32 protein-coding genes and 2 pseudogenes are annotated in these 41,151 nt (G+C 59.0%); 19 read left to right on the top strand and 15 right to left on the bottom strand.

Annotated elements, in window-relative coordinates:
* From AC04SH_RS32145 to AC04SH_RS32130, 4 genes and pseudogenes are all read right to left on the bottom strand, one after another.
* A partial coding sequence (locus AC04SH_RS32145; protein ID WP_488481671.1) for a LysR family transcriptional regulator occupies positions 1-269 on the bottom strand: 269 nt, incomplete at its 3' end.
* A 56-nt stretch (positions 270-325) separates the two neighbouring features.
* Complete coding sequence (locus tag AC04SH_RS32140; protein ID WP_488481670.1) at positions 326-1,369, bottom strand: D-alanine--D-alanine ligase family protein; 1,044 nt, start codon at positions 1,367-1,369, stop codon at positions 326-328.
* A 575-nt stretch (positions 1,370-1,944) separates the two neighbouring features.
* Positions 1,945-2,442, bottom strand: a pseudogene (locus AC04SH_RS32135) (IS630 family transposase); the annotation flags it as partial.
* Positions 2,443-3,137: 695 nt separating this feature from the next.
* Positions 3,138-4,439, bottom strand: a pseudogene (locus AC04SH_RS32130) (ISNCY family transposase); the annotation flags it as partial.
* A 377-nt stretch (positions 4,440-4,816) separates the two neighbouring features.
* Here AC04SH_RS32130 and AC04SH_RS32125 point away from each other — a divergent pair.
* The 6 genes from AC04SH_RS32125 (at position 4,817) to AC04SH_RS32100 (ending at position 9,999) form a co-directional block, all read left to right on the top strand.
* Positions 4,817-5,329, top strand: coding sequence for a Tn7 transposase TnsA N-terminal domain-containing protein (locus tag AC04SH_RS32125; RefSeq protein ID WP_488481669.1), 513 nt, complete (start codon positions 4,817-4,819; stop codon positions 5,327-5,329).
* Positions 5,326-6,456 carry a DNA-binding domain-containing protein gene (locus tag AC04SH_RS32120; protein ID WP_488481668.1) on the top strand — a complete coding sequence of 377 codons (1,131 nt, stop codon included), beginning with the start codon at positions 5,326-5,328 and terminating at the stop codon, positions 6,454-6,456. The genes AC04SH_RS32125 and AC04SH_RS32120 overlap by 4 nt, the downstream gene beginning before the upstream one ends.
* Positions 6,432-6,956 carry a Mu transposase C-terminal domain-containing protein gene (locus AC04SH_RS32115; protein WP_488481667.1) on the top strand — a complete coding sequence of 175 codons (525 nt, stop codon included), beginning with the start codon at positions 6,432-6,434 and terminating at the stop codon, positions 6,954-6,956. Before AC04SH_RS32120 ends, AC04SH_RS32115 begins: the two co-directional genes overlap by 25 nt.
* Positions 6,947-7,849 carry a TniB family NTP-binding protein gene (locus AC04SH_RS32110; protein WP_488481666.1) on the top strand — a complete coding sequence of 301 codons (903 nt, stop codon included), beginning with the start codon at positions 6,947-6,949 and terminating at the stop codon, positions 7,847-7,849. The genes AC04SH_RS32115 and AC04SH_RS32110 overlap by 10 nt, the downstream gene beginning before the upstream one ends.
* Positions 7,850-7,895: 46 nt before the next feature.
* Positions 7,896-9,206, top strand: a complete 1,311-nt coding sequence (locus AC04SH_RS32105; protein WP_488577801.1) for a TniQ family protein — start codon at positions 7,896-7,898, stop codon at positions 9,204-9,206.
* Between the two features lie 454 nt (positions 9,207-9,660).
* Positions 9,661-9,999, top strand: coding sequence for a hemin receptor (locus tag AC04SH_RS32100; RefSeq protein ID WP_488481664.1), 339 nt, complete (start codon positions 9,661-9,663; stop codon positions 9,997-9,999).
* Between the two features lie 51 nt (positions 10,000-10,050).
* Here AC04SH_RS32100 and AC04SH_RS32095 read toward each other — a convergent pair whose 3' ends face one another.
* The gene (locus AC04SH_RS32095; protein WP_488481663.1) at positions 10,051-11,475 is read right to left on the bottom strand and encodes an ISNCY family transposase; all 1,425 of its coding nucleotides are present in this window, start codon (positions 11,473-11,475) and stop codon (positions 10,051-10,053) included.
* A 426-nt stretch (positions 11,476-11,901) separates the two neighbouring features.
* On the opposite strand from AC04SH_RS32095, the gene AC04SH_RS32090 reads away from it, so the two are divergent.
* Positions 11,902-12,639 (top strand): hypothetical protein, encoded by a 738-nt coding sequence (locus AC04SH_RS32090; protein WP_488481662.1) that lies wholly within the window; start codon positions 11,902-11,904, stop codon positions 12,637-12,639.
* Here the strand turns inward: AC04SH_RS32090 and AC04SH_RS32085 are convergent.
* Positions 12,626-14,038 carry an ISNCY family transposase gene (locus tag AC04SH_RS32085; protein ID WP_488481661.1) on the bottom strand — a complete coding sequence of 471 codons (1,413 nt, stop codon included), beginning with the start codon at positions 14,036-14,038 and terminating at the stop codon, positions 12,626-12,628. The genes AC04SH_RS32090 and AC04SH_RS32085 overlap by 14 nt on opposite strands.
* Positions 14,039-14,568: 530 nt before the next feature.
* Here AC04SH_RS32085 and AC04SH_RS32080 point away from each other — a divergent pair.
* Together AC04SH_RS32080 and AC04SH_RS32075 are read left to right on the top strand one after the other, a co-directional pair.
* Positions 14,569-15,846 carry an NAD(P)/FAD-dependent oxidoreductase gene (locus tag AC04SH_RS32080; protein ID WP_488481660.1) on the top strand — a complete coding sequence of 426 codons (1,278 nt, stop codon included), beginning with the start codon at positions 14,569-14,571 and terminating at the stop codon, positions 15,844-15,846.
* 261 nt (positions 15,847-16,107) lie between these two features.
* Positions 16,108-16,833, top strand: coding sequence for an aspartate/glutamate racemase family protein (locus tag AC04SH_RS32075; protein WP_488481658.1), 726 nt, complete (start codon positions 16,108-16,110; stop codon positions 16,831-16,833).
* 84 nt (positions 16,834-16,917) lie between these two features.
* On the opposite strand, the gene ehuA is transcribed toward AC04SH_RS32075, so the two are convergent.
* The 5 genes from ehuA to AC04SH_RS32050 form a co-directional block, all read right to left on the bottom strand.
* Positions 16,918-17,730, bottom strand: a complete 813-nt coding sequence (gene ehuA, locus AC04SH_RS32070; RefSeq protein ID WP_488481657.1) for an ectoine/hydroxyectoine ABC transporter ATP-binding protein EhuA — start codon at positions 17,728-17,730, stop codon at positions 16,918-16,920.
* A 2-nt stretch (positions 17,731-17,732) separates the two neighbouring features.
* Positions 17,733-18,401 (bottom strand): ectoine/hydroxyectoine ABC transporter permease subunit EhuD, encoded by a 669-nt coding sequence (gene ehuD / locus AC04SH_RS32065; RefSeq protein WP_488481656.1) that lies wholly within the window; start codon positions 18,399-18,401, stop codon positions 17,733-17,735.
* Positions 18,398-19,063, bottom strand: coding sequence for an ectoine/hydroxyectoine ABC transporter permease subunit EhuC (gene ehuC, locus AC04SH_RS32060; protein ID WP_488481655.1), 666 nt, complete (start codon positions 19,061-19,063; stop codon positions 18,398-18,400). Before ehuC ends, ehuD begins: the two co-directional genes overlap by 4 nt.
* 63 nt (positions 19,064-19,126) lie before the next feature.
* Entirely contained in the window at positions 19,127-19,975 is an 849-nt protein-coding gene (locus tag AC04SH_RS32055; protein ID WP_488481654.1) for a transporter substrate-binding domain-containing protein, read from the bottom strand.
* A 145-nt stretch (positions 19,976-20,120) separates the two neighbouring features.
* A complete protein-coding gene (locus AC04SH_RS32050) occupies positions 20,121-21,302 on the bottom strand; it encodes a M24 family metallopeptidase (RefSeq protein ID WP_488481653.1) in 1,182 nt (393 codons plus the stop codon).
* Positions 21,303-21,717: 415 nt separating this feature from the next.
* Between AC04SH_RS32050 and AC04SH_RS32045 the strand changes: the two genes are divergently transcribed.
* The 6 genes from AC04SH_RS32045 (at position 21,718) to AC04SH_RS32020 (ending at position 29,220) form a co-directional block, all read left to right on the top strand.
* Complete coding sequence (locus AC04SH_RS32045) at positions 21,718-23,010, top strand: methylaspartate ammonia-lyase (RefSeq protein ID WP_488481652.1); 1,293 nt, start codon at positions 21,718-21,720, stop codon at positions 23,008-23,010.
* Positions 23,010-24,155, top strand: coding sequence for a CaiB/BaiF CoA transferase family protein (locus AC04SH_RS32040; RefSeq protein ID WP_488481651.1), 1,146 nt, complete (start codon positions 23,010-23,012; stop codon positions 24,153-24,155). Before AC04SH_RS32045 ends, AC04SH_RS32040 begins: the two co-directional genes overlap by 1 nt.
* 1 nt (position 24,156) lies before the next feature.
* Positions 24,157-25,053: an HpcH/HpaI aldolase/citrate lyase family protein gene (locus AC04SH_RS32035; protein ID WP_488481650.1), complete on the top strand. Its 897-nt coding sequence runs from the start codon at positions 24,157-24,159 to the stop codon at positions 25,051-25,053.
* Positions 25,054-25,166: 113 nt separating this feature from the next.
* Entirely contained in the window at positions 25,167-26,102 is a 936-nt protein-coding gene (locus tag AC04SH_RS32030) for a LysR family transcriptional regulator (RefSeq protein ID WP_488481649.1), read from the top strand.
* A gap of 144 nt (positions 26,103-26,246) precedes the next feature.
* Entirely contained in the window at positions 26,247-27,680 is a 1,434-nt protein-coding gene (locus AC04SH_RS32025) for an aldehyde dehydrogenase family protein (protein ID WP_488481648.1), read from the top strand.
* Complete coding sequence (locus AC04SH_RS32020) at positions 27,670-29,220, top strand: fumarate hydratase (RefSeq protein ID WP_488481647.1); 1,551 nt, start codon at positions 27,670-27,672, stop codon at positions 29,218-29,220. Before AC04SH_RS32025 ends, AC04SH_RS32020 begins: the two co-directional genes overlap by 11 nt.
* A gap of 12 nt (positions 29,221-29,232) precedes the next feature.
* On the opposite strand, the gene AC04SH_RS32015 is transcribed toward AC04SH_RS32020, so the two are convergent.
* Positions 29,233-29,712 (bottom strand): Lrp/AsnC family transcriptional regulator, encoded by a 480-nt coding sequence (locus tag AC04SH_RS32015; protein ID WP_488481646.1) that lies wholly within the window; start codon positions 29,710-29,712, stop codon positions 29,233-29,235.
* 314 nt (positions 29,713-30,026) lie between these two features.
* On the opposite strand from AC04SH_RS32015, the gene AC04SH_RS32010 reads away from it, so the two are divergent.
* Complete coding sequence (locus AC04SH_RS32010) at positions 30,027-32,522, top strand: GcvT family protein (RefSeq protein ID WP_488481645.1); 2,496 nt, start codon at positions 30,027-30,029, stop codon at positions 32,520-32,522.
* A gap of 41 nt (positions 32,523-32,563) precedes the next feature.
* The gene (gene purU, locus AC04SH_RS32005) at positions 32,564-33,430 is read left to right on the top strand and encodes a formyltetrahydrofolate deformylase (RefSeq protein WP_488481644.1); all 867 of its coding nucleotides are present in this window, start codon (positions 32,564-32,566) and stop codon (positions 33,428-33,430) included.
* Between the two features lie 126 nt (positions 33,431-33,556).
* Here purU and AC04SH_RS32000 read toward each other — a convergent pair whose 3' ends face one another.
* Positions 33,557-34,963, bottom strand: a complete 1,407-nt coding sequence (locus tag AC04SH_RS32000; protein WP_488481643.1) for an aminotransferase — start codon at positions 34,961-34,963, stop codon at positions 33,557-33,559.
* A gap of 188 nt (positions 34,964-35,151) precedes the next feature.
* Positions 35,152-36,315, bottom strand: a complete 1,164-nt coding sequence (locus tag AC04SH_RS31995) for a M20 aminoacylase family protein (RefSeq protein ID WP_488481642.1) — start codon at positions 36,313-36,315, stop codon at positions 35,152-35,154.
* Between the two features lie 1,612 nt (positions 36,316-37,927).
* Between AC04SH_RS31995 and AC04SH_RS31990 the strand changes: the two genes are divergently transcribed.
* Both AC04SH_RS31990 and AC04SH_RS31985 read left to right on the top strand, forming a co-directional pair.
* Positions 37,928-38,395 (top strand): Ros/MucR family transcriptional regulator, encoded by a 468-nt coding sequence (locus AC04SH_RS31990; RefSeq protein WP_488481641.1) that lies wholly within the window; start codon positions 37,928-37,930, stop codon positions 38,393-38,395.
* A gap of 848 nt (positions 38,396-39,243) precedes the next feature.
* Entirely contained in the window at positions 39,244-40,719 is a 1,476-nt protein-coding gene (locus AC04SH_RS31985) for an NAD-dependent succinate-semialdehyde dehydrogenase (protein ID WP_488481640.1), read from the top strand.
* A 192-nt stretch (positions 40,720-40,911) separates the two neighbouring features.
* On the opposite strand, the gene AC04SH_RS31980 is transcribed toward AC04SH_RS31985, so the two are convergent.
* A complete protein-coding gene (locus AC04SH_RS31980; RefSeq protein WP_488481672.1) occupies positions 40,912-40,995 on the bottom strand; it encodes a hypothetical protein in 84 nt (27 codons plus the stop codon).
* Between the last annotated feature and the right edge of the window lie 156 nt (positions 40,996-41,151).

Here is a 41,151-nt window from a genome sequence, read left to right as displayed (position 1 = left end):
GAGAGGGTGCCGATTCGGTCAACGCACCGGGACATCTCGGAACATTCCTGGTAAATCTGTTCGCCGCGCAATGTCAGCGCAAAATGGCGAGGGTCACGGAAGACGAGCTTGCAGTCGAGTTGGTCTTCTAGTTTTTGCAGCGCAAGGCTCACGGAGGGCAGGCTCATGTGAAGACGTTTTGCGGCGCCCGTGATGCTCCTCTCTTCAGCGATGATGCAGAAACTGCGCAAGAGGTTCCAGCTCAGGCTTTGGCCGCCCAGATTGCCCAACAGGGCGCCTGGTTTGTCTCCTGGGCGTTCACACCCACCCCGCCATTGAGACAATTTCAAGATGTCCAACATGGCCGGGGGATGCCAATTCCGAAGCAGCGCAGGTGGGCGACATGGAGGATTTGATTTATCAAGCTTGAGTAACTGTGTCCGGCGGTCATTGCGGCTGTAGCAAAAGTAGAGTGGATGTTGAGCCCCGGCAGCGGGTTAATCTCAAGCACGAACGGCTGGCCCGCGCGATCGATCCGGAGGTCGACGCGGGCATAGTCCCGGCACTGGCACGCACGGAAGGATGCAACCGAAATATCCTGCACCAAAGTCGCAAGGCCGCTCCCAATTTCAGCCGGGCAAACTTTCGGCCGGCTCGCGGCCGCCTGGTACTTCGCTTCCCAAGTATAAATACCAGTTTCGCCGAGGTCGATCTCCACCGAGGGAAATACCTCGAGCTCTCCGTTTCCAAGCAGCGCAACGCAGATTTCACGACCGTCTATGTATTCTTCCACGAGCGCATCCTGCATATACTGCGTGACGACCGCTTCCACAGCCTGACTCAACTGAGCGGGCTCATGTACGAGCTGTAATCCGAAGCTGTTGTCTTCGTGCCGCGGCTTCACTACCACCGGGAATCGCAGGTCGCCGGTACTCTCGGTTCCCAGGCGCATGACGCGAAAGTTCGGCGTCGGCACGCCACTGTTGCGGATGAGTGTCTTGGTGATGACCTTATCATACGTTATACCAAGCCAGAGCGGGCTCGATCCGGTGAACGGAACACCGGCCATCTCAAGCATAGCAGGAACCTGCGTAACACGGTCCTCGCCATGAGTGCCCTCCGCCAAGTTGAAGACGATACCCGAGGGACGGGCTTGCGGATCGGGTGGCATGAATCGCTCGAGCGTAGCGAGCAGTGTTTTGTCGCCTTCGCAAAGCAGCGTCTCGTGGCCGACCTCTTGCAGTGCCGACACCACGCTTCTAATTGTGCCCGAGACCACGCTTCTAGTTGTGCCCCAATTCGGCCATGGCTGCGGCGGCTTCGGACAAGGCTGACCGAAGCGGTTGATCACGTCCGTAGAATCAACGTCCGTCACGATGGCTACCCGCATGAGCTACTCCTTGGATTTGTCCGCTATCAGTTCATTGGCTCGGACTTCTGATTGATGGAGGTTGATGGCTAAACTCCGCGCCTTCTGGCTCCAATGCAATCGGCGTGCCACCGTGTTAAAACAAAGAGGAAGCCTGTTTTTCGCGCCGGGCTGTCGCGGCTCAGTGTGTCGTGTCTCAGACAAAACCTCTTCAATCGGATATGGCTGAACATGACACGAAGCGGCCGGCTGAGGCGACTTCTAGGACGACATGCGAATCTGGATGACGGCAAGTGCCACAACGATCAGGGCCGCTACAAAATCTCAGCATCGATCGCCGGGATCAATTGGCGGTCGAAGTTATGATCCGAGCCGATGCGGCAGGACGTGCTGGCGATTCCGTGCCCTACTGGGTCTACCCTGGGCACGCTAAAATCGTGCGCATGGTCCTGATCCGTCCCTTTAGTCGGGAGGTAGAGCGCTACGAGAGTCTGAAAAAGTCTCTGGCTGCTTTGGCCAGCCCCGGCAAGATGACTTGATTGAGCTGTTTTCGACGTTCGGATCTGACGTGGTGGCGGAGCTAGAGCACGTCCCGTTTAATCCGGGTCATATCCTGCGGCCTTGAAGTAGTTCTGGCATTCGGCTGGGGTGAAGAGGTCGACGAGCGATCCGACGGCGTTCCACAGGGCTGTGATTGTCCTCACGGCTTTGGCACGCATAAGAGCCTTGCGCTTTGAGAAGGCGTTTTCGATCGGATTGAAGTCGGGGCTGTAGGGCGGCAGGAATATTAGCCTCGCGCCGGCCGTCTCGATCGCCTCTCGCACGCCGGCTGCCTTGTGGGCAGGCAAGTTGTCCATGATGACGATGTCACCCTCCGACAGGGTCGGAACCAGAACCTGCTCGACATAGGCCCGGAATACGTTGCCGTTCACGGCGCCGTCATAGACGAACGGAGCGGTCATGCCCGTCAGCCGTAACGCGCCAGTGAAGGTGGTGGTCTTCCAATGGCCATGCGGCACGCCGGCCCGGCAGCGCTCACCGCGCGGCGCACGTCTCCGCAGACGAGCCATCTTGGTCGACAGCCCGGTCTTATCGTTAGCCGGCGAACTTCTGACGATTGGCGGCTGATCGGCTACGGAGCGGTCGGCTTTGTCCCCTCCATATCATCGAGCGAAGAAGAGCCTGCATCTGCTCTGGCACAATGCTAGGGCGAGAGAAATTACGGAGTTGCTGTACTTTGAGATTAGTTAGGATTTGGCTTAGCTGTGTTCATAAATTGGACTGGAATGAGGAAATAGAGCTTCTTTGGTCCGAACTTCAGTCGACTAGGAGTTGAGCCAATTGCGGTCTGGCGGTGTGTTGGCGGCCTTGCTACATGCAATGTCAAAGCGAATTGGGGACGCGACACCGCCAGAAGTCAGAAATGCGGCAGCGCCGCCTGGCACGACCTCAGCGCCCGATCGGGCGCCACCTGGTCGGGGTTGCACAGCCCGATCGGGTGCGGCTCATGCTCTGGCTCCCGTCGAGAACTCCAAACATGTGGTTCGCCTGGCCCGCGCGCCGCGAGGTCCATGTTGGCTGCGCGTTAATTCGCGGCCGGCCTGCATCTCGGCCACCATCGCCAGGGCTCGTCTAGGGGTTTGTTCGCGACGATCTCCGATCTGTGAACCGAACGCAGCTTGTCAAATGTCTTATAGGGTAGGGGCGTGCTGCCCTCGTGAAGCGGCTCACCCGTTCGACCAGCGAAGTGACGTTCGCCTTGCCGAATTTCTTGCGGAACTGGATAAGATTGCATTCCCAGTGTCCGATCTGGTCTCCATCCCGAACGACATCCGGACAGTAGGCTACGCTTGAGTTCCCGACCTTTCTGCATCTCGGCAACCATCAGCAGCGCTGCATCGAGACGTTTGTTCTCGACGACCGCGGTCCTATGCACCGAGCGAAGTTTGTCGAACGTTCTGTAGGGCAGCGCTATCCCGTCATGAGTTACCTCGAGGCGGCCGTCTGGATAGTCGCAGACCACGACCTTCTTGCCGGGAAGACGCTTCGCCAAGGCGGTCGGATCGAGGATGAACAGGACCTTGTCGTACCGTAGAGTCAAAGCCTGCGACACGGTGCGAAACTCTTTATGGCACATCGCGCCATCCAGCTGCTCGTGATCGGCGAGGGGGCGATGCATGTTCTTCGGATTGCGGGGCTCTTTGCCAAAACGCGCGTTGAAATCCGCCATGAACTCAGGCGCAAAGGCGTTGGCCGCCTCGATCGTGCTGATGCCGCGAAGGCGCAGTTCCTTCACAAGTCGGTCCTGTAGGGTCTGGTTGGCGCGCTCGACACGTCCTTTGGCCTGGGGCGTGTTGGCACAGATGATGTCGATGTTGAGCTCATAGAGCGCGCGGCCGAACTGCGTCAGGCCGCTGGTCCGATCCAACTCCGAACCATGTGTCGTGCGGAAAATGCCGTGCTTGTCGCTGTAGAAGGCCAACGGCTTACCCCAGTCGCTCAGATACGCTTTGGCCGCACGAAAATAGTCGAACGTGTTCTCCGATGCCGCAAAGCGCAGATGCATCAGCTGGCCGGTCGCATCGTCGATAAAGACGAGCAGGGCGCATTTGGGACCGCGGTTCTCGAACCACCAATGGTGCGAGCCATCGATCTGCACCAACTCGCCGAGGCAGTCGCGCCGGCCGCGCGGCTGATGGAGCTGGCGTTTGCGCTCACGCCGTGATTTCCAGATGCCGGCTTCTGTCATCCACTGCCGCAGCGTCTCCTTGCTGATAGCTATCTGATGGCGTTCGAGCAGCTTCTCGGCAGCCAATGTCGGTCCGAAGTCGACATAGTGCTCGCGTACCAGGTCGAGTGCCTCGTTACGAAAATCCTCTGTGTGCCTACGATTGCTCGGCCGGCCGCGCTTCTTCGAAGCAAGGCCAGCAGCGCCATCGTGATCGTAAGCTTGCAACAGCCGGTGAACCTGTGCGCGGCTCAATCGCAACAGCTCGGCCGCCTGGACAACGCTCAGCCGACGTTCACGGATCTTCTGTACAGCTTCGAGGCGATGAAGTTCGTTCTGCGACAAGGTAACGAGACAAGGCATGACGGTCTCCAACGAGCCCGGTCTGTCGCCAGGCTGAGGCCGCAAGCCTTCCTTTCCAGCTTCGAGTTGGCCAAGGCATGAGCTGTGAAAGTCGGGGACTGTCGCATCTCTAAATTGCTCAAGTGTCGCTGTCGGTGCGACGAGTTTCGTGAATCGGCGCGCAGCGGAAACTGAGTCCGCGCAAAGGCTTGGCGACATAGATATTGTCCCATGTTTGTGAACTGACCCCAAAATGTGCGATGTTTGCGTACTGAGTCGTTTGAAGGTGGAGGCCGATGCGGCGGCGCATTCCCCTCAGCCGGCGGTCGCATGTGACCGGGTTCCAGGCCCTTGCGACGGGGGTGGCGGAGCACGAAAGCGCCCTCGAACGAGACTTCGTGACGCTTGTGAGCTGGACGGATGCGGGCGCGGTGGTGACCGAGCAGCCGGTCACGATCCGGTTCCGGCAGGGGCAGCGGTCGCGGCGATACACGCCTGACTTCCGCGTCGACTGGAGCGCCGGGGGCTCCGATATCGTCGAGATCAAATATCGCGCCGACCTTAGATCGGACTGGCACCGGCTGAGGCCGGCGTTCGCCGCCGCCCGGGCCTGGGCCGGCGAGCATGGCGCCCGCTTCAGGATCGCCACGGAGCGCGGCATCCGCGGTCCGCGCCTCGATGCGGCGAAGAGGTTGCTGCCGCTCAGGAACGTGCCGATCGACACGGCGCTGGCGGAGTTGGCCGTGGTGCGGGCGCGCGCCGACACCATAGACTTCATCGGGCTGGTCGACGCCTTGCCAACGACGCGCGAAGCGGGACTGGCCGTGGTCTGGCGCCTGATCGCGCGGGGCGCCCTTGTCGTCGATCTGTCGGCGCCAATCGTGCCGAGCACGCGCGTGGGTGCGGCGTGAGCGTGCCCGACATCGCGACCGTGAGCCCTACCGCTTGGGATGAAGCCCGCCGCTTCCTGCCGATCATCCGGCGCCTGGCGGACGATCCGACCCGAACCCGAGCGGACGTGGAAGCTGGCGCGGCGGAACTGGGCTGTGGGCCGACCCACGTCTATGCCCTGATCCGCCGCTACATCGCTGATCCACGACTGACGAGCTTGCTGCCGCGCAAGCGAGGGCCGAGCGCCGGCTTCTCCCGGCTCCAAAACGAGGTGGACGTGCTGGTCGAGGAGGCGATCGACGGCGTCTATCTCACGCGCCAGAAGCCCAAGATCATGCACCTGGTCGAGGAGGTGCTGCGCCAGTGCGCGGCGCGCGGCCTCACCGCGCCGAGCCGGCGAACCATCACAGCCCGGCTTCGCGCCCGCCCGGGTCGGGAGGTGATCGCCAAGCGCCAAGGCGCCAAGGCGGCGCGCGACCGTTACGCTCCTGTCGTCGGTTCGCTGGAGGCTCACTGGCCGTTGTCGTTGATCCAGATCGACCACACGCTGGTCGACGTGGTCGTGGTCGACAGCGAGACGCGCGCACCGATCCAGCGCCCCTGGCTGACCCTGGCGATCGACGTCTGCACGCGCTGCGTCGCCGGCTTCCACCTGTCGCTGGAGCCGCCCTCGGCGACGTCCGTCGCGCTCTGCCTGACCCACGCAGCACTCGCCAAGGATAGCTGGCTCGCCGAGCGCGCCATCGACGCAGAGTGGCCGGTTCGCGGCATCCCGGAACGCCTGCACCTCGACAACGCCAAGGAGTTCCGGTCCGAGGCGCTGAAGCGGGTGCGAGCAGTATGGGATCGCGATCGACCATCGGCCGGTGCGCACGCCTCACTATGGCGGCCATATCGAGCGGCTGATCGGCACCATGATGGGCAAGGTCCACCTGCTGCCCGGCACGACGTTCTCCAGCGTCCAGGAGAAGGGCGACCTGAATCCCGAGAAGAGCGCCGCCATGACGATCGACGAGGTCGAGCGCTGGCTCGGCCATGCGATCGCCGGCGTCTATCACCGCGATCTGCATCGGGGCATCGGCATGACGCCCTTCCACGCTCGGCCGTGGCGCGCCGGTCGCCGTGCCCGATCCTCGCCGCTTCCTGATCGACTTCCTGCCGATCGAGCGTCGCAGGGTCCGGCGTGATGGCGTGGCGCTGCACTCGATAGCCTACTGGGCTGACGTGCTCAGCACCTGGATCGGCTATCCCGAGCCGATGATCGTCCGCTATGATCCGCGCGACCTGAGCCGGATCTACCTGCTGGGGCCGGACGGCGCCTACTATGACCTGAGCTACCGCGATCTGCGGCGTCCACCGATCAGCCTGTGGGAGCATCGACTGGCGCTGAAGCGCTTGCGGGAGGAAGGGCGCTCGCATGTCGACGAAGCCGCGATCTTCCGGGCGGTCGAGACTATGCGCGCCATCGCCGATGACGCGGTCCACACCACCAAGACCGCACGCGGCCAGCGAGAACGCCGGCTCCGGGTCGTGTCGAGCAGCGCGCCCGAGCCGGCGGTGGGTCCCGAGCTGGGCAAGCCCGCTCGGCGCGCCGACGCCGACGTGCCGCTGGAGGATCGCATCTTCCCGTTCGAGGAATGGTCGTGAGCGGGGACTATCCGCACCTCCACCCTGCGGTCCGGCCGTTCGTGGACGAGGCGACAGAGGTGCGCGTCCGGCGCATCCGCACGGATCGTTGGATCGCCTATGCACGGGCGAACGCCGCCCTGGCGGCTATGGAGGACCTGCTGACGTTCCCGAAGCGGATGCGGATGCCGAATCTGCTGCTGGTCGGCCCGACGAACAACGGCAAGACCATGATCGTGGAGAAGTTCCGGCGTGCGCATCCGGCGCTCACTGCTGTCGAGGCGGCGGACGGCGTTGCAGTCCTGCCGGTGTTGAGCGTGCAGATGCCGCCGGGGCCGGACGAGGGGCGGCTGTTCGGCGCAATCCTCGACGGGCTTGGGGTGCCGTTCGGCCCCCGCGACCGCATCGCCGCCAAGCAGGACATGGCGGTGCGCATGATGCGTGCAACGGGCACACGCCTGCTGGTGATCGACGAACTGCACAACCTGCTGTCGGGCACCACGATGCAGCAACGGCGGCTGCTCAACCTGCTGCGCTGGCTGGGCAATGAGCTGCAAATACCGCTCGTCGGCGTCGGCACGGCCGAGGCGTTGCGCGCGATCCGCAGCGACGACCAACTCGTCAATCGGTTCGAGCCGTTCGCCTTGCCGCTGTGGCAGGACGACGAGGAATATCGGCGGCTTCTCGCGACGCTCGAAGCGGCCTTGCCGCTGCGCAAGCCGTCGCACCTCGACGATCCGGTCATGGCTGGCCGCATCCTCGCGGCGGCGGAAGGCGTGCTGGGCGAGATCATCGCTGTCGTTGTCAAGGCGGCTGTGCTGGCGGTCGAGACCGGGACGGAGGCGATCCCGGGACGCATGATCGAGGATGCGGGCTTCATCCGGCCCTCCGAGCGTCGGCGTGTTGCGGTCTGATCTGTTCGCCGTCTCGGCGATGCCCCAGGCGTTCCCGGCACGGGCGATGCTGCCCGTTCACATCGAGCCGGCGGCGGATGAGGCGCTCGTGTCGTGGCTCGTCCAGCTGAGCTGGGCGTTCCGACAGTCTCCGCTCATGTTCAGCCGGCACGGCTTCAAGGTGGATGCCGCGGGTGATCCCGAGTGGTGGCGTCGTCCGTCGGCAGGCCAGCTCGCAACGATCGTCGAACGGACCGGAGTCGAGCAGGCCCGGCTGAAAGCCATGACGCTCCTGGGCTGGTCGATCGCACGTGATGATGAGGGCGCGCAGCGCTTCACAAGCCGGCGCTGGACAAACCCGAAGCTGGGCCGCCGGAAAGGCCGGCGTGTCGATGTCTGCGGGCAATGTCTGGCGGAAGACGAGCGACCCTATCTGAGGCGGCTCTGGCTGTTGGGCTGGATCGGCGTCTGCCCGCGGCATCGGACCCGGCTGATCGGGGAATGCCCGGGATGCCGGTGTCCGATCCGGTTCAAAGGGCTGAACGCGAAGGCGCCAGTCGACCTGCTTGCGTGCCAGAAGTGCGGCCGAGGGTTGGCCTGCTTGCAGGGGCAACGGGCGAATGATCGGTCGGTCGATCTGCAATCGCTGCTTGTTGCGGGGAAGAAGACCGGCGTCGTGCTCCTGCCTAGCGTGGGCGAGGTCGAGTGGGCCACAATGATGGCGGTTGCAGACATGCTGCTCGGCATGATCTGGACCGGTGTCGCCACCCAGCACCGCGAGCAGCTCTTCAACCGGATCGCCCGCGAGCTTGATCTGGGCTGGGAAGATCGGCTCTCGCTCTCGCTTGGCACGAACTATGGAAGCTTGCTGATGCTCGACTGGCTGGTAGCGGACCTGCCGCACCGTCTGCCTGCGGCGATCGCCATCCTGAAATCTGTCCGCCTCGAAGGTCTCCTGGGCCGCCACAACGACATCGACGACGATATAGCCGCACACCTGCGCACGATCCTGGCGGCGGCAATAGCCACGCCGGCGGTCGGACGAGGTGCGTGGCATCCCTGGATCGAAAGCTTGCCTGATAGCGCCTCCGACCTGCGGGAGCGAGCCGCTCGCGAACGCTACAAGCACCGGCGCCAGCGGCTGACGGCCTTTGCCGCACTCAAGGCGGGGGCGACCATCGGGGAGGCGGCAGCGATAGCCCGTGTCCAGCCGATGAGCGTTTATCGCTGGCTCGACCGCGGGATCGAACATGGGCTCGAAGCGGCGCTCGAACGCCCGACCGGGAGGCCCGCTCTGACGTCGGCTCAATCCGAAGCGCCTGAGCAACGATGGCGTGGCGATTCTGGTTGGCGCGGTCGGCGCAGACCCATTGCGTGAATCGAGTCCGCGAAACTTCGCCCCGGTACACGAAACTCTGCGCCGGTTCGCGAAACTCGTCGCACCGACAAGGACACTTTAACTTTGCGGCTACAAGTGATGTCAAAGCGAATTAGAGACGCGACAGCGCCAGCCAGTTAGAAATGCGACAGCGACGCGCTTGGCGCCGACGGGAGCGCCCGATCGGGCGTCAGCTGGTCAGGGTTGCAGAGCCCGATCGGGTGCGATCCAGTGAACTCCTCGGCTTTAGCTTTGAGAGCCTGTCAATGACCTGCATTGAAGGGCAGGGGCTCGCCCTTTGCCGCCCTTATCTCATTGCTGAGAAAAGTGTTTCTTGCGACGATGAAGCGACCAGAGGATTGGAGACGCTTCATGACAAAACGCACGCCCCCGCCTGGCGTCGGGTCCACATAATGGCCGTGAACTGCAAATGATGCTTCGGGGCGAGAAACCAATGGCGTTGTTCTCAGCAGAACCGGGTATGAATGCAGAAGATGTCGGTGACGCGCATTTCAAACCCTTTGTCGATGAAGGGCGTATCCTCAAGTTCTCCTACACTGATCCTGAAACCTCTATCGAGGAACGCCGCTACTGCCTGCCAACAGAGGAGTGGCGCTGTAAGCTTAGCCAGATGATCTCACGGATGTGCCGCAGTGGGGAAGCCTTTGACGTCTTCACAACGAATGATTTAGCGAGGCTAGAGGGCACTCTCCTTGGCTACCCAAAGGACAGTATTGAAGCGTTTATTGCACATGCTACGGCGCTGAAAATCTCGAACTTCAGAACAGATTAATCGGGTGCCGCCCACATAGGCGCGATGTCGCTGAGCATCCGGCGTGGAATCTTATTCCGCAGCTTCCAGCCTCGCCAGCGACTGTTCTCGCCGTGCGATAACGGCAGGATCGTTCATGAAATCCGTCCGACGTCCCGGCTTCGTGCCGCGCTTCACATAACCGTTGCCCTGGCTGCCATCGGGAATGCCGAACATGTGGTTCGCCTGGCCGGTGCGGCGCGGGCCGTGCTGGCTGCGCTGAAGGTCGCGGCCAGCCTGCATCTCGGCCACCATTGCAAGCGCTTCGTCCAGGCGCTTGTTCTCGACAATCTCCGATCTGTGAACCGAGCGCAGCTTGTCAAATGTCCTGTACGGAAGGGACGTGCCGCCATCCATGATCTCAAGCCGGCCGTCAGGATAGTCGCAGACCACCACCTTCTTGCCGGCCAGGCTCTTCGCAAAGGCGCTCGGATCGAGGATGAACAGCACCTTGTCATAGCGCAGCGTCAAGGCTTGCGACAGCGTGCGGAACTCCTTGCGGCACATAGCGCTGTCCAGATTCTCATGCTCGGCGAGGGGACGGTGCATGTCCTTCGGATTGCGCGGCTGCTTGCCGAAGCGGACATTGAAGTCGGCGGCGAACTCCGCCGCAAAGGCATTGGCCGCATCGATCGTGCTGATGTTGCGCAGACGCAGTTCCTTCACAAGACGGTCTTGCAGCGTCTGGTTGGCGCGCTCGACGCGGCCCTTGGCCTGCGGGCTGTTGGCACAAATGATGTCGATGTTCAGCTCGTAGAGCGCTCGTCCGAATTGCGTCAGGCCGGTCGTTCGATCCTTCTCAGAGCCATGCGTCGTGCGGAAGACGCCATGCTTGTCGCTGTAGAATGAGAGCGGCTTGCCCCATTCCTGTAAATAGGCCTTTGTGGCGATCAGGTAATCGAACGTGTTCTCGGAACCGGCGAAACGCAGATGCAGCAGCTTGCCGGTCGCGTCATCGATGTAGACGAGCAGGGCGCATTTGGGGCCGCGGTTCTCGAACCACCAGTGGTGCGAGCCGTCGATCTGCACCAACTCGCCAAGGCAGTCGCGCCGACCCCGTGGCTGGTGAAGCCGCTTCTTGCGCTCCCGGCGCGATGTCCAGATGCCGGCTTCCGTCGTCCATTTGCGTAGCGTCTCTGTGCTGACGGCGATCTGGTGCCACTCAAGCAGCTTCTCGCGAGCAAGCGTCGGGCCGAAGTCCCGGTAGCGATCGCGTACCAGATCCAATGCGGCGTTGCGGAAGTCCTCATCATGGCGTCGATTGCTCGGCCGGCCGCGCTTCTTCGACGCCAGCCCGCCGGCGCCGTCCTGGTCATAGGCCAGCAACAGCCGGTGAACCTGACTGCGGCTGAGATGAAGGAGCTCCGCCGCCTCAACGACGCTCAGCCGTCGGTCACGGATCTTTTGGATGGCCTCGAGACGGTGCAGCTCTTTTTGCGACAAGGTGACCAAAGGCATGACGGCTCCGCAATGGGCCCGGTCTCACACCAGGCTCTGTGAGTCGCCAGCCTTCCTTTCCAGCTTCATGTTGACCAGTCTCGGAAGCGGGAAGTGTCGCATCTCTAACTGGGGCAACTGTCGCATTACTAAATGGCTGCTACAAGTGATGTTGCAACCAAGTTCGAATGTCGCGCTGCCAGCAAAGTAGAAATGTCGCCAGGGGCTGTTCAAAAGGGCAGGGCATGGCAAGTTAGAAATGCGACAGTGACGTACTTCCTTGCGCCGACATAAGCGCCCGATCGGGCGTCGGCTGGTCGGGGTTGCAAGAGCCCGATCGGGGGCGTTCCTGCCTGTCTCCCTGGCTTTAGCTTTCTCAGTTTCATTTTTAGCAATCCTGGTGAATGGTTCGCGACGGCTGCCTCAGCGTTGAAACGAGATGACGTAATGCTTCCAAAAATTGAGCTAGTTGCTGATGTGGATGTCGTGGCTATGTCGCCGCTGCTTCGCGGCATGGTGATGGCCATGTCCTATGCCGACACCGAAGGCGGCATCGGTCTGACCGCATCTGGTGCGATGAACCGCAAGTTCGTGCATTGGGCCGCTGTTCACTTCAATTGGCCCGACTACACGTCGGACGACTTATATAGCGTCAACAAGGCTCTCAATGAAGCCGACATGCCGCCGCTTTGGGCAGTCCGCGACATGCTCAGCCACCTACGGTTACTTCGGCGGCGAAAAGACGTACTGGTACCAACCCGACGCGGTCGGGAGTTTATTGCTGGTCCGCGTGCCTTCTTCGATCTGATCGCGACGGATTATCTTTATGCTTATATCCATGACGGGCAGACACAGGAGGCTGTCCGTGATCGAATGCGTTGGTGGCACGTCTTTCTCAATCTTATCAATGTGAAAGCAAAAACGGGCTGTTCGCTGAGTGACCTGGTGAACGAGCTATACCCGAGCGAGTCGTACCCGGCACAAGCAGAAATGACTGTCGAAGCCTGGACGGAAAAATCGGAGTTCCGCTACGACATCATTCGCCCGCTGTGCTGGCTTGGATTGCTGCACGAAGATCGCGAGGGACTCACTATTCTGCAGGACGGAACCTACCACAAGACACCATTGTGGACTGCCTGTTTAAAGCTGGAATCCGACGTGCAATCCGAAATCACCCTTCATTGAACTGTGTTGGGCGAGATTGTCCTTGCTCCGCCGCACCCAGCCGGGAAAGCGCTTGCCGGCGCCGCGCAACAACTGCCGGATCGTTCACGAAATCCGTCCTGCGGCCCGGCTTCGTTCCGCGCTTCTTATAGGCGGTCTGCTCGCTGTTAGTCTTTATCTTCGGCGCAGGTCGCGCCTCGTCTTGCTGAGCCTTGATCCACGAAAGCACTTCACCAAGCCGCTTATTCTCGGTGATCGCAGTGTGCGTGACGCGCTGCTCCTTGTCGAAAACGGTGTAGGGCAGGGAGCACGCCTTCCATCGAACTTCCAGTTGGCCGTTGGCGAACTCGTGGATATCGACATACTTGCCAACCAGCCCGCACGAGATGTCGTTCTTCTCGAGTATGATCTGTTTGCGTTCGTAGGAGAACGACAACTGCTGGCCGACATAGCGCTGCTCGCGCTTGCAAAGCACGTCGCGGAGCCGATTGGGCGCGACGTTCAAGGCGCGATGCAGATTGTCAGGCCGGGCAGGGACCTTGGCGAACTTCTGGTTGAAGCTCGTCGTGAACACCGGCAGGAAGGCGTTGGCCGTCTCGATGTCGGATACGCCCGCGAGGCGCAGTTCCTTCACAAGCCGGTCCTGGAGCGTGCGATTGACGTGCTCCACGCGGCCTTTGGCCTGACTGGAATTGGCGCACAGGATCTCGATGTTCAGCTCCGCCAGAGCTCGGCCGAACTGTGTCATGCCCCGGCCGGCGCGCGCCTCGGCCTTGGCAACCCGGAACACCGTGTGCTTGTCGGAATAGAACGCCACCGGGCAGCCGTGCGCCGCCAGATAAAGCTCCAGCGCCTCGAAGTAGCTGAACGTGCTCTCCGACTTCACAAAACGTAGCTGCTGAAGCTTGCCGGTGGCATCATCGATAAAGACGAGCAGGGTGCATGCATCACCCCGCTCCTCGAACCACCGATGCTCGCTGCCGTCGATCTGCACCAACTCGCCATAGGCTTCACGGCGCAAGCGCGGCTGATGGAATGTCCGGCGCTGCTTGCGCGACAGCCAGATTTCGGCCTCAGCCATCCATTTGCGAAGCGTCTCGCGCGATACGGCCAGGCCGTGTTCTTCGGCCAGCTTCTCAGCAGCTAGCGTCGGACCAAAATCGAGATAATGTTCGCGGACCAGACAGACGGCGAAATCTCGAATGCCATCGCCAATCTCACGATTTGAGCGTCGACCTCGTGCCTTGTGTCGCAGCGCGGAAGCACCGTCGATTTGGAATGTCTTCAAGAGCCTCTGGACCTGACGCCTGGTCAAGCCGAGCACATGTGCCGCCGTGACCGTTGTCATCCTTCGCTCGATGATCTTCGATAGAACCTCTATGCGTTGCAGCTCGCGTTCGCTCATCAACACCAATCCCACCTACAGTCTCCCTCGCTATCGGTGCCGGGGAGAATGGCATTCAGCAAAGCGGAAGCGACATTCCTACTTTGCAGAAGTGGGACATTTTAACTTTGCGCGTACATCAAAAAGTCGCATAATCTATATTATGGAACCTAAAATTCTGCAACAAAATCACTATCTTATTCGACGTCATGAAAGTTTCGGCCTTGTCGGAGGGCTCGTCTGCAACCGTTAGCGGGGCATTTCATATGACTGATCATTTCGAGCCCTTTGGTATCCATCGTCGGCTCCATCTCAGACGGTAATGGAGGCAAGGCTGCCGATTACTTGGCAATACGATCTCGAAGCCAGATACCGTAGATATCAACTATGAATTTGACGTTGATGTCCTCTGGGATGATCTTCACTAAGATGGTTGCGGGTAGGATAGTACCTGGTGTTCGACAAAATGAATCGAGATCCTTCGCCACCAACGAAGCGGACTGCCTCGGAGCCATGCGTGCTACGGGGTAATCGCATGTGAGGGTTTCGGCTTTCCGGGATGGCAAATGATCACTGAGCAGTCGCACGGGCTTTGGGGGCAGACGGCGACACTTCGTCCGGAAACGGAAAGTTTGGCGGGCGAGACCGCCGTGGATGTTGCCGTAGTAGGCGCCGGCTATACCGGATTGTCGACCGCACTGCATCTGGGCCAGCGCGGTGTGAGTACGGTTGTGCTCGAGGCGAGTGAGATAGGTTCTGGTGCAGCCGGCCGCGCGACCGGGATGGTCAATGCGGGTCTCTGGGTCATGCCGGCTGCACTTCGCGAGACCTTAGGTCCCATCTACGGTCGACGCATGCTTAACCTGCTGCGCTACTCGCCACGCATCGTTTTCGACATCATCGAAAAATTTGACATTCAATGTGAGGCTAAGCGGGTGGGCACCGTGCACTGCGCTGTCGGAAAGAAGGGCGTGGCTGAAATTGAGGAGCGTGCGCGGCAATGGCAGGCCCTTGGTGCCCCAATTCATATTCTCGCCAAGGAAGAGACGAGGGCGAAAACTGGGACCAACGCCTTTGCGCTAAGCCTTCTTGATCTTCGTGCCGGTACCATCCAGCCACTTTCTTATGTCCGCGGCCTCGCCAAGGTTGCGATGGCATGTGGAGTCAAGATCTATACCAAAAGCCCTGTAAAGACGATCGCCCGCGACGGTACCAAGTGGCGGCTTCAGACAGATCGCGGTAGCGTCCTTACCAAATGGGTTCTGGTTGCTACGGACGTGTACACATCGGAAATCGCTCCGGAGCTTCGTGCGGGACAAGTTGTCTTGCCCTTCTTTCACGTCGCGACGCCGCCGCTCAGCCCTGATATTCGCCAAACGATCCTTCCGGAGGGCCACGGAGCTTGGGATACCAGAACCCCGATGACGGCGTTCCGAATGGATGACCAGGGTCGGCTGATCCTTGGAGGCGTTGGCGCTCTCCGTGGCACAGGGACAGCCATCCATCGATCGTGGGCCAAACGGCGCATGCGAGCGCTTTTTCCCCAACTCGACAAAATAGAGATCGAGCAAGCATGGTATGGACGGATTGGCACGACCCGCGACCATCTGCCTCGCCTTCATGCCATCGCCGATCAGATGATCGCGTTAACAGGTTTTAACGGCCGCGGAATCGCACCAGGCACGTTGTTTGGCAGTGAACTCGCGCGCTACATAATGGGCGATTTGGCTGAGGACGACTTGTTCCTTCCCTTCTCTGCAGCGGAGGAAGCACCCCTACGCTCTCTCAAGGAAGGGTATTATGAGTTGGGTGCTCAGATCGCACATCTGCCGCCCCTAAATTGACGCGCGCGAGACGGGTTTGACTCAATCACAGGTTATCTGCAACACGAACACGTTGCGACCTTCGACTTTATAAATGCCAAGCGAAGCTTCCTCGGGCTCCACGGTAGAACCAAGGAACGCCACGTCGCCGTCTCCGACTTCGCAAGGCGCATATCGTGCCTTGAGCTGCGAAAGTCGAAAACGACCGAAAACTCGTCCGCCCGGCTTATGCTGGGAGGGATTGCTGGGACCATCAAACATCAGGATTGCGAGCCAATCAAAATGAGACACGTCGGCATTCTTGCACATAGCGCAGAAGGTTCATCGCTTTGCTACCTCGAGTTTTGTCATGCTGCTTCGGCTAAACTGGGGGATCACATGCACCCGGACGTAACGATGGATGCGATCGCGATGGGCGCAAGCATGCCAGACTGGGAACGTGACAATGTCTCTCTGATCCGCAACACTCTTGCTACCTCGGCCACTCGATTGGCCGCGGCAGGCTGCGACTTTTTCATATGCCCCGATAACACCGCTCATCTAGCTCTTGGGTCAGTCGGCCCAGATTTGTCGCTGCCAGGGCTTCATATAGCGGATGTGGTAGCAGCGGAGGCAGTTGCAAGAGGCCACCGGAAAATTGGCATTCTAGGGACTAAATGGACAACTGGGAAGCCCATGTATTTCGAGGCGGGGCGGCGGAAAGGTATCAAGGTAATCGCTCCAAACGACGCCGATAGAACCTACCTAAACCATGTCATTTTTGCACAATTATGCAAAGGGATTTTCAGCGAAGAGACGCTTGATGAACATGTCAGAATTATTCAGCGCCTCAAGAACTCGGGTTGCGACGCTGTAGTACTCGGCTGTACTGAGATTCCTTTGCTTATCTCGCCTGAGCAGTCCCCGCTTCCGACACTGGATTCGACGCGATTGCTCGCGCGACATGCACTGGATGTTGCCTTGGGCGCGGAAGATCTCCCAACCTGGCGCGGAGGCCCAAGGGCGTGAAACGAAGCCTCAGCGCACGGGCGAAGCTATATTTCGCAGTAATACTGCTATCTAGACAAGCGGTGCCGGAAACAATTTGTACCCTTAAATTGCTTCCTTGATGGCGGACAGGAACTGTTTGGTGCGATCGCGCTGCGGGTTGCCAAACAGGCTTTGTGGAGATGCTTGTTCCTCGATCGTGCCGCCGTAAAAGAAGCAGACACGATCCGAAATGTCGCGTGCAAATCCCATCTGATGGGTGACCATAATCATAGTGAGCTTATGCTCGGAGACCAGCTTGCGAATTACCTCTGTTACCTCCCCTATCACCTCAGGATCCAATGCGGACGTCACCTCATCGAAAAGCATCACCTTAGGTCGCATCGCCAACGCGCGCGCGATGGCTACGCGCTGTTGTTGTCCGCCAGAAAGGCGCGAAGGATGCTGATCGCGCTTGTCGATCATGCCCACCATTTTCAAAAGCTCTTCGGATCGCTCCAAGGCTTCTTGTTTTGACAGGCCAAGGACTTGGACCGGGCCCTCCATGCAATTCTGGATGGCGGTCATGTGGGGGAAAAGATTGAACTGCTGGAAGCACATGCCGATCGACGAACGTATTTTCCGCTGATAGCGCTCGTCCGCCGGGACCAGGACTCCGTTGCGAGGCATGTGAGTCAGAGGTTTCCCTTCAATGTAGATCACACCCTCATTGATTGCCTCAAGCGTCATCAGGGTTCTCAAAACGGTTGTTTTACCGGACCCCGACGGGCCAATAATGCAAACCATTTCGCCTTCGGACACGTCGAAATCGAGGCTCTTAATTACTTTAAGCTGTCCGTAGCTCTTGCTGACGTTCATGAACCGGACCATCGGTCGATCATTCGCCGCCAGTTCGAGAGGGTATTCGGTGCTGGTCATCACTATAGTCCTAGCCCGAGGCGTAGCCGGCGTTCAAACACCCGGACGAAGCCAGCTGTGGGTAGTGAGATCAAGAGAAAGATCAGCCCAACAAGCGTGAACGGTTCCAGGTAGCGATAGTTTTCTGAACCGATGGCGTTGGCTGCGTGCATAAGCTCAGCGACCCCTATGACCGACAGCATCGGCGTATCCTTAAGGATGCCGACAAGATAGTTGCCCATGCCGGGAACTGCAGTCGCCAGAGCTTGTGGGAAGATGATGCGGAAGTACGTTCTCCGCAGTGAGAGGTTCAACGCGCGACAGGCCTCCCACTGACCGCGCGGCACAGCTTCAATGCCTGCGCGATAAACCTCGGACAGATATGCTGAATAATGAAGGCCAATAGCGATGAGCCCCGCGACCCAAGGGGAGAGATTAACGCCGAACTGGGGTCCCACGTAGAAGACAAAGAAAATTTGCAATACGAGTGGTGTGGACCGAATGAACTCAATCACCTCCCGAATGGCCCTCCGGCCGCCCGGGATTCCAGTCCGCTGTGCCAACGCCAGCCCAAGCCCCACTGCAAGAGCAATTGCATAACCGATTAGCGCAGCAAGAAGCGTATTTACGGTTGCCCATAAAAGCCGTGGCAGGATCGCCAAGGCGAAGTCCCAGTGCCAATCGAAGGTCATGCCTTGCCAAGCCTCCTGGCAGCCACACGCTCCATCAGCCCCATCAATGGTGTGATCAGCAGCCGGGCCAAGATATAGTAGATGATCAGAGCGGTTCCGAACGCCTGTGCCGACAAATAGGTCGATGCGTTGATCTGTTTGGCCTGAAACATCAGGTCAGTTACCGATATCAGCGAGACGAGTGCAGTTCCCTTGAGGAGCTCAATCAACAGATTTCCCCAAGGTGGTAGCATAATAGCAAGTGCCTGCGGCGCAATGATCCGCCGCATTCGGGTAAGTGGTGTCATGTTGATCGCGATTGCCGCTTCCCATTGCCCTCGAGCAACCGACTGAATCGCTCCGCGGACTATCTCCGCACCGTAAGCTCCGTAATTAAGTCCCACCGATAGGAAGCCAGCCGTAAACTTCTCTAGCGACAGGCCGAACAAGGGTAGGACATAGAAAATCCAGTAAAGTTGGACCAAGAGAGATGTACCTCGAAACACTTCAATAAAGGCCACGGACGCCCCGCGGACGAGCCAGTTTCGTGAGAGCTTGCCCAGTCCTGCGATGATTGCCGCGACAATCGCGACCATGGTCGCCATGGCGAACTGCGCAACGGTGATGGCAGTGCCTTGCACCAACACCGTGCCATAAGTTTCAAGGAACTGCCAGAACGACATCCACTGCCCTCTGTTTCGCCAACGCTAGCGGGATGCAGTCCCGCTAGCGAGAGGTTAACGCGGTCAGCGATTAGCGCAAATCCATTCCGCCGTCTCGTTTCCAGGCAGCATGTTTTTGTCGTAGCCATATTGCTTCACCGCCTCCAACATAGCAGGGGTCCCGATGTATTTTTTCTGGGCGGCATTGAACTTGTCGATGAAGTCTTTGTCTGCCTTTCTGAAGCCGACACTCACCCAATTTTTGGTCCAATCAGGCAGAGCATTGGGGTCAGTAACCTCGACTTTTCCGCCGGCCTTTTCAGCCATGTCCTTAAGCGTCAGGTAGCTGTGAGCAGCAGCCGCTGCCCGGCCCCCCACAACCGCGGCCAACATTTCGGAGGGTCCTGGAACCTCCATGATCTGCGATTCCGGAACTCCATCCTTCTTGGCATTCTCGATCAGGCTGTAGCCGATGCCGGTAACCATGGTTTCACCGGTTCTGGTCAAATCCTTGTAGGTTTTGATCCCCTTCGGATTTCCCGGCAGCACGATGAAGGCATCGGAAACCTTGGCGAGAGGCTCGGAGAAGGCAACGTTTTCGCACCTTGAGTGAAGGATGTAGAGGCCGCCTGTGATCATATCCAGGCGATCCGACTGCAAGGCCGGGATCAAGCCGCCCCAGTCAGTGACAACCGTTTCGACGTTGTCATACCCCATCTCCTTGAGCACGCCGAGCACATAGGCATTGACGTAGCCGACTGGTTTGTTGTCAGCGTCTGGATAGGCAAAGGGCGGCTCGTTGGCGTATCCGATACGGATCGTCTTACCGCCTGAGGCACGGTCCATCAGCTCTCCAGCATTGGCTTGAACACCCACGATGCAAGCAACTGCAAAGCCAAAAGCCGCCGTGATTTTCGCAAGTTTCGTTTTCATTTTGAGTTCCCTTTGTTGTTGTCAGTTGACTCGTAGAGCGCCTGGTAAGCGCTTCTCCTGCTTTGCAGGTCTGGTTTATTGGGAGACACATCTCCGATGAAGGACTGCGCAGGTTTTTGACCCTCCGCGGTCCGATAGGCTGTCGTCAGTCGACGACAATGAGGCTGCGTTCGACGTCGCAGAACCGCTCACCGCCTTTGGCAGTTACAACGAATGATTCCGAGACAGCTGCGCCAAAGTCATCGAGCCAGACGCCCGATTGAAAATGAAAGCACATGCCCTCTTGCAACGGTGTCTTCTCGCCGGCGCGAATGCTGATGGTGCGTTCACCCCAGTCGGGCGGATAGGCGATACCGATCGAATAGCCGACGCGGCTGTCCTTTCTGTACCCGTAGCGCTTGAGGACAGCCTGAAACACGGCTGCGACTTCTTCCACCGCCACGCCTGGCTTGGCGGCCTCAAGTGCCAGATCACCACCTTCGATGATCGCGGATGCTAGGCGCGAGACCGCCTCAGGGGGGGGGCCGACATGAACTGTGCGGGTGAGCGGAGTTGTGTAATGACGTCGCGCAGCCCCAAGCTCCATCATAATCAGCCCGGACTTTGGGACGATCTGATCGCTCCAGGTTAGATGACATGTGCTTGTCCCCTCCCCGATTTGAAGTAACGGTGAAAGGCTCGTGTAGTCACCAAACTTACCGTCGGTACCCAAGATCTGGTTTCGGTAGACGTCCGCTATAACCTCGTAGTCGTGAGCGCCAGGTTTTAGCGCAGCTATCGCCTCTCGCATCGTATTGCTTATGATGAGGCCAGCTTCCCTCATATAGACAAGCTCAGGCTCGGACTTAACAAGCCTTGCCCAGTTCACAAGCTCTCGACTGTCTGCAAACTTGGCATTAGGAAGCCCCCCCACGAGATGCTGGTGAGCGCGCGCGGTGTAGTAATGAGCGTCGAGCTCGACACCGATGCGGTCTGTCCCCCAGCCTTTGGAGACAATCAGTTTGCACAGATCATCGTAGGGATGGTTGTCGGGGTGATGAACCAAAGTTTCGGAAAAGGATAATATGTTTTCGGGTGGCAAATTAGTCGTGACTGTAGCCGACTTGGCATCGATTGGCCGCCCGAACCAAAACGGCATGTCTTCGTTCAGATGCACCAGGACGACCTGCGGGGTATAGAAGGACCAGCTGTCGAAGCCGGTTAGCCAGCCCATGTTGGCCGGGTCCTGGCAGATCAAGAGGTCAAAGCCAGCTTTCTCCATCCGGTTCTTCACATCTTTGACGCGGCGGTCGAACTCCTCGGGCAGAAACGCTTTTTCGTAGTGCATCGTGCGATCCTTCTCGGAAATGGGTAAGTGCTCGAGTAAAGCCGTATGTCCGCGATCACCGCAATCCGATGATGATCAGCCACCTGGCATTCTTGGGTACCCCTCATTGTGTCGCCCGCAGGTCCCTCTTTTTTTATTGCGGGAGGCTCATGAAGCATTTGTCGGGAGGGGTTCGCAGTCAAATGCAGTGTTTATATCGGCATCATCTCGCTTCGAGATGCCGGCACCGTGAATGGAAATCTTGCATGAATCAGGTCGAGCCGTGCCGTGGGAGTGGCGCGTGTGTTGAAGCACCCATCTGAAAACGCGATGGTTCGCGTATGAAATTTATATTGGGCTTAGGCTGCTCGCTGGGGCCTTAATCGGGTTACGTCGGCATTGGCAATGCGACGGACACCGTCGGGGCGAGTAACATATGAAAATCGTAGACATCGTGCTGGCGCCGGGTACCGGTGCATTCTTTTACGACGATCAGGCCGCTATCAGGGCAGGCGCGGCACAAGATGGTTTCCTGTATGTGGGCGAACCCGTGACGCCTGGCCTCGCTGCCATCAGGACTCCCGCTTCATCGCTTAGCATCGGGTTGGTCCTCTCTGACGACACGGTCGCTTGGGGGGACATGATGAGCGTCCAATACTCGGGCGCTGGCGGCCGGGATCCTCTCTTCAACGCTGATGCAATGTCCAAGATTGCCAAGGAAGTAATCGCCCCTAGGGTTGGAGCCGCCAACATATCGTCTTTTCTCGATGCTTGCTCCCAAGTGCTTGCGCCAGTTGAGGACAAACGTCTTCCTCTTGCGCTGGAATACGGCGTCAGCCAAGCGCTGCTGCGCGCAGCAGCCCATGCCGGCCGAAAGACAATGGCCGAAGCGGTTTGCGACGCTTTCGACCTTCCCCTGCCCTCCCGTGGTGTGCCGATCTATGCGCAAAGCGGCGATGCCCGAGAGATCAATGTCGACAAAATGATCCTGAAGAACGTCGACGTTCTCCCGCATGGCCTCATCAACTCAAGACAAAAGTTCGGTGTCGGAGGCGAAACCTTCCTCGCTTTCGTCGAGTGGGTAGCGGCGCGAACCCGAAAAATTGGCCGAGCGGGTTACCGGCCCACTCTTCATTTTGACGTTTATGGGTGGATTGGCCTCGAGTTCGGCCTCGATCCGCAGGTCATTGCTGACTTCATTTGCCGGGTCGCAGATACCGTCCCTGACTTTACAGTGAACATCGAGTCTCCCGGCGACTTCGGATCGACCGAAGCACAGATCGAAAACTACGCCCGCATTGTTTCGATCTTGGATGGACGGGGTTCCAATGCCCGCATCGTGGTCGACGAGCGTTGCAATACCCTTGATGACGTCCGGAAGTTTGCTAAGGCGCGCGCCACACACCTGGTGCAAATCAAAACGCCGGACGTGGGCTCGCTTGCAGACACCGCGAAAGCCGTACTGATCTGCAAACAAAACCAGGTGGGTGCCTATGTCGGCGGCAGTTGCACCGAAACCGACCTGTCCGCCCGTGCAACCGTCCATGTGTCAGTAGCAACCCAGGCTGACATGATGCTCGCGAAACCCGGTATGGGGGTCGACGAAGGCATTTCAATCGTCGGCAACGAGCAGAGCCGCCTGCTCGCTCTTCTCGAAAGGCGCCGCGCCGTTGGCGGCAAGTCTCAGGAGCAGCAAGGCGCGGCGATACCAAGGGTGGTGCTGCGGTGATGGAAGCTTTGTCAGGGATCACCGTTGTCGCGGTCGAGCAGGCAGTCGCTGCGCCATACGCGTCGTCTCGCCTCGCTGATGCCGGCGCCCGGGTTATCAAGATCGAGCGCCCGGAAGGCGATTTTGCCCGCAACTATGACAGTCTGGTTCAGGGTCAAAGCGCTTATTTTGTCTGGCTGAACCGCGGCAAAGAGTCAGTCTGCCTCGATCTCCGAACAGACGCTGATCGTGAGCTTCTTGACCTCCTCGTTTCTTCTGCCGATGTGTTTATTCAGAATCTTAAGCCTGGCAGTATCGACAAGCTCGGTTTCGGCTCCGCGAGCCTTCGTGAACGGCATCCTAGATTGATCACCTGCGACATCTCAGGCTTCGGAGAAGGCGGCGACTACTCGCATCTCAAGGCGTACGATCTCATTGTTCAGGCGGAAAGCGGCTTGGCCGATATAACGGGAACGGTAGACGGCGCAGCGAGGGTCGGTGTGTCCGTGTGCGATATCTCTGCGGGTATGACTGCGCACAGCGCCATCCTGCAGGCTCTCTATGCGAGGACTATCACAGGAGAGGGCAGCTCCATTCAGGTCTCGCTCTTTGATTCTGTTGCAGACTGGATGAATGTGCCGGTGCTCCAGCACGATTATGGAAGCTACCGCACCCAACGCGCTGGAGTTAACCACCCGTCCTTAGCGCCCTACGGAGCCTATCCATGTGCGGATGGCAAGGTTGTAATATTCTCCGTCCAAAACGACCGTGAGTGGGTGAATTTCTGCGCAGATTTCCTGAAACGTCCGGAGCTTACCCGGGCCGCGGGTTATGCGTCGAACATGGATCGGCTTGGTAACCGGCCTGCCCTTGACGCCACCGTCCAGGCACGTTTTTCGGAACTGACGAGCGAGCAAGCGATGAGCGAGCTTGAAGCCGCAGGCTTGGCTTATGGCAGGTTGAACGATATCGCCGCGGTTTCGGAGCATCCGCATATTCGGAGAGCCGGCGTTGAAACTCCAGGCGGCACGATCGAGGTGATTGCTCCGGCCGCGATCTTCAACCGTCAGTCCGCGGCATTGCGCCCGGTGCCGGCCTTAGGAGCCCACACAGCGTCCGTTCGACGTGAATTCGAGGGGCAGCCTTCCAAAGTCGGAGTCAAATAGCGTGAGCGGCGTCGGCAAGCGTACGGCATCAACGACGTCCATTGAACCTCGCTGGCGATCTTTGCTGTTTGTACCCGCTCACTTGCCCAAATTCGTGGAGAAGGCCCACGAGCGGGGGGCTGATGCGATCGTTCTGGATCTTGAGGACGCTGTTCCCTTGCTGTCCAAGGCAGAGGCGCGCCAACGGCTTGGCGAAAGTATCGCACAGGTCGGTCGGGATGGAGCGGCAGTCCTGGTGAGGGTCAACCAAGGCATGCGAGCGCTTTGCGCCGATCTTGATGCCGCACTCGTGGCAGGCGTCGCAGCTATCGTCTTGCCGAAGGTTGAATCGGCAGAGTGGGTTGTCGAGATCGAACGGGAGATACAGGCGCTGGAGAGCGAGCGGGGTCTGGTCTCCGGGGTTATACGCTTGGTAGCCCAAATCGAAACCCCGGCTGCGCTGCCGAAGCTCACAGCCATCGCGACAGCGCATCCCAGGTTGGTTGCCATGGCGCTCGGTCCAGAGGATTTTAGCGCGGCGGTAGGCGGTCAGCCGACAGCCGACCTTCTGCTTGGTCCAAATCTCGCGGTCCTCTTTGCCGCGCGCGCGGCGGGCCTTGTCCCACTTGGGTTCGTTGGCAGTATCGGCGACTTCGCAGATCTGCCGAAGTTCCGCGAAACCGTCCGCCGTTCCAAGACATTGGGGTTCGCGGGTGCGTTCGCTGTTCATCCCGCCCAGGTTCTCGTTCTAAACGAAGAGTTCGCTCCACTGGCAACCGAGTTAGAGTGGGCAAGGCGTGTCATTACCGCGGAACAGGAAGCCAAGGCCCAGCATCGTGGCGCCTTTGCCGTTGATGGGAAAATGATTGACGCTCCAGTCATTCGGCGTGCGAAAGCGCTTCTGGCCTGGGATCAATGAACACAACGGCTTTACCCCTCCTCACTACCGAAGTGCCCCCCTTCCGCCCCATCTGATTCCGAGATAGGTTTGTTTTTGACAGCGCACAAGGCGCTGCGGTAGGTCGCTCTTCGGTGGAATTTAGACAGCTCAAATATTTTGTCGGAGTGGTCGAGGCTGGCAGCTTTACGAAGGCCGCAGCCATGCTCAATGTCGCGCAAAGCGCGCTGAGCCTTCATGTACGTCAATTGGAGGAAGAGTTCGGATCACAGCTGCTCATTCGCGACAGGAGCGGCATCAACGTGACGCCGTCCGGTGCAAAGCTGCTCGAGCGGGCACGCACCATCTTAAATGAAATCAGGATCACCAAGGCCGAGATGAGCATTACGGCCGCCTCGGGAGAAGTGACGATAGGCATCCCGTCCGGAGCCGCACGCGTGCTTTCTGGGCCTTTGTTGGAAGCCGTGCGCAATGAACTCCCTCTTGTGACCCTGAAGATGGTCGAAGGAATGACGGGCCCCCTTGAAGAATGGATGGCTGCGGGACGGTTCAACCTGGCGATTCTCTACCGTACCGCCGATGCCATCGCAGGCCTCCCCGTGCTGGCGAGAGAAGATTTTTGCCTGGTCGCTCCGCCGAACCTACCTCCCTTCCCCGACGTGGTTGCGCTATCGGATCTCCATGCGTTTCCGCTCGCGGTCCCCATGCGCAACAACAACGTTCGGCGTTCGGTCGCAGATGTGGTGGCCCAGCATGGTTGCCGCCTTGACGTGAGATTTGAAGTGGACTCGTTGTCGACGATCATCAACATGGTCTCGGAGGGCAAGGCCTATTCCATCCTCACGCCCTCTGCCATCCACAGAGAGGTCCAGCAGGGGCTTGTGCATATGGTCAGGATCGTCGACCCCGTTATCACCCGCTCGGTGGTTCTGGCCGTGAACCCTAAAGACGAGCACTCCCCTTCAGTGTCTGCGGTTCGCAAACTCATCCCCGGAATCGTCCGGAAGTTGATTCAGAGCGGGCACTGGCTGGCGAAGGTCCCGACAGACGCGGACCGCGTGAATTGCTGAAACGCGCATCGATCTCGTATCAAGATACCAATCGGCAAAATTCCATATTTGACCCAAAGCCTTGAGCGGGATGTAAGTGCGAGTGACTGGAACCGGTCCGGCTGGCTCACCGTATTAGGCCCCCACTTTCAACCGGAGCTACACATGTCGGAAGCCAAACGTTATGAGCTCTTCATAGACGGAGTATGGCGGAGCGGCGGTCAAGACGACATTCCGGTTATAAACCCTGCTACCGAGCAGGTGTTTGCCTCAGTCGCTTCGGCATCGATACAGGACCTCGATGATGCCTTGGCCGCCGCTGAGCGTAGCCGCAGTGCATGGGCGGCACGACCTGCGCACGAACGGGGTGCTCTGCTGGTCTCTGCTGCTCGTATCCTTGGCGAAAGGGTCGGCGAGGCCGCGAAGTCACTGTCAACTGAACAAGGCAAGACCTTGGCGGAGGCAGCAGGCGAATATCGCCGCGCGCTCGAAATGCTCGAATGGAATGGGGCTCACGCAGAAGAGCTTTGCGCGTCAATTCCGATGGGTCCTGGCCGCACCCTCGTACCTGAGCCCCTCGGTGTGGTTACGGCCTTTACACCTTGGAACTACCCCGCGGTCCTCAACGCCCGCAAGCTAGGCGCCGCCTTGGCTTCGGGATGCCCCGTAATCCTAAAGGGCGCTGAAGAGACACCAAGCGCGAGCGTGTTTATTATCCAGGCTCTGCATGAGGCGGGCGTTCCGGCTGGTGTCGTCAATCTTGTATTCGGGGTGCCAGCCGTTATTTCGGAGCATCTGCTCCGTTCCCCCATAATCAAGGTCCTCAGCTTCACAGGCTCCACGGCCGTCGGGAAACATCTCGCCAGGCTAGCTGCCGATAACCTCCAGCGTTGCGTGCTCGAGCTGGGCGGGCATTGCCCTGTGATCGTATGCGAGGATGCTGATCTTGAAGCCGCAGCCACGGCAATTTCGGAATACAAATTTGAATGTGCCGGTCAGAGCTGCAATGCGCCAAGCCGTATCCTGGTTGCACAGCCGGTTTACCAGAAGTTCCTTTCGAAAATGGTAGATGTCGCGAACTCGATCAACGTCGGCCCTCCTGATGCGCCAAGCACTGAAATGGGCCCAATGGCGAACGGTCGTAGGATTGAAGCGTTGCAACGTCTGACCAAAGACGCTGTTGGAAGGGGCGCACGGATTGAATCTGGCGGTAGCAGGCTGGACCAAGCCGGTTTCTATTGGCCCCCGACGATCCTGACCGGGGTGCACTCCGAGTCGGACATTCTCCGTGAGGAACCTTTCGGGCCGATTTTGACCATCGCTCCCTTCGACACGCTCGACGACGCGATTGCTGAAGCAAACGACACCGAGTACGGCCTGGCGTCTTATTTTTTCACGTCCTCCGAGGAGACGAAACGCCTGTTGGCCGCCAATCTGGCGGCGGGCGCGGTTAGTATCAACTTTCTGAAAGGCGTTGCCGCTGATGCCCCGCATTCAGGTGTGAAACAGAGCGGGTATGGTTATGAAGGGGGTGAGCAGGGTATGCGAAGCTTCCAGAACCTTAAACTGATCAATGGGCTGGACGCGCTTGAACGATAAGAGCACGCATACCTCGATTCTCGGGGAAGACATCACGCAGAGCATTGCAGATGCCCTGCAATATGTCTCTTACTATCATCCGCCCGATTACATCCAATATTTGGCGGGAGCGTTTCAGCGGGAAAAAAGCGTCCCGGCGAAGAATGCGATTGGCCAGATTTTGGCCAACTCCCGCATGGCAGCCTTCGGCCGGCGACCGATATGTCAGGACACAGGCCTGGTCGTCGTCTTCGCCAAAGTGGGCATGTCGGTCCTGATCGACGCCCATGTACCCTTCACGGAGCTCATCAACGAGGGTGTTCGTCGCGCCTATCTTGATCCCGACAATCCCTTGCGTCCGTCAGTCGTGTCCGACCCTTTGGCTGGCCGAGCCAACACCAAGGATAATACGCCCGCGATCGTTCACGTTGAATTGGTGTCAGGCAACGACATCACATTTACAGTTTCCGCGAAGGGCGGGGGTTCCGAAAACAAGGCCCGGTTTACGACCCTCAATCCTGCGGCTTCCGTGGCCGACTGGGTCGTCGACACTGTTGCAACGCTGGGGAGTGGATGGTGCCCGCCGGGAATGATCTCGGTCGGTATCGGCGGCAGCGCGGAAAAAGCGATGTTGTTGGCCAAGGAGGCGATGAATGAGCCGATAGATATGGCTGACCTCATCGAGCGCGGAGCGTCGTCGCCCGAAGAGGCTTTGCGACTGGAGCTTTATGAGCGGATTAACGCATTGGGAATAGGTGCCCAGGGTTTGGGTGGGCTCACCACGGTGGTCGACGTTAAAGTGGCGACCTATCCGACTCATGCCGCTTCCAAACCTGTGGCGCTGATCCCTCAATGCGCAGCGAACCGGCATGTATCGTTCGTCTTGGATGGATCTGGACGAGCAATTTTTGATCCACCGGACCTCTCCCAATGGCCAGACATCGGGTCTGATGACTTGCGTCCTATGGGCGTCCGGCGTGTCAATCTCGACACCCTGACCAAGGAAGAGGCCCGGGAGTGGCAATGTGGTGAAACGCTGCTACTCTCAGGCAAACTCTTGACGGGTCGGGACGCAGCCCACAAGCGGATGGCCGAACTGATCGATGCCGGCAAGCCGCTTCCGGTGAACTTCGCTGGCCGGGTAATCTACTATGTGGGTCCCGTGCGAGCGGTTGGCAGCGAAGTCGTCGGTCCTGCAGGACCAACCACTTCAAACCGGATGGATGGCTTTACCGAAAAAGTGCTTGCAGCCACTGGGCTCCTCGGCATGGTGGGCAAAGCCGAAAGAGGGCCTGCCGCCGTGGAAGCTATCGTCAAGCATCAGGCGCCCTATCTGGTAGCGGTCGGCGGGGCTGCCTACCTCATATCGAAATCAATAAAATCTGCCCGTGTTGTAGCTTTCGAAGACCTCGGCATGGAGGCCATTCACGAATTCGAAGTTCAGGATATGCCGGTAATCGTGGCGGTCGACGCCGCCGGCGCATCCATCCATACATCTGGTCCGGCTGAGTGGCGGAAGCGCATGGCAGCTGACAGCATAGCCAAAAGCATTGGTATTTAGGGAAATCGTTGCCTAATCATCATCTTCCGGATCCTCGATAGGCACCCCGAACGTCGCCTTGACCCGATCGACTACCACCATGGTCTTCAGGCTCTTTATGTGCGTGTTTTGATAGAAAAATTTCCGGGTGAATTGCTCATAGTCTTCCATGCTTCGAGCAGTGATATAAAGCACGAAGTCGGCCTCGCCGGTGATGTAGAATCCTGTCGCGATCTCTGGAGAGGATTTTATATCGCGCTTAAACTTGTCGATGATATCCGCACGCTCCCTCTCCAGGGTGACCATGACGATCATCTGGATCGGTCGACCAACAGCCTTTGCCGATATAATTGAGACGTCTGCTTCGATAATGCCTTCTGCCCGAAGCCTTTTGAGGCGGCGCTGGCATGCTGTAGCGGAAAGCCCGACCTTATCGGCGATGACATCGGAGGTTAAGCGGTTGTTCCGTTGAACCAATTCGAGGATGCGGGCATCAATCCGATCATATTTCATCTAATGTGATCTCGGCTACGGCTGGCTCTCCAACCTCCCATGCGACACTAACAGCCGCCGGCAGATCTTCAGCGTTTATAGAGGCTATGTTGCCGGCAATGCAACGCGGTAACGGCGCCTGTATTGGTTGCGATGCAAATCCCCGCATTGTCCCGGCTTTGAGAAACGCTGCATCATGATGACGGTACGCGCAGGAAGACTGCGGCCCCTCCCCTCATATCGGCGAAAACCAGTGTCCGCCTAACGGTACTTTATCGGCCACAACCAACCCGCCTCCGTCGCACTGTCGCGAGGAGGCTACAATAGGGTTTCAAATGGCCAGCAAACTCCCTTCACACGCCGAATATGTCATCATCGGAGGTGGCATTATCGGCCTCTCCATAGCCTATCACCTGACCCGCCTGGGCCACAGGGATGTGTTGCTGCTTGAGCGCGACCAGCTAACTTGCGGGACTACGTGGCATGCTGCAGGCCTTGTGACACAGCTCCGTGCGAATGAAACCATGGCCAAGCTCGCTCAGTACTCCGCCGAGCTGTTTCGGGATCTCGAAAACTTGACGGGGCAGGCCACAGGCTTTCGTCAAACGGGATCCATCACCGTCGCTGCGACTCGGGACCGCCTTGAAGAGCTCAAGCGCGGCTCATCGATGGGACGCTCGTTTGGGCTGGATGTGGAGATGATCAGCGCTGCGGAAGCGCAAAGCCGCGTTCCTCTCCTTGACGTCAGCGACGTTCTCGGGGCCGCTTGGATTGCATCCGACGGGATGACCAACCCGATCGATACAGCGCGCGCCTTCGCAATCGGCGCTCGCCAGGGCGGAGCGACGATCCTCGAGCGAACCCCAGTCAGCCGGATCCTGGTCGAGAACGGGCGCTTTACCGGCGTAGAGACCAGCCAATGCACCGTCCGAGCTGAAAAGGCAGTCATCAGCACCGGGCTGTGGACCCGGAATGTGGCAGCAGATCTGAATTGGTCGGTGCCCTTACAGGCTGCAGAGCATTTCTATGTGGTGACCGAAGCCATCCCCGACCTCCCTCACGACCTGCCGACCATCCGGGATATGGACGCGCGCGTATATGCCAAGGCTGACGCGGGGAAACTCCTCGTCGGCTTCTTCGAGCCGGACGGAAAGCCTTGGGGCATGAACGGCATTCCCCATGATTTCAGTTTCGACTCACTGCCAGAAGATTTCGATCACATCGAACCCTATCTCTCCGCTGCGATCGAGCGCATGCCTGTTTTGGCGAACGTCGGGCTGCAACTGAATTTTAATGGCCCGGAAAGCTTCACTCCGGACAATCGCTTCCACCTTGGTCCGGCACCCGAGATTGAGGGGCTATATGTCGCCTCCGGTTTCAATTCCTGCGGTATCGAGTCATCGGGCGGTGCAGGCAAGGTCATGGCAGAATGGATGTCGACAGGCCTGCCTGCGGGCGACTGCTGGGAAATGGACGTCCGCCGGTCGATGCCCTTCCAACGCAACAAGCGGTATCTCTACGACCGCACGGTGGAGGCGGTGGGCAACCTCTGGACGCTTCACCTGCCGCACAAATCGCCAAAGACGGCGCGCAACGTGCGGGTGTCTCCGCTCCATGACAGGTTGGCCGCTGCGGGCGCCAACTTTGGTGAAAGTGCCGGCTGGGAACGGGTCCAATGGTTCGGCGCTCCTGGATCTCCAAATGAAAATCACGCCACCTTCGGCCGTGACGAATGGTTTCACCGCAGTGGCGCCGAACACACAGCCACTCGCTCTGCCGTGACCCTTTTCGATCAGACCTCCTTTGCCCATATCCTGGTCCAGGGGCCCGACGCCCTTGCCCTGCTACAACGCCTCTCCACGAACGATGTGAATGTTCCAGTTGGCCGGGTTGTGTACACCCCGTGGCTCAACGAGCGGGGGGGTATGGAGTCTGACGTAACGATTGCGCGTACCGGCGATGAGGAATTCCTCGTCGTCACAGCAGCAGTCCAACGCACGCGGGACCTCGCCTGGTTGCGCTTGCACGCGAAGGGCGCCGGCCACGTCTCGGTGGTCGACGTGTCATCCGGATATACAACTCTCTCGGTCATGGGTCCGCGATCGCGGGAATTGCTGGAGCGGGTCAGCCCTGCCGACTTCTCCAATGAGGCATTCCCCTTTGCAACGGCCTGTGAAATCGAAGTCGGCTACAGCTTGGCACTTGCTTTCCGTATGACGTTTGTCGGTGAGCTAGGCTGGGAACTGCACATCCCGACGGAACAGACATTGGGCGTATACGACGCTTTGGTGGCCGCAGGCGCAGATCTTGGTGTTGGCCATGCCGGGTATGTCGCGCTAAACACATTGCGTCTTGAGGCGGGCTATCGCGATTGGGGCTCTGACGTCGGTGATGAGGACACCCCATTGGAATCCGGGCTTGCCTTTACAGTTGCCTGGGACAAGTCCGAAGATTTCATTGGCCGCGCGGCCCTTGAAAACCAACGTGGCAAGCCATTGCGCCGCAGATTGGTCCAGCTCGCGTCGCCCGATGCTAACGCTTTGATGTTCGGCACTGAGCCCGTTTGGCGGGATGGGAAGCTCGTGGGGTACCTGCGCTCAGCTGGTTTCGGCCACACAGTCGGATGCGGCATTGGTATGGGTTACCTCAACTCGGATACCGGGGTGACCGCGGAGTGGCTATCGTCAGGGGCATTCGAGATCGAGATCGCGGGCGAGCGCTATGCCGCAATAGCGTCCCTGCGTCCGTTCTTTGATGCCGGGCGCAGCCGCGTCAAGGGCGAGTGGCGTGATTCTGGGGAGTTGATCGCGCCCGAGCTTCTCAAAGCCTGAGCCTTCAACCCGCCTCTCTCACAAAAACGGACTCCCGCCAAATGTCTTCAGACCACTCAACGGTCCTCTCGCTTTCGTGCGCGGACCGACCAGGCATCGTGTCGGCTGTTTCAGGGCTGTTATACGCTGCCGGCTGCAACATCCTTGAGGCTCAGCAATACAGTGACCCCGAGACTGGGCTATTTTTCATGAGGGTTGTCTTTGCACGCCCCGGCGATGCACCCCCCAGCGACCAACCGGCGGCTGGGCTTGATGAGCTCGCCGGGCGACTCGCAATGACGTACACGCTGCGCCCACTGTCGCGGCCCAAGCGGGTCATGCTGCTTGTATCAAAGTTCGATCATTGCCTTGCCGATCTCCTCAATCGGTGGCGGATTGGCGAGTTCCCGATGGATGTGGTCGCTGTGGTCTCCAACCATGGCAAAGAATACCTGGCTTCAACTGACCTCAAGGATTTGCCCTTCCATCATCTGCCCGTCAGCCGCGACAGCAAGACGCAACAGGAAGGGAAGCTTGAGGCCCTGATTGAGCTCACCAACCCAGATCTTATTGTGCTTGCCCGTTATATGCAGATTTTGTCGGATGGCTTCGCAGCCAAGCTGGCAGGCCGCTGCATTAACATCCATCACTCGTTTCTGCCGGGCTTCAAGGGCGCGAAGCCTTATCATCAGGCACACCTGCGAGGTGTAAAGCTGATCGGCGCAACGGCCCACTACGTCACGTCGGATCTTGATGAAGGACCGATTATTGAACAGAACGTCGAGCGTATCTCCCACCAGGATACGCCCGACGATTTGGTCCGCAAAGGTCGGGACATCGAACGGCAGGTCTTGGCTCACGCCGTTCGTCTTCACCTTGAAGACCGGGTTATCCTCAACGGCAATAAGACTGTGGTTTTCTCTGGCTGAACGGCGGCACTCCGCAATATTGCATTCAACGAAAAAAAGGCCGGGCTGTTCATTGAACATCCCGGCCTTTCGTGCTCTCCAGGGTGACGGCCAGGCGGAACGACCCGGCCGCCAAGTCTTGGGAGACTATACCGCGCCTTCAGCCTGGAGCGCTTTATAGGTTGTTTCGACCGCACGCACCGTGGCGTCGACGATGATATCGATTTCTTCTCTTTTGATGATGAGCGGCGGTGCATAGCCCAAGGTATCAGCGTGCGGCATGGCCCGCGCGATCACACCGTTTTCAAGCAAGGCTGCCGCTGCGCGCACACCCACTTGCAGGCTGGTGTCAAAGGGCACCCGCTTTTTCGGGTCACGCATAAACTCAACCGCCGAGAGAATACCCACACCGCGAACCTCGCCGACTATGGGATGACCTTCAAGCTTGGACTTCATCTGTCCATGCCAGTAGGGCCCCACATCGCGCACATGGTCGAGGATATTGCGCTCCTTCAGGACCTGGATGTTCGCCAACGCCGCGGCGGCACAAAGCGTGTGACCTGAGTACGTCCAGCCGTGACCGATCGGCCCAAACTTCTCGCTGCCTTGCTCCAACACCGACCAAACCCGCCCTCCAATGATTGAGCCTGAAATCGGAAGGTAAGCTGAACTGAGGCCCTTGGCGATCGTGACCAGGTCCGGGCGCATTCCATAAAGATGCGAACCGAATTTCTCACCTGTGCGGCCAAAGCCGGTCACGACCTCGTCGGCGATCAGGAGAATATCATACTTGTTTAGAACTGCCTGAATCTCAGTCCAGTAGCCCTTCGGTGGCGGCACAATACCGCCCGTGCCGAGGACGGGCTCACCGATGAAGGCGCCCACGGTATCTGGGCCTTCCGCAATGATGAGCGCTTCGAGCTCCTTAGCGCAGCGCTTCGAAAATGCTTCCTCGGTTTCGCCGTCCTGCGCCTGGCGATACCAATGCGGGGTGGTCGTATGGCGGACGATGTCGAGCGGAAGATCGAAGTGGTTGTGAAAGAATGCCAGGCCTGTCAGGCTTCCGGTGACCAGCCCCGAGCCGTGGTAGCCACGCTGCCGCGAAATGATCTTCTTTTTTGCCGGGCGACCCAGAACGTTGTTGTAGTACCACACCAGCTTGATATTGGTTTCGTTGGCGTCCGACCCCGAAAGGCCGAAATAGACACGCCGCATGTTCTCGCCAAAATACTCGACGACGGCTTCCGCGAGGAGGGTCACCGTTTTCGTGCTCTGGCTTGCATACACGTGTGCAAACGGGAGCTCATGGGCCTGTTTGGAAATCGCTTCGGCGATTTCCTTGCAGCCGTACCCCATGTTGACGCAGTAAAGGCCGCCGAATCCGTCGAGACTTTTGCGCCCCTCAGTGTCCCAGATGTAGACCCCCTCAGCTCCTGCCATAACGCGGTTCGGGGTTTCACCTCGGCTATGCTTGGCTAAATGGGTCGAGGGATGGAAAACGTAATTCCGATCCTTCTCCTGAATTTGCGCAGTACCCAAGTTGCTCAGAGCCATTTTTTCTCTCTTTTCGAATGACAAGTGACCGGCCGTATGTCGGTCAGCTGTTCAAAATTAGCAGCAAGTCTGCGCCGGGTTTGACGCAAAATCGGGCTTTCGCGTTGAAATTCAGCGCGAAACGAGCAAAGCCGTGGACTTTCCATCGCTGTCGTCAGTGCTCATGGTGTCGGCAGTCTTTTCCTGCACTAGGCGGCCAGAGTGCCTTCGACCAGATTCACCCAATATCCAATTCCGTAAGGAATCGCGTTGTCGTCGAAGTCATAGGTCGGATTGTGCAGCCCAGCCGTAGGACCGTTGCCGAGGAATAGGAACGCGCCGGGCCGCGCCTGCAGCATGTAGGAGAAGTCTTCGGAGACCATAACCGGCTTGACCTGGTCATTGACTGCATCCCGCCCGACCAGGCTGCGCGCCGCAGCTGTTGCCCGTTCGTAAGCCTCCGTGTGGTTAAACGTCAGGGGCTCGAGGCGCCGATGGCGGAATTCGAGTGTAGCTCCGAAAGCCGCCGCGATGTTCTCTGCGCAGGTCTTGATCTGTTTTTCCGCAAAATCCCGCAATGCGGGAGATAGGCTTCTCACGGTCCCGCCGAGCGTTACGGTGTCGGGAATGATATGGTAGGATTCACTCCCCGTGAACTTCGGAACGGACACCACCAAAGCCTCCGTCGGATCGAGGTTGCGCGACACCAGGGTCTGGAGGGCCATGACGATCTGCGCCCCGACCACGACCGGATCGATCGTGTGGTGTGGCGTGGCGGCATGGCCGCCTCGTCCGGTTATCACGATGTCGAACTCATCGAGAGCCGCCATGATAGAACCGTCCCTGATGCCAAATTTGCCGACCTCAATCCCGGGCATGTTATGCATGCCATAGACCTGGGAGATGTTGAAGCGGTCCATCAGGCCTTGCTGAACCATGCGGTTTGCGCCCTGCCCGTCTTCCTCGGCGGGTTGGAAAATGAGCGCCACGGAGCCTTTGAAATTCCGCGTTGCCGCGAGATGCTTCGCCGCGCCGAGGAGCATGGCAGTATGACCGTCGTGGCCGCAGGCATGCATCTTGCCTTCGACCAATGACGTCCAGGGCTTCCCACTCTGCTCAACAATCGGCAAGGCATCCATATCTGCGCGCAGACCGATGGTCGGGCCGTCGCCGCCGGTGCCTTGGATCACAGCAACAACACCCGTCTCGGCTATACCGGTCTCAATGTGGTTGATGCCAAAAGACGCCAGCTTTTCAGCGACGAAGTTGGCCGTGTTGTGCACGCGATAATCAAGTTCAGGATTTTGATGCAGGTGATGGCGCCAGGCTATAGCCTCTTGATGAATATCCCGGAAATCATTCACGCTGCGCATTCGAGTCTCCTGTTCCAAAATGTAAGAACGCGCTTCAGACCTTGCCGCCCATCGGATCTCGCAACCCAATCGTCGAACTAGCGGACAGCTGTCGCATGCCTAGTCGGCCAAAACCTTCGAGGGTTGTCCGCTCGCAGTCAAATGCATTGTCTGTATTGACCCCATCTCACTTCGAGATATGGCCACAGGGCTCGGGTTGAGCGGTCGAAACAATTGCCGTCTCGCCCGTCTCGACGTTCGATCACGTTACGCGAGGGCGAACTTTCGCAGGCATCGGCCGGTCTAACACCGAACCGAGGCCGTTAGGTAGGAGAACCTGGCTTTTCATGATCTTTGCCGCCGTGTCGATTAAGCAGGCCACATAGTCGTCTTCCGCGTCGGCAGCGGTGCCAACCATCATCGCAAATATAGCCAGCCGAACCGTCGCAAGCAGCATTGAAATGGCCCTTTGGCGATGTGTTTCTCCCGCCGGCGCCAAAGGCTCATCAGCCGTCCGACGTCTGCCCAAATCCGGCGCGGACATCAGCGTTCGTCAATTGGTGGCTTGCTGGCGAGGCCAAGCCTGGCGCGCTGGTCATCGGCGAAATTCTCGGCGGGACACTGTGTCCTGAACCGATGAACCGTCAGCTTGCCGCCCTCCATAACATGAACGGCCCATCCCCCACCGCAACGCTTGACGCGCACGTCGTTTGGTTCGCCAGCCACCATCGCCGCCCCTCATTTTCGTCGCCGTGTATCGAGACTGGAAGTCGCCCCCTGGCACGGCGAAAAAAACGGGACCTTACGACCCGTCAAGCACAGATTTTCTGATGGCTGATGCCCTATGGATCTGACGGCGACGGGCGATTTGAGTGCGGAACGTCAGACCGCGCGGCATGATGACTTGTATCGGTTTAGACCGGCAGATTTTAATGCAGACATAAGGATCCGCAGCTAATGTGAGTGAGAACGCGTATTCAGTTCGAGTAGCCCTGCAAAAAAGCCCGCCGCTCTTGGCCTCAGGAGTGGCGGGCTTTTCGGCTTGAAATGATGGCGCGTCGGTACGGATTCGGCCACAGCATGCGCGGCAGATTCTCCTCCCCTTTCCGCCAAGGTTACGGTGCAGTCCTAGGGAAGCGCAGATCGAGGATGGAGCTGAACGCTCTTCCCGAAGGCCGCCGGGTCCTGCTGATACTGTTCGCCGCCCCTCCCCGTGAACACGCGCCTTGGCGCCCCGAGTTGGTCGGTGCAGTCGTTCCCGGTCTCGACCGGATCGTGGCTGAAGAACAGGAAAACACCTGCTGCTACGAGTGCGTTCGATTCTGCTGCTTCACCGGCGGCCAGCCCTGCTCTTAGAGACGGCAGCCACTGTGGAATTCTCCGAACGCTCGATGCCGAGCTCCGGCATAGAAGAGATCAAGAACAGCTTGGCAGCGTTTAGGATCGCTCGCTTTGCTACATCGAGCATGGATGTGCCAACAGCAGTCTGATTACCGGCGAGATGCATCGCTATTGACCTGAGCGCACGACGAGCATGGCAACGTTCTTGCTGGATCTTTTATTGCTTTCAGCGGCAACCGCCCCTATGTAGCCTCACTTCGCCGACTGTCCTTCAAGCCACCCGGAGAGTTTCATGACCGATGAAGCCGATAACACAACCGATGTCCTCATCGAGCTGACCGCCGATGTCGTCTCAGCCTATGTCTCCAACAATCCGGTCCCGGTCGGTGAACTCCCTGCCCTGATCGGCCAGGTGCACGCGGCTCTCAAAGGCACAGCCGGCGCCGGTGTTTCCGCAGAAGATCCCGAGGTTCGCAAGCCTCCCGTATCGATCAGGAAGTCGGTGACGCCGGACTATATCATCTGCCTTGAAGACGGCAAAAAATTCAAATCGCTCAAGCGCCATCTGTCGACCCACTATGGGTTGACGCCGGACGACTATCGCGCCAAATGGGGCCTGCCGGCGGATTATCCCATGGTCGCGCCGAACTACGCCGCTGCACGCTCGGCATTGGCGAAAACGATGGGGCTCGGCCGCAAACCGGCCGAACAGGAACAGCCAGCACCGGCGAAGCGGGCCCGCAAGAACGTCGCAGCTTGATTTCAGCAATCGAGCGTTGTTCTGGGCGCAGCTGCCACTGGCATAATCTGCATCTGTTCGAAATATGAAAAGGCGGGGTGGTAGCCCCGCCTAGCCAGCTCTGCTCCCCAAGAATTCGCTCGGGCTTGCAGCATTCCGCTGATCAAGCCGGACTGGTCGAGCTCTGCGCTCGCCCCCCTTGTCACGCGGCGTTCAGACCTCCCGGGATCCATGCGTTCGTGCGCTGTTGCCAGTAGGCGGGAGAAAATTCAGCCGGCTTTACTGAGGCTGCCAGCTGAGGACTTGCCGGTCCGGCGGCCCTGTTCTGGCCATCAGTGAGGGTCGAAAGAGACCCCGCTCGTTCAACGGGGGAAATGGGGGCAAAAACATCCTGACCGCCATCGCGTTAGGCGAAGCAAAAACGAGAAATTTGCAAGCTCGGTTTGACCGGCGGCTTTAACGCCTCATGGACCGTCCAGCACCCGCCCGTAGGGCTCACGCAGAGTTTCGGTTATGAATCGGGACGGCCTCACGGCCTGCCACATTGCAATGGTTACAAGGGAAAACCGACATGACGACAGGCTTTGCGGCCCCGATGCCATACTCGAGACGTCCGGGGGAAAGATGGCAAGAGTTACCAACCAGGGTTGTTTCGCTGGGGCAGACGGGGGACTGTAGACGGCGACGCTAGCGGCCGGTTCGAGACTCGCCGGTTCTAGACGAAGCTGGCCGTCGGCCTTCCCCGAGACAGGTCCACCCGGCCCAAGGGACGCGCAACTTTTCGTGGGAGCTGGTCCTATGCAAAAGCCGCACGTCCGCAGTAGATGTCCATCCGGCCGGACAGGCCAAGAGCCTCTGGGGAATCGACATTGCCGCTCCACCCGCCTTTGATCCGCCACCTCAAATCTCCTGACCTGTTTTGCAGCCTTGACCGCCTGCCGGCGCTTGGCAAACCAGTCAGTCAGCGCACATTTGTGGTCCTCAACCCATCGACGGGCGAAGCTCTGGCAGAGCTTCCCGACATGGGCACCGAGGAGACGCGCGCGGCGATCGCCAAAGCCCATGGCGCGCAGCCTGGATGGGCCGCATTGACAGCCCGTGAACGCAGCGACGTTCTGTGGCGCTGGCATCAGTTGATTATAGACCACGCCGATGACCTTGCCGCGATATTGACCGCGGAAATGGGCAAGCCCCTGCCCGAGGCCAAATCGGAAGTGGCGCATGCGGCTGCCTACCTGCAATGGTACGCCGAAGAGGCCAACCGCATCTATGGCGAGACGATCTCCGCGCCATCGAGAGACCGTCGCTTGCTGGTGATCAAGCAGCCGATCGGCGTCGTCGGCACGATCACGCCATGGAATTTTCCGGCGTCCATGGTGGCGCGCAAGATCTCGCCGGCTTTGGCAGCGGGCTGCACGATAGTACTGAAACCCGCAGAACAGACGCCACTCGTGGCGGGTGCAATGTTCGTCCTTGCGCATCAGGCTGGCTTTCCCGAAGGCGTGGTCAACCTGATCTACGCTTCCGAGGGCGATGCCGTCGGACGCGAGCTCTGCACAAACCCCAAGGTGCGCAAGATCAGCTTCACCGGCTCGACCGAGGTTGGCCGGCTCCTCATGCGCCAGTGCTCTGACCAGATCAAGAAAGTCAGTCTCGAGCTCGGCGGCAATGCGCCTTTCATCGTTTTCGATGATGCCGACGTCGATGCCGCGGTCGACGGTGCGATCCAAGCCAAGTTCCGCAACGCCGGCCAGACCTGCGTTTCCGCGAACCGCCTTTACGTTCAATCGGGCGTTCACGATGAATTTGTCGACAAATTCGGGGAGCGGGTTCGCCAGCTTCAGGTTGGTGACGGCTTCGATCCAGGTGTCGCCGTCGGCCCGCTGATCGACAGGCATGCGCTGACCAAGATAGAATCGCATATCGCCGATGCCGTCGCAAAAGGCGGTGCAATTCGCTGCGGGGGTGCACGCGTTGGGAAGGAGGGTACATTCTTCCAACCTACAGTGCTCACTGAAGTTTCCAGCGAGATGACGATTGCGCAGGAAGAGACATTCGGGCCGCTGGCCCCGATCATCCGCTTCCACGATGCGGATCAGGTCGTGCACGAGGCAAATGACACGATCTATGGCCTCGCCGCCTACTTCTATGCCTCGAACCTACAGCGTGTCTGGCGCGTGGCCGAAGCCTTGGAGTATGGCATGGTGGGCATCAACACCGGACGCATGTCATCGGAAGCGGCCCCCTTCGGCGGGGTGAAGCAGTCTGGCATCGGCCGGGAGGGTTCGCGCCATGGGCTTGAGGACTACCTAGAAATGAAATACCTCTGCATGGGTTCTATCTGAAGAGGAGCGGCTTCTCCGGACCCCGCTGAAAGCGTTCGTCACCTGAGGTCAGCTTCGCGCCGATGTCCGCCGTTTTGCAGCAGTCGGGGCAAGGTGGTGAGCCGACCCGGTCCAGCCATCTCCACGATCGCCATGATGATTGCAGCTGTCCTGGCGATGGTCAGTCAGCAGTTCCCGAGCCTCTCCGATTTATTAATCGCTGCGCAGAATCTTTGCTTCGAGCGCGGCTGCCACGAAAGCTCTTCGAGCAATTGCCGGGTAAGCCTCACCGCGCAATACCTGCAGTAATCAGCAGCAGTTCATAATGTGAAGGAACGCGCCGAACACGCGATTTTCCCAGCAGGCAGGCCCGATCGGCCTTCGGCGTGCTGCGCATTATTTTTCGACATGAGATCTTTGGCTGTCGTTCAAAACGCAGTCGAGGAGATTTTC

It is taken from the genome of Mesorhizobium sp. CNPSo 4688 (assembly GCF_057784295.1).
The sequence above is the reverse complement of the archived record's forward strand: the minus strand, read 5'-3'. Positions and strand labels throughout refer to the sequence as shown.

Excerpts from the sequence above, each read along its gene's own strand:
- AC04SH_RS32075 (WP_488481658.1), top strand. The coding sequence starts at position 16,108 with ATGAGACACGTCGGCATTCTTGCACATAGCGCAGAAGGTTCATCGCTT.
- ehuA (WP_488481657.1), bottom strand. The coding sequence starts at position 17,730 with ATGACCAGCACCGAATACCCTCTCGAACTGGCGGCGAATGATCGACCG.
- AC04SH_RS32055 (WP_488481654.1), bottom strand. The coding sequence starts at position 19,975 with ATGAAAACGAAACTTGCGAAAATCACGGCGGCTTTTGGCTTTGCAGTT.
- AC04SH_RS32015 (WP_488481646.1), bottom strand. The coding sequence starts at position 29,712 with ATGAAATATGATCGGATTGATGCCCGCATCCTCGAATTGGTTCAACGG.
- ehuC (WP_488481655.1), bottom strand. The coding sequence starts at position 19,063 with ATGTCGTTCTGGCAGTTCCTTGAAACTTATGGCACGGTGTTGGTGCAA.
- AC04SH_RS32050 (WP_488481653.1), bottom strand. The coding sequence starts at position 21,302 with ATGCACTACGAAAAAGCGTTTCTGCCCGAGGAGTTCGACCGCCGCGTC.
- AC04SH_RS32140 (WP_488481670.1), bottom strand. The coding sequence starts at position 1,369 with ATGCGGGTAGCCATCGTGACGGACGTTGATTCTACGGACGTGATCAAC.
- AC04SH_RS32105 (WP_488577801.1), top strand. The coding sequence starts at position 7,896 with ATGCTGCCCGTTCACATCGAGCCGGCGGCGGATGAGGCGCTCGTGTCG.
- AC04SH_RS32000 (WP_488481643.1), bottom strand. The coding sequence starts at position 34,963 with ATGGCTCTGAGCAACTTGGGTACTGCGCAAATTCAGGAGAAGGATCGG.
- AC04SH_RS32080 (WP_488481660.1), top strand. The coding sequence starts at position 14,569 with ATGATCACTGAGCAGTCGCACGGGCTTTGGGGGCAGACGGCGACACTT.
- AC04SH_RS32110 (WP_488481666.1), top strand. The coding sequence starts at position 6,947 with ATGGTCGTGAGCGGGGACTATCCGCACCTCCACCCTGCGGTCCGGCCG.
- ehuD (WP_488481656.1), bottom strand. The coding sequence starts at position 18,401 with ATGACCTTCGATTGGCACTGGGACTTCGCCTTGGCGATCCTGCCACGG.
- AC04SH_RS32095 (WP_488481663.1), bottom strand. The coding sequence starts at position 11,475 with ATGCCTTTGGTCACCTTGTCGCAAAAAGAGCTGCACCGTCTCGAGGCC.
- AC04SH_RS32040 (WP_488481651.1), top strand. The coding sequence starts at position 23,010 with ATGGAAGCTTTGTCAGGGATCACCGTTGTCGCGGTCGAGCAGGCAGTC.
- AC04SH_RS32025 (WP_488481648.1), top strand. The coding sequence starts at position 26,247 with ATGTCGGAAGCCAAACGTTATGAGCTCTTCATAGACGGAGTATGGCGG.
- AC04SH_RS31995 (WP_488481642.1), bottom strand. The coding sequence starts at position 36,315 with ATGCGCAGCGTGAATGATTTCCGGGATATTCATCAAGAGGCTATAGCC.
- AC04SH_RS32090 (WP_488481662.1), top strand. The coding sequence starts at position 11,902 with ATGCTTCCAAAAATTGAGCTAGTTGCTGATGTGGATGTCGTGGCTATG.
- purU (WP_488481644.1), top strand. The coding sequence starts at position 32,564 with ATGTCTTCAGACCACTCAACGGTCCTCTCGCTTTCGTGCGCGGACCGA.
- AC04SH_RS31990 (WP_488481641.1), top strand. The coding sequence starts at position 37,928 with ATGACCGATGAAGCCGATAACACAACCGATGTCCTCATCGAGCTGACC.
- AC04SH_RS32045 (WP_488481652.1), top strand. The coding sequence starts at position 21,718 with ATGAAAATCGTAGACATCGTGCTGGCGCCGGGTACCGGTGCATTCTTT.
- AC04SH_RS32100 (WP_488481664.1), top strand. The coding sequence starts at position 9,661 with ATGGCGTTGTTCTCAGCAGAACCGGGTATGAATGCAGAAGATGTCGGT.
- AC04SH_RS32010 (WP_488481645.1), top strand. The coding sequence starts at position 30,027 with ATGGCCAGCAAACTCCCTTCACACGCCGAATATGTCATCATCGGAGGT.